Genomic DNA, 57,671 nt, shown 5'->3' with positions numbered 1-57,671 from the left:
AGACCTTTCGGGGAGATTTTATTGAGCGTCTGAATCTTGAACATTGTCTGTTTCCTCCTTTAAGTTGTAAGCATAGCCATCGAGATCACGGAGAATAAGCGTTTTTTAATTTTTTTCCACTGTGTCCTCAATGTCCATTTTTATTTGTTGGCCGTTTCGAATTTTTTAAGAAAATCGACAAGCTTTTTAACGCCTTCAAATGGCATCGCGTTGTAAATACTGGCGCGCATTCCTCCAACGCTCCGGTGTCCCTTGAGCTGAACCAAGCCGTTCTGCTTTGCCTCCTTGAGGCAATTTTCGGTAAGCTCGTCGGTCGGAAGCGTAAAGGGAACGTTCATAATGGATCGGTCTTCCTTTGCCGCCGTTCCTTTGAAAAGGCTGGAATTGTCTATAAAATCGTACAACATCTTAGCCTTTTCTCTGTTAATTTTCTCTATCGCGGGGACGCCTCCCTTTTCGAGCATCCATTCGAACACCAGTTTTGCAATGTAAATGCCGTATGTGGGCGGCGTATTATACAAAGATTTTTCCTTGGCATGGGTGTCGTAATTAAACATGGTTGGGGTGATGTCGAGCGCCTTGCCAATCAAGTCTTCCCGGATGATGACTACGCATACGCCCGCAGGTCCGATGTTCTTCTGCGCGCCTGCATAAATCAGACCGAATTTCGTGACATCCATCGCCTCGGAGAGAATGTTCGAAGACATGTCCGCAACAAGGGGCACCGCGCCGGTATCTGGAAAAACGGAGTATTTCGTTCCCTCAATCGTGTTGTTGCTGGTGATGTGCACGTAACTCGCCTGCGGATCGAACTTGTCCTTGGCGACTTTGGGAATGTAGCTGAAATTCTTATCCTCAGACGTTGCCACGACATTTGCTTTCCCGTACCGTTTTGCCTCGGAAATCGCCTTTTTGGACCAGGTTCCGGTATTAAGGAAATCTGCTTTCCCGTTTTTTCCGAGCAGGTTGAGCGGCACCATGGCAAACTGGCTCGACGCACCGCCCTGTAGAAACAGCACCTTATAGTTTGGAGGAATGTTCATGAGCTTTCGTAGATGTTCCTCGGCTCCGTTGATGATTGCCTCAAAATCCTTTGACCGGTGGCTCATCTCCATCACCGACATCCCGGATCCGTTGCAATCGAGCATTTCGGCTGCAGCATTCTTGAGCACTGGCTCAGGAAGCACAGCAGGTCCAGCGGAAAAATTAAACACTCGTGCCATGTGACTCTCCTTTTTCTATAAGGTTTATATCCCTATCTCAACGCGTTTTCTTCAAAGGTAAGCAGTGTTGACAGGAGCATGCACTCGCCAAGAAGATCAATGTTCCTGATCATCACACTGTTTTTCACCTCTATCGCCACGGGCGAAAAATTTATTATCCCCTTGATGCCGCCTTCCATGAGCCGGTCAGCGGTTTCTTGAGCGGACCGTGCCGGCACCGCAATCACTCCGATCTCAATTTCCTTTCTTCGCACGATTTCCGCGATTTCATAGGCAGGGAACAATTCAAGCGCGGTATTTATCGTCTCAAGTTTATTTATATTAGAATCGAACCCCGCCACAACGATGAACCCGTTCCTAAGCAGATCGTCGTAATTCAGAATCGCCGTACCAAGCCGGCCAAGTCCCACAATGCAGGTTTTTCTCTTTTTCTCCAATTCCAGTTTTGTGCTGATGTGCCTCTTGAGTTTCTGAACCTCGTATCCGCCTCCGAAATTCCCCACTTCGCCAAGAAAGCTGACATCTTTGCGGATGCTATCCGGCTTGTATCCAAGAATTTTGCCGATCTCGGACGAAGACACGGAGGCAATCCCATCCTTTTCTAGTTGCTCAAGAAGACGGTATACAGTCAGAAGCCTGGAAAGCGAAGGCAAAGGAATATTGGGTTTTTTATTTTTTAACATCATCTACTACCGGTTAATTATTGTGATTAGTTTCACTTAAATATACAGTATTTTGGATTATATGTCAACTTATTTTTATTTTGTAAAACGGCTCATGATTTTAATTATACTAATTAATATTATAACTTATTATTAATTATGTTGTTACAAATTTTATATCCTGTTATAATTAGCAAATGATTATTTGGGAAAATTATCTCAATTAATATATCACCATACCTTTTATAGCATATCACCTCTTACCATTGGAAAAGCGGGATAATGCAGGCGCATATGTAAACGGCGTTTATTTTATCCGCATTTTGGCTGAGAAAAACCCTAGTGCGGCCAAGCGTATTGCATTGCAAAATGATTCTAAAAACAATCATTAAAAAAGGCATCTTTAGTGATGCCTTTTTAATTGACGAAGACCCGTGTGTGATCACATTAAAAGAAGGTATTTCATCCTGTCATTGCATCCTCAATGGCTTTTTGCAGTTGATCGAACATGAACGGTTTCTGAACAAATCCGCGTACACCTTTGTTGATGATCTTCTGTGCTTCACCTGCAAGGGAATAACCTGACGACAATAGAGAACGTATTGAAGGGTTTATTGCTTGCAGCGCGACAAACGTTTCCATTCCTCCCATTTCGGGCATTATCATGTCCATGATGACGAGGTCGATCGATTGCCACGATTTCTTGTAATGTTCCACGGCCTTTTTAGCACTATTGAATACACTCACCTCATGGCCGAGCGAAGCCAACATATCATGCGCCATTTCGCCTATCATCTTTTCGTCATCAATAAAAAGGATGCGCAACTTTTGGCCGGCAGTCCCCACAGAGGTTTTTTTCTCCTTTTCGCCCGCAGCCTCGACATCAAACGCGGGAAAATAGAGTTTGCAGGCGGTGCCGTAGCCAGGTTCGCTGTACACATTGATCCAGCCCCTGTGACTCTTGACAATGCCGTAAACCGCCGCTAGCCCCATGCCGGTGCCCTTTCCTATTTCCTTGGTGGTGAAGAACGGCTCAAAGATGTGTTTCTGCGTATCGGCGTCCATGCCCGATCCGGTGTCGGTGACGCTTACCAGGATATAGGTGCCTTCGTGAATTTCGAAATGTTTTGAGACGGCATAGGAACGGTCAATCTTCACCTTCTCGGTGGCAAACACCATGTCACCGCCATCTGGCATTGCGTCCCGTGCGTTGAGAGCAATGTTAAGCAGCGCGTTCTGGATCTGTGAAGGGTCGCACTGAACAACCATGGGGTGGACACCGAGACGCTGCTTTAAAATTATTTTTTTATCAATGGTATGTTTGAGTATCTCCACAACCTCGGCAATAATGGTCCTGAGGTCCGTTGCAACGGAAATAACATTCCCCTTTCGCGAAAATGCCAGAAGCTGTGCGGTAAGATCCGAGGAGCGCTTCGCGGTCAGCATTATTTTTTCGGCATATTTTAACATCTGCTGGTTTTCGCCCGCATTCTGTGAAAGGAGCTGGGCAAACCCGGCAATGGCGGTAAGCTGATTGTTGAAATCGTGGGCAATACCGCCTGCCAACTGGCCAATTGCGTCCATTTTGTGGGCCTGTCGGAGTTGTTGCTCCAGCTTCCGCATATCGGTAATGTCACGTGCGCTCGACAATGCACCGGTTACCCTGCCATCAAGGTCTTTAAGGGAGCGGCACCACCAGGCAAGCAGACGCTTTTCGCCGTCTTTGCGGCGTTGCATGCTCTCAACGTAAATCAATTCATCGCTTCCCGAAAATAGGGGCTCTGTTTTTATATAGGTCTCCTGTTCACCTTCAAAAAAGGCATCTGCACCCTTCCCTACGACATCGCGGCCGAAAAAATCTATGCCAGCCTTATTGGCCCATTTATACACCTTGTTGTTGTCCGTTTCCATAATAATGTCAGGGACCGCGGACAGGATTGCATCGTTGCGCACCGATAGCTTTCGCAATTCGTCTATCGCAATCATTCTCGCAATTGCGTTGCCAAGGCTTGCAGAAATCGACTCGAGAAGTCTTTGTGTCTCGAGCGGGAATTCATCACTGCTATGCGAGGCAAGATTGAGCACCGCAATAACCTTGGCTTCGTTCAGAATAGGCAAAACCGCCATGCCCTTCAGTCCCTCGCTGTACTTTGCATCCGGATGAATAAGCCCGGTCTCTTGGCATCTCTGGAACACCGGTGCGCCTTTCATGACAAGTGTTGTATAAAAGGAATCTGGAGCACAGCGGGAAACGTCCCGGGCAAATTCAGCGGTCAAGCCCCGGCAAACTGCAAGATCAAGGGCCCCGGTCTTTTTATCAACCAAATATACCCAACCGGAATCAATTTCTTTAATCACGAGAACGGCGTCGAGCATCCGGTCCAAAGCCGGGGCAAGGTGTTCTTCAGATCCAAGGATAACGCCGATGTCACTCTGGATTTTAAACATTGAACGGCTGCGTTCGAGTTTGTTCTGGGTGACAAAACGCACCCATTCGAAAAACGATGAAAACAGTGCGATGCAAAAGAAAATGATAGGAAACCGGATTTTAAAATCGGTTGGAAAATGTTGGGGTGCCATCACAAACATATATCCACACTCGGCAAGAAAAAAGATCGTAGTAGCGACTGCCGCGTTGCGTATGCCAAGCATAAAAAAGAACAGGAGGGGTACGGAAAACGACCACATGGCACGGAAGTTGTCAATGGCGAAATCAATAAAAAATTGAATGCAGATCATGCAAAGAAAAACGTTCGATGCAAAAGCGGTTTTACCGGTCATGCGGAGATGAATAAATCCTGCAACAATACATGCCAGGACCAGTAGGTTTCTAACCGCGTTAAACCCATCGCCCCGGATTAAATCGATGAGTGAAAACACCGAAAGCATTATGATTGCGAAATAAGCCAGGGTAATAAGTAACGGGACTCTCCGATTATACTCCGTGTCGTCCTCATGCATCTTTTCGGAGAGTTTGGTCCCGTAGTAAATTGCGTTGAATAGAGATGTTTTTGCTGTCATGTTCCATATCCCGGAAACGGGCGGGAAACCGAGGAATTGAGTGTCAAAAAAACCGTCAATTCAAATGATACCAAGCCAAGCTCTCAATGTCAAGCGGTAAGTCTCCATCCTATTGGCTTTTAAATTCCCGCGCAGTGAAAAACACTGATTTTTTCATGCTGTCGATGTGCAAAGCGTCCTGGGGCCTATTCCATTTGCAAACCCCATAATACCATATATTATGTTATTATCTTCGAGCGTTATTACGTTTTTCCCATATTCTTTTCAATCCTAATTATTTATTGGGGGCTTGCCAATGATTTGGAACCGAGAATGCGAATGCATGAGCAGAAAAAAGCTCGCGTTGCTCCAGACGCGTCGCTTGCAGAACCTGGTAAGGATGGTGTACAACAACAACGATTATTTCAGAAAAAAAATGGACGCCGCAGGGGTCAAGCCTTCGGACATCAAACATATATCCGACATCGTGAAACTGCCGTTCATGACAAAAACCGAGATGCGGGACGTATATCCGTACGGGCTCCTTTCCTGCGATGTAAACTCCATTGTAGAAATTCATACGTCATCGGGAACCACCGGCAAACCGGTGGTGGACGCTTATACAAAAAAAGATATTGAGATTTGGTCGGAAGTAATGGCCAGAACTCTTGCCATGGGTGACACAACGGCAAAAGACCGAGTTCAGGATGCCTACGGATACGGCCTTTTCACCGGCGGTCTTGGCGTTCACTACGGAGCAAGGAAGATCGGCGCAATGATCATACCGATTTCGGGCGGCAATACCAAACGCCAACTCCAGATCATGAAGGATTTCGGCACAACCGTCCTTGCCTGCACCCCGTCCTACGCCCTGTACCTTGCCGAGGCTGGAGCCGAGGAAGGCATCGATTTCTCAAAGCTGCCGCTTAAATCCGGATGCTTTGGCGCTGAGCCGTGGAGCGAGAACATGCGAAAGGAAATTCAGGAAAAACTCCACCTGAAAGCAATCGACATTTATGGGCTTACCGAGATCATCGGCCCTGGCGTGGCATCGGAATGCGAGCGCCAGAACCTTCTCCACGTTTTCGAGGACCATTTTTACCCCGAAATCATCAATCCGGAAACGGGCGAGCTCCTGCCCGACGGCGAAAAGGGCGAATTGGTTTTTACCACGCTCACGAAAGAAGGCTCGCCGGTGGTAAGGTACCGCACACGGGACATCACCTATCTTGACCGAAGCAAATGCGGCTGCGGCCGCACGTCGGTGCGCATGCACCGCATCCTCGGCCGCACCGACGACATGCTCATCATCCGCGGGGTCAATGTGTTTCCTACGCAGATCGAAGAGGTGCTTCTGAAGATGGAAGGCGTCGCCCCCCATTACCAGCTTGTCGTGGAGCGGCGCGATAACCTCGATTACCTCGAAGTGCAAGTTGAATTGGGCGAAGCCGGTTTTTCCGATGAAATCAAGAACCTCGAAGCGAGGGAAAAACAGATTGAAAAAGAACTGCATGAGGCACTGCTCATCAACACCAAGGTGAAACTCGTGGAACCCAAGACTATTGCGCGCAGCGAAGGCAAAGCAAAGAGAATCATCGACAAACGGGTCATTTAAGAAAAAGGAGAAAATCCATGAATATCCAGCAGATCTCAGTTTTTCTCGAAAACAAACCGGGCAGGCTTGCGCATGTGGCACAAGTGCTCAAGGAAAACAAGATCAACATAAGAGCGCTTACCATTGCCGACACCTCGGATTTCGGCATCCTGCGCATGATCGTGTCCAAACCCGAGGCGGCTAACGAAATGCTCAAGAACGCCGGGTTCACGGTGAAAATCAACACCGTGATCGCAGTGGAGATAGACGACCGTGAAGGCATTTTCTACGACATCATGAACCTGTGCGACAAGAACGGCCTTAACATCGAATACACCTATTCGTTTGTCGAACAGTATTCCAACAAGGCGATCCTGTTCCTGCGTTTTGAAAACGGCGACAAGGCAATCGAGGTGTTCAAGAAAAACGGGTACAAGCTGATGACCGATGAGGAAGTCCGTAAGATTTGAAATAATCGCAAATAGCCCTTTTAAACCAAACCCTTTAAGGAGGCATTGTATGACCAGACGTTCGTGGATTGCGGCTGTTGCCGCACTCGTTGTCGTGATGTGCAGCTTTTCATTTGCCTTGGAAAAGCCTGCGGATAAGTCCGCAAAGGACACGAAAGCTTCCCCCGCCGCGGCTCCTGCGGCCGCTCCCGCAAAGGCCGCCGAACCCATTAAAATCGGCGCCATATTTGCAATAACCGGGCCCGCTGCCAATCTCGGCGCACCGGAAGAAAAGACCGCCCAGTTGGTCGTCGACGACATCAACGCGAAAGGCGGCGTTAAAGGGCAGAAATTGGTCCTCGTCATAAAGGACTCTCAGGGCAAGCCAGAAAACGCAGTCTCCTTTGCCAAGCAGCTGATCGAGGAGGAAAAAGTGTTCGCCATCATCGGTCCGTCCACCTCGGGCGAGACCATGCAGATCAAGTCCATCTGCGACAGCAACAAGACCATCCTCATTTCCTGCGCCGCGGCGGAAGCCATTGTCAAACCGCAGGCCAAATACGTGTTCAAGACGCCGCAGAAAGACAGCGATGCGGCGCGCAAGATCTTCATGGCGCTCAACAAGCTCAAGATCGACAAGATCGCCGTGACCTCGAGCAACACCGGCTTCGGCAAGCTCGGCAAGGAACAGTTGGAGAAAATCGCCCCCGATTACAAAATCACCATCGTCGCCAACGAAGTCTATGACAAAGACGCCACCGACCTTACCAGCGTGCTCACCAAGGTCAAGGCGGCAAACCCCGGCGCGGTTGTCAACTGGTCCATCGAACCCGCGCAGGCGCTCCTCGCCAAGAATATGAAACAGCTCGGCTTCAAGGTCCCGCTGTTCCAAAGCCATGGGTTCGGCAACATCAAGTACGTGCAGACCGCGGGCGAAGCGGCCGAAGGCATCATTTTCCCTGCCGGACGCCTTCTTGTCGCCGCCGTTCTTCTCAAGGATCATCCGCAAAAAGCGCTGCTCGAGAAATACAAGGCCGATTACGAAGCCAAATACAAGGAAGACGTGAGCACGTTCGGCGGGCACGCCTACGACGCCCTCACGATTCTTGCCAAGGCCATCGAAGTCGCGGGCGGCCCCGACAGGGAGAAAGTCGTCGCGGCAATCGAGGGCCTCAAGGGATTCGTGGGAACAGCGGGCATTTTCAATTTCTCGGCGACTGACCACAACGGTCTTGACATCAACGCGTTTGAGATGCTGACCGTCAAGGGCGGGAAGTTTGCTCTGTACTCGAATTAATTTTCTTTGATTTGGAGAAAATCCGCTTATTTCATTGCTGGTTTGAATTTCTTTTCAGCTCTTACAATACATTTCGGGCCACCCTCCTCCCTGCAAGGGTGAGGGTGGCCTGTTTTATATTTATAGATGTCGGATCGATTGCTTGGGTTATGTATCATCAAGGTAAGTCCTAACGTTTAACCGGACCAATTCTCAACGAAAATGTCCTTCTCACTAATTCTTCAATATTTTCTTTCCGGCATTACCAGCGGCAGCATCTACGCCATCGTGGCCATCGGGTTCAACATCATTTACAATACGACCGGCATCATCAATTTTGCTCAGGGCGAATTCGTCATGCTCGGCGCAATGACCGCCATCTCGCTCTCCCCTTTCATGCCGTTGCCGCTCGCGATCGCCTGCGCAGTCGGGATCACCGCCGCAATAGGCGCGCTGGTCGAGCTGCTTTTCATCCGCTGGCTCAAAAGCCCTTCCGTGCTGCGCATGATCATCATCACCATCGGCCTCTCGATACTGCTCAGGGAAGCGGCGCTCCATGTCTGGGACGAAAAAGTTCGGGCGTTGAAATTCTTCACCGGCAATGAGTGTTCTTCGATTGCAATTTTCGGCGCCTACATCTCACCGCAGGTGCTGTGGGTGCTCGGCACGTGCGCGGCCATGGTGATTCTGCTTTCTTTATTTTTCAGATACACCCTTACCGGCAGATCCATGCGTGCCTGCTCGGCCAACCGCACCGCAGCGGTACTGTGCGGCATCAGCGTGAAGAACATGGTGACCTTTTCCTTTATGTTAAGCGCGGCGATCGGTGCACTTGCCGGGTGCGTGATTTCGCCGCTCACCCAGACCCAGTACGAGTGCGGCACGCCCCTCGCCATCAAGGGCTTTACCGTCGCCATTCTGGGCGGGCTGGGCAACAGCACCGCCGCCGTCGCCTCAGGCCTGCTGCTGGGAATCATCGAAGCCTTCAGCATCAGCGTGCTGCCGGTCGCGTACAAAGATGTCATAGCCATAACGATACTGCTGGCGATTCTCTTTTTTAAACCGGCCGGTCTTTTCGGCAGCAAAGAAGCCGGGGCGCTCAAGGAATTCTAGCCATGGCAAACCTCAAGCGATACCTTCCGCTCCTTATCATCGCTGCGCTCGTGGCCGGCATACAGCTGTTGGTAACGCTCACCGGACACAAATTCTATCTCACCCAGCTCACCATGTCGGCGTATTATACGATCGTCGTGATCGGTTTGTGCATGCTCATGGGATATGCCGGCCAGATTTCGCTCGGGCATGCGGGATTCTTCGCCATCGGCGGGTACGTTTCCGCGGCGCTTACCACCGCCGACTTTTATCCCTTGACAAAAGGCGCGATCGGCCGCCTGATGGTGCACATCGGGTGGATCAGCGTGGGAAAAGACGTGTACGGCGCGGACATCGGCCATCTCACTCCATGGCTGGCATTTTTCGCAGCCATCATCGCCACCGTCATTATAGCTTACCTTATCGGAATTCCGGTTTTGCGGCTCAAGGGACATTATCTTGCCATGGCGACGCTGGGATTCGGCTCCATCATCTACAAAATCGTTCTCGGCACCAAGGTGTTCGGATGCGCTGACGGCATAGCGAACGTTCCGGCGTTCGGACTCACACATGGGCTCAACGTGAGCGGCAACATGGGTGCCCGCATCTCCAATTATTACATCGCGTGGTTCCTCGTGCTTCTCGCCGCACTGCTCATGCACAACCTGGTTCATTCGCGGGCGGGCCGCGCCCTTCGTTCGATCCACGGCAACGAGGAAGCTGCGGCAGCCATGGGTGTCGACGTTGCCCGTTACAAGCTCACCCTGTTCGTCATAAGCGCCGTGTTCGCATCGGTCGCCGGGATTTTCCTCACCCATTACAACGGCGGCATCGGCCCTTCCGAGGCGTCGATCATGAAATCGGTGCGATACGTGGCGATCGTGGCCGTGGGCGGCATGTCGAACCTGTGGGGCGCCATCCTCGCGAGCGTGACGCTCAACTTTCTTTCGCTGCGGGGATACTTCGGTTCATTCGACGAGGCGGTGTTCGGCGGAATACTTGTCCTGGTGATGCTGTTTGCGCCGAACGGAATTTTGGTGAAGACCGGAGTGTTTAAAAATATCGGTTCTGTTATAAGAAAAATCCACCGCGGAGACACGGAGAGCACGGAGAAAAGTAAAACTGGATTCCCGCTTTCGCGGAAATGACCATAAACTCATGATACGGTTTTTGCTCTGCCTCTTCGTTTCTTTGTCACTTTGTAATTTCATATATGGCACTACTTGAAATAAAAAACCTCAGCAAACACTTCGGCGGGCTCCACGCCGTCAATGATGTCACCTTTTCAGTTGAAAAGGGGATGATAAAGGGACTCATCGGTCCCAACGGCGCGGGGAAAACCACGCTGTTCAACCTTATTTCAGGTTCCCTCAAGGCGGATTCCGGCGCTGTTTTCTTTAACGGAAAACCGATCCATGGACTCGCGCCGCATAAAATCGCATCACACGGCGTGATACGCACGTTTCAGAACATCAAGCTTTTTGCGAAAATGACCGTGCTCGAGAACGTCATGATCGGAAGGCACATCAGGAGCAGGTGTGGGATAATGAGCGGCATTTTGAACCTCCCCCGCTCGTGGAAGGAAGAAAGGCTCATACGCGAACGCTCGCTCGCCATGCTCGACCTGCTCGGCGTGTCGCACCTTGCGCACACCGACGCGATGAGCCTCGCGTTCGGCCAGCAGCGCCACGTCGAGCTTGCGCGCGCCCTTGCGGGCGAACCGGTGCTGCTGCTCCTTGACGAACCGGCAGCCGGGCTTAACATGCAGGAAACCGAGAGGCTCGGCCAAACGATTCGGAAAATACGGGACACCGGCGTCACCATCCTTCTGGTCGAGCATGACATGTCGCTGGTGATGAACGTTTCGGACGGGATAAGCGCGCTTTCGTTCGGACAGATGATCGCCGAGGGAAAACCGCGCGACATCCAGAAAAACAAGGAAGTCATCAGGGTCTATCTGGGGGAAGAGCATGCTTAAGGTGCGGAGTCTCGAATCGGGCTACAACAAGCTGCGTGTGCTCAAGAGCGTTTCGCTCCATGTCAATCCCGGCGAGATCGTCGGCATCATCGGCGCGAACGGCGCCGGAAAAACCACACTGCTCAACACGATCGCTGGCGTGATCAAGCCTTGGTCGGGCGAAATATTGTTTAACGGCGCCCCCCTTTCCGGCATCACGGCGCACAAGGTGGTCGGCAGGGGTTGCGTGCTCGTTCCCGAGGGAAGACTGCTCTTCGCGCCCATGACCGTTGAGGAAAACCTTGTCCTTGGCGCCTACACGCAGTTCCAGAAACGCGCGGGCGCCGAGGTAAAAACCCAGCTCGGCCTCGTGTTCGAGTTGTTTCCGATTCTCAAGCAGCGTAGCGGCCAGCTCGCCGGAACGCTTTCCGGCGGCGAGCAGCAGATGCTCGCCATCGGCCGCGCACTAATGGCGAAGCCGGCGTTTATAATGCTCGACGAACCGTCAATGGGACTCGCGCCTTTGGTAGTGAAGGAGATCCTGGCCACGATAAGCAGGTTGCGCGACGGCGGCAGTACGATCCTCGTGGTTGAGCAGAATTCGAAAGCAGTGCTCGGCATTGCCGACCGCGGGTATGTGATGGAAACAGGCTCCATTGTGCTTGAAGGGACCGCGCGGGAGCTGCTTAACAATACGGAAGTGCAGCGGGCATATCTGGGGAAGGATTATCAGAAGATTAATGAGTGAACAGATCAATAAAAGGAGGCCGCCTCTTATGACCGACAGCCAGAAATTCGAAACCATGTCCCGCGACGACCTGGCGCAGCTGCAGATCGAGCGCCTGCAGACCACGCTTAACAGGGTCTATCGCAACGTCGCGTTCTACAGGCACGCCCTTGACGCAAAGAGCATCGTCATCGAGAACATCAGGTCGATCAAGGATATAGAAAACCTCCCCTTTACAACTAAGGAAGACCTGCGCAACAGCTATCCCTACGACATGTTCGCGCTGCCCCTGCGTGACATCGTGCGCATTCACGCGAGTTCCGGCACCACGGGCAAGCCCATCGTGGTGGGTTATTCTAAAAACGACATCATGCACTGGTCCGACCTCGTGGCGCGCCAGCTTTCTTGGGCCGGCATCACGGAGCACGACGTGGTGCAGATCGCGTTTTCATACAGCCTCTTCACCGGCGGGCTCGGTTTCCATTTCGGCGCTGAGAAAATCGGGGCGTCGGTGATCCCCGCGTCGACGCACGGCAACATGCGCGACCAAGTGACCATCATGAAGGACTTTAAAACCTCCGCGCTCATCTGCGCGCCGTCTACCGCCCTCTCCCTTGCGCGGACCATGGAATCGATGGACGTCGGTCCGGACCAGATGCAACTAAAACGCGGCATTTTCGGGTCCGAGCCGTGGAGCGAAAACGTGCGCAAGGAAATCGAGGAGATCTTCAAAATCACGGCGTACGACAGTTACGGCATGAGCGAAATCATGGGACCGGGCGTTTCCGGCGAATGTGAAAAAAGAGACGGCCTCCATGTGAGCGAAGACCATTTCATCGTTGAGGTCATCGATCCGGCCACGTTGCAGCCGGTTGCGGACGGCCAGGAAGGGGAGCTGGTGTTCACCACCATCACCAAGGAGGCGTTCCCGGTCATCCGGTACCGCACCGGAGACCGCGCGAGCCTTATGCCGGGTCCCTGCGCCTGCGGCCGCACGTTCGCGCGCATGACCCGGGTGAAGGGCCGCACCGATGACATGATCGTGCTCCGGGGCGCCAAGCTCTTCCCCGCCCAGGTCTTCGAGACCGTGCTCGGCGTTGAAGGCATTGTTCCCCAGTGCAAGATCGTTCTTGACAGAAAAGACGACGCAGACGTCATGGAGATCTGCGTCGCCGTGGCATCGGGCAGCGATTACCTCGACGAGATCAAGGCGCTGGAACATTTGCGCAAAACAATTGCCCAGCGGATCAAAACAGTCCTCGGGGTTACCGCAAACGTCTCGTTTATGGAAGAAAGTTCGCTGCAGGCGGAATCCCGGGGAAAGAAACAGCCGGTGGTGGAAGATAAGAGAAAATTGTAGACGAGTTGACGGGGTAAACGAGTTGATGAATTGATAGATGTGCCATTGCGAGCCCCTCGGCAAATCTCGGGACAAACTCCACGAAGCAATCTCTTTGAGCTCACCTGAGCGCATCCAAAAATAACCAACGCCGCTCCCGCGCATGCGGGAGTCCAGTCAACAAATCATCCGGGTTTCCGCTTTCACTGGGCCAACAAATCCGCTGAATGTCATTTGTTAACCTACTGATTATTTATTTCTTGGCGCTCTTTGCGTGCCTTGCGAGAGGCAATAACGGATATAAAAAAAGGAGAGGGAACCCACTGTTCCCTCCCCTTCCAAAACACAGTTCCTCAAGCAAACCGATTTAGAACACTCCCGTGAAAATCAGCTCGGGCCGCGTGGTTTCCTTGAAATCATACTTCACGTGCGGCGCGGCCATGAAGAACCGCACCCGTGGCATAAGGATGAAGTTCTTGGTGAGCGCCCAGCCGTACTTGACGTCCACGAAGGGATACCAGTCGTTGACGGTGGTGTCGCAGGAGTTCTGCTCGTTGCTGAGGTTGAAATCCAGATCAAGCTTGCCGGGCCCGAGTGCGATGGTCGTACCGACGTTCAGGTTGGTGCCCCACCTGTCGAATCCTACATTGTCAAGCTTGCTGTTTATCGTATCGGTCTTTGAGACCGTCGGATCGGGGATTACGTCGTACATCATGTTGTAAGTGCCGTCGGCGTTTTTATACGAATTCAAGTTGGAATTGCGCGCATATCCGAAGCCTCCCCGCAAAACGATGTCGGGATTGACCTTGTAGCCGAGATCAAAGCCGGCACCGAATTCCAGGTCGCTTTTGCCGGTGGACCTGTTGTAGCTGCGGTTGGGAACGATGAACGCCTGCGGCGTCAGGTTCAATCCGGCAACGGTCATTGGAACCTCAAGCAGGAATTCCACGGCAATGGGATTGAGCTTCATCGTGTCGATTCCGGCGAGGATCTGCCGCTGTTCGAGCACCGCCGACATCAGGTCCACGCCGATGTTGAAATCTTCGGCCTTCTCACCCTTGAGAATGGGCGCTCCGAGCCGCAATCCCGTTTGGCTGAAATTTGTGACCACGCCCCATGGCAGGTGGGCCGCCATTTTATAGGTCCTGTTCAGAAGAATCGAAACGCCGAGAAGATCCATCAGCGGCGTGCCCCTTACCGGAATGATACCGGCCTGGAGGTGCAGGTAACCGGGATCCCACTGTGCATAGGCAAGGCAGAACCAGGGAGTGAGCGGGTTTCTTTTCTGATAGTAATTGCCGGGTATCCCGTAAGCTTCTTCGGTGGCATACCAGTCATTGCCCAGTTCGAACTGTATCAGCGTCTGGTCGTTCGGCTTCACTTTCAGGCCAAGTTTATAGGCGATCTGGTACGAAAAGGTTGCTTTTTCTTCTCTGTCCTTTGTTGTCAACCAGTTGGTGATTATTTCTTCCCGCAATCGCAGCATTGCCATGCCGTACCACGTGAGCTGGATGCCCGACGGTGCCGCAGGTTTCGGCGCAACGACCGGGGCCGGGGCAGGAGTTTCAACAACGGGTGCAGGAGCCGGGGCCGGTTCCGCTGCGGGAGCAGGAGCCTCGGCTGCAGGAGCCCGCGCGGCCTTTTCGACAGCCGGAGCTGGTGCCGCGGCCGGGGCCTTTGCCGACGTGGAATCGGCGGCCAGGACAACGCCGCACAGAAACAGGACACACATCAATGAACTCAAGATACGCATGCAACCTCCCTCATGGTAAAATGGTGATGGTGAAGCTTTCAAATGAGAATTGACATTCTTTTTCGTTATGTAAACGATGTGGAAATTGGCTGAGAAAAATATAATAAATTGTTTAATGCATTAAATGAAAAAAAATCACAATATAATAGGAAAAAGCGTTCGGAAATGAGGATCACCGGGGGCCGGGAAGCCTCTGCATCAGAGAGCGGGCCTGTTGTCGATGACCCGTTTTGCCTTGCCCTCGTATACCGGCAGCATCCCCGGTTCATGGAGTTCCACCACGGGATTCACCAGCACCGTTGATTTGATGGTGTCCCTGATGCGCTTCGACAGCGCATCGAGTCCGCGCATGTCGTCTTTGAACAGGTTCGAATGCACTTCGGTCTTGACGGTCATGCGGTCGAGCGATTCCTTTTTATCAATGACGATCTGGTAGTTGGTGCCCATTTCGGGCATGTGCATGAGCACTTCTTCGATCTGCGACGGAAACACGTTCACGCCGTTGATGATGAGCATGTCGTCGGTGCGCGCCATGATCCGGTCGATGCGGCGGTGCGTCCTGCCGCAGGCGCAGGGACCGCTGATGATTTTCGACAGATCGCGCGTGCGGTACCGCAGAAGGGGCGTTGCCCTGCGCCTGAGCGTGGTGAAAACGAGCTCGCCCTCTTCCCCGTCCACGCACGGTTCCATCGTTTCGGGATTGATCACCTCGACAATGTAGGAATCCTCCCACACATGCATGCCGCATTTATGTTCGCATTCGAACGCCACGCCAGGCCCGTTCATTTCGCTGAGGCCGTAAGAATTATACGCGTCGATCTTAAAAAGATCCTCGATCTTCTTCCGCGTATTCTCCGAGTACGGTTCCGCGCCGAGAAAGGCCTTTTTAAGCCGCAGGTCCGAGAGCGCATATCCTTCCTTGACAAGTTCGGAATAAATATGCAGCATGTAGCTCGGCGTTGCGTGCACGACGGTCGTTCTGAATTCCTTCATGAGCCAGAGCTGGCGCTTCGTGTTGCCGGATCCGGCGGGGATCACCATCATGCCCGCCTTTTCGGCGCCGTAATGGAGTCCAAGCCCGCCGGTGAAAAGGCCATAGGTCATCATGTTCTGGAACACGTCGCCTTTTTTGCATCCGGTGGCGATGATGGAGCGCGTGAGAAGAAGCGTCCAGTTGTCAAGGTCCTCCCGGGTGTAATAGATGACCGTCGGTATGCCGGTGGTACCGCTTGACATGTGCACGCGCACGACTTCTTCAACGGGCACGGCAAGGTGTTTTCGCGGATATGCGTCGCGCAGATCGTTTTTCGTGGTAAACGGCAGGCGCGTGATGTCAGGCAGGGCTTTGATGTCGTGTCCTGAAGAGACTCCCGAATCATTCAGCTTCTTCTGGTAGAACGGCGTCTTCAACGCCTGGTCGACGGTCTCCCGCAAAAGGCGGAGTTGATCGAGCTGAATCGACGGCCGGTCACGTGTTTCGGCCCGCTTGTCAAGAAAGGAGGTTTCCATGGAAATCAGGCTTTTTGTCTCCCCAGCCACGCAAATCCAGCGCTTCTCCCGTCGGTGAACGCCTGTTCGTTTTCAACCAGCGACCGTTTGAGCATTTTTTTAAGCGCCGCGCGCCAGGTTTCTTCCGTCATGGGCAGAAACGCGCTCAGGATCCCGAGGGCAAACGTGTTGCCGAAACGCTTGTCGCGAGGTTGAAATTGAGGATCGGTAAGGAAAGAAAGAAAGGACAATCCGCCTTTTTTAAGAAAGCCGTTCATCCTTTGCCCTTCACCTTCATGGAAGCACACAATATAATCAGCCTGGCCGGGACGAATGAGAGGCGAAGAGACCTTTGCGCCGAACCGCAGGTGCGATTCAACCGACCCGCCGCGCTGCGCCATGCCGTGCACCTCCGACTTTTTTACGTGAAAGCCGGCATTCATCGCCACGACGGCGCAGATTTCGGAAGCGGTAAGAACGCCCTGTCCGCCGGTGCCGCAGAACAGGACGTTCCAGATCCTTTCAACGGAAATTTCTTTTTTTGCCCTCATGTCTTTTTATTTTCGTTTAGATTCGATTTGTTGACCGTTGACGGTTTGCAGTTAACAGCAAAACATTATTACATTTTTTCAGGATTACACTGTCAACAGTCAACTGTCAACAGTAACCATCTATTTAAATGGTTTGATCAACGCCTCCGCCGGGCACAGGTCCGCGCACAGATAGCAGCCCGCGCACAACGACTTGTTTATCTCCACAAAGCCCTCGGCCGTTCTGGTCAGCGCCGGACAGTCGAGGCTGAAGCAGATGCCGCACGATTTGCATTTTGCCTTGTCGAACGCGGGCATCTGCAGCCTCTCGCGGTCGATGAGCTTGCACGGCCGCCGCGCGATGATCACCGACAGCGCGTTGTCGGCAAGCCGCTGCCTGACAAGCGCGTCGAGCTGCTTGATGTTTTTCGGGTCGATCACGTCAACGTTTTCCGCGCCGCTCGCCTTGCAGATCGCCTCAAGCGAGAGCTGCTTGGTGGGCTCGTCGCGGATGGTCTTGCCCGTCGCCGGATGGTTCTGGCCGCCGGTCATTGCCGTGGTTGAATTGTCGAGGACGATGATGAGCCCCTTCATCCGGTTGTAGGCGGCGTTGACGATGCCGGTGATCCCAGAATGCACAAATGTTGAGTCTCCAAGAACTCCCACAATCTTCCCATCCGGCAGAATGCGCCTGAATCCCTCGTGCAAGGTGACTGCCGAGCCCATGCACAGACAGGTGTGCAGGGCCGCGAGAGGCGGACTTGCGCCAAGCGTGTAGCAGCCGATGTCGCCCGCGACCACCGTCTTGTTGCGCCTGAGCACCGAAAACACGAAACGGTGCGGGCATCCCGGGCAGAGCACCGGTTTGCGTGCGGTGGAGGGAATTTCTTTTTTCTTTGCGCCTTTGCAAATAAGAGGCATGTACTGGGGCAGCAGCTCGCCTATCCTGAACGACGGGTGTTTTGCCTTCGCCTTGATGCCGAGCATCCGCACATGGTCCTCGATGATCGGATCAAGCTCCTCCACCACCACGAGTTCCTTCACGCTTTTCGCAAAGAGCGCGATTTTTCCGTCGCAGAACGGATAGGTGAACCCCAGTTTCAGGAACGACGCGTCGGGATAGCATTCTTTAAGATACTGGTACGAGATGCCGGACGTGATGAACCCGAGCTTCGCGCTCCCTTTTTCGATTTTATTAAGCGGCGTTTTTTCGGACAGCGCGGCAAGCTGCAAAAGTCGCTTCTCGACGAGAATGTGCTTCTGGTACGCGTTGCGCGGCACCATCACGTATTTGGGAATGTTCGGCGCAAACGGTTTGAGCGGCACTTCTTGCCGCTGTCCGACCGCAACGTTTTCTTTTGAATGTGCCACGCGGGTGCACATGCGGAACAGTACGGGCGTATCGAACTGTTCGCTGATGTCAAGAGCATATTTGATATAGTTATATGCGTCCGATGAACTCGCGGGTTCGATCATGGGAAGTTTCGCGTACGGCGCCACCCAGCGGGTGTCCTGCTCGTTTTGCGACGAGGCGAGCCCCGGATCGTCGCATACGACCGCGACAAAACCCGCGTTGATGCCGGTGTACGACGCAGTCATAAGCGGGTCCATCGCCACATTGAGACCGACATGTTTGGACGCGTACAGGCTCCTTCCGCCGGCAATGGCCGCGCCGAGCGCCACTTCAAACGCCACCTTCTCGTTGACAGACCATTGCGTGTCAACGCCGTCGAATCCGGCCAGGGTCTCGAGTATTTCGGTGGACGGCGTCCCGGGATAGGCGCAGGCGACGCGCAGTCCCGCTTCCCATGCGCCGCGCGCGACCGCCTCGTCGCCGGAAACGAGTTCTTGTGCAGTCATGTTTTTTTGATTTTCCATAGAGGTAGAATTTACATGATTGTTGAGATTTAGTGCCATACCGTAATTTTTTGGGTTCTGAATGATCTAAATCATTTCCAACCGGGAACATAATGTCCGCAACCTGAAACTCTTATTCGCCAAGCAGTATTTCCGCGTTTTTATGGAATATCTTTTCCTTCTCTTCACTGGTGAGATTCATTAGGTTGATCCATCGCACATCGGCAGCCTGGTCAAACCAGGGCGAGTCAGAGCCGAAAAGTATTTTATCCGTTCCATGCTTTCGCGCGAGCCTGATGAATTCCTCCGGTGCCATCCATTCACGGATGGCGGACGAATCAAAATAAATAGGAAGATCGAGCATGTACTTTTCGACATCCACCCACACCCGCCAGCCGCCCAGGTGCGCCGCAACGATTTTAAGCCGCGGAAAATTCTTATGGATTTCTTTGAACGCCGGCGGCAGCGCATGGTCGCAGGTAAACGGCCCCGGGTCTTTTCCCGCATGAAAAACAACGATCATGCCCGCGGACTGGAGCGCGTCGTAAATGGGGAAATAACGCGGCTCGCTTATGTAAAAATCCTGATACTCCGGATGGAACTTGATGCCCTTGATACCTGATGAAACAAGCACCGCGATATCGTCGGTAAAGGTATCGGCGCCGGGATGAATCGTCCCGAAGGGAATGGTATCAGGCGCCACAAGGTCCTTGCAGGTTTTATTGATCGTTGACACCTGCGAAGGCTTGGTGGCTATCGGAAGCAGCGCCGCCCGCGAAATGCCCGCCTGCTTCATGGACCGTCTCAACCCCGCAAGCGTGCCGTCGGTGAAGGATTTCGCCTCGGGCGAATGCGCCTTGAGGGCGTTCAGCGCGCGTTCGGCAAGGCTGTCCGGGAATATATGGGTGTGGAAATCGATGATGGTCATGAGAGGTTAAAAAATAGCAGTTTGAGAAGGACAATGCAAAAGGTAGGCGGTTTTATTGCATATCCAAAATAAAAAAAAGCAGGGCGTTCACGAGCGGCCCGACTGCCGAGGGATCAGGCGGCGCTGCGGGCGCGGCGTTCTTTGCCTACTTTCTGTCGCTGTTGACAGAAAGTAGGTGGGGGTTCGGGGGCAACGCCCCCGTCGCCTGTGGCGATTATCGCCACTCATGCTTGGGATACCTTCTGCTCAGCGTCTTTTTCAATTCCGGATAGTGGATTTTCCAGAAGCTTTCCAAATCTTCGGTGATCTGCACCGGCCGGTTGTTGGGTGCGAGGATTTCGATGAGCAACGGTACCCTGTTATTACCGACGCGTGGCGTGCTTCGCATTCCGTAAAGGTCCTGGATGCGCGTACGTCCGCGCGGCTGCTTTCCCGGCTCATATTGGATGCGCATTCTCCTGCCGTTGGGCAGCTCGACATACGGCGGCGCGGCCGAATCCAAGAAACGGTGCTGCCGGCAATTGAGCGATTCATGCAAAAAGGGCAGCGCCGGCTTGTCCCTCACGATTGCATAACGCCGCTCGCCTTCGCACATGGCATGCACGACAAGGCGCCTGTCGTCTTCCGTGAACGATGGCAGTTTCTCATCTGGAAACTGTTCCGACGCCCAGCGCACCCGGTTGATGAAATCGGATGCCGCCTGGTCCCAGCCCTTGAGCGGCATGTTTTTTTCTATAATTATATCCGCAAGCAGGCTTGATGCCTTTTCAAGGTCTACATTTATATATTTTTTCTCCTCTATCAATACACCGAGACACCAAGTACTGCCGCGGCTTTCCACCGCCTGTTCGATAGTATTCCATTCCACGCCCGATTCTGATCGCCAATCATCCACGAAATATTCCCGCAGCCATTCCTTTTTTATTTCCGTTGCAAGCGACAGCATGGTCCTGAGTTTTTGTTTTGGATCCTTTATCTCCCTTATTTCCGCAGCGATAAGAATTTCGGCGCTCCGCGCAAGGCTGTTTCTTTCAAGCTCGCCATGCCGGTTGTTCCGCAACCTGCAATTGAGGGTGCCTTTGTCTTTACGCACGGCAAGGTGGTCGGGATACGCAAGAAGCAGGCTTTGCGCAAGCGCGATCGGCGCGTCCTGCGAGTCGCGTGTGTGAAGGCCTTTTTGCCGGCAAAGCTGGAGGAACAGCGCCTGCGTTCGCAGAATATTGCGCGCCGCGCCCGCGTTCACGGCATTTCGTGCGCACATCGCCGGATCAAATCCGCTTTTGCTGATTTTTTCAAGCAGGCAATACTGGCCGTAAAAATCGGACGCCAATTCGTGGCGGTGCGTCTCCTCCGGATATTCCGGTTTTCCCGCAAGCGCGGAGCGCTCCGATAAGAGCGCGGCTCCGAATGACGCGAGCCGGGCCGCTCCCCGCTTCCCGGCCTCGATGAGAAGCCGCGCGAGCCGCGGGTGCATGGGAAACTCGCTCATTTCTTTTCCGGTATCAGTGATTTTTCCTGAAGCGTCCAAAGCTCCAAGGAGCGCAAGAAGTTCATTTGCGGCGGCTATTGCCAGAACCGGCGGTTTTTCAAACCATGGAAATTCATCGGGTGACGGATACCCCATCATCCGCAAATGCAAAACCGTTTCAGCGAGATCGACCCTGAGCACCTCGGGTGTGGTTCGTCTGCCTCTCCCCGCATGCTCGGTCTCGCTCCACAGCCTCACGCACACGCCGGCGTCTTCACGTCCCGCGCGGCCCGCGCGCTGGTCGGCCGAATCCATGCTTATTGGTTCCGTGAACAGGGTGTTGAACCCGCGTCCCGAATCATACCGGTTGACGCGCGCGAGACCGGAATCGATCACATGCCGTACGCCGGGGATGGTGAGCGATGTTTCCGCGATGTTCGTGGCCACGATGATTTTTCTGCGTCCGGCGTTTTCCATGACCTGGTGCTGCCGGTTCGCAGGCAGATCGCCATACAGCGGCAGCACCGTTACGCTTTCAGAGCGCACCGTCTGTGAAACCGCTTCAACGGTTCTCCTGATTTCATAAGCTCCCGGCATGAATATGAGGATGTCGCCTTTTTCTTTTATGACAAGATTTGCCGTTGCAGCAGCGGCAATTTTCCATACCGGAGGTTTTTGTGATGCATGACTGCTCGCATAACGCAGGGCGATGGGAAACGTCCTTCCCGCAGATTCGATAACCGCGGATCCTTGCAGATAATCCTTTAACGGAGCACTATCCAAAGTGGCTGACATGACGATGATCCGTAAATCCGATCTTGTTTTCTTCTGTAAATCCGCGACAAGGCCAAGCCCCACATCGGTGGTGAGGCTGCGCTCGTGGAATTCGTCAAATATCACTGCGGATACCTCAGATAAATTCCTATCCGACAAGAACATTCGCGGCAGGATGCCCTCGGTTATGAACCGGACGCGCGTGTCCTTTGAAACGGCAGACTCGAAACGCGTCTGGAACCCAATCTCATTACCCAGTGCAGTTCCCCGTTCTTCGGCCACGCGAGCCGCAAGCATGCGCGCGGCGAGCCGCCGCGGCTGCAGTACGAGAATTTGCCCGGAGCAAATTCCTGAATCGAGCAGCATTTGAGGAACTTGGGTTGACTTGCCGGAGCCCGTGGGGGCTCGGATTATGAGCCGGTTTCCGTTTTGAACAGCGGAGAGGATTTTGTCGTTCAACTCAATGATGGGGAGCGGCGTCATGGAGGTGGGCGGTCCGTTCACCATAGGAACGGCACCAGAACCTTTCGGTTCACTGGATAGTCCGCAAACGTCTTCTTGTACCACTGATGATTGCTGTAGGCGCGCGGCAGCAGGTTCGCAATCGTAAACGAGGCGAACGCCAGCCCCGCAAGCGACCACGTGGCGATGGCGAAGCCCGTCCATTCCACCATTTCGCCGAGATAATTGGCGTTCGATACCAAACGGAACATTCCCTGCTTTGGAATAAGATATTCTCCCTTCCCTTGACGCCGGAGAATGCGCAGGACCTTGTCCGAGTGCGCGTGGACGCCGAATCCCGCGATAAACAGCGTGAGTCCGATCCAGAGCCGCGCATCCATGCTCCAGCCGTTGGCCGAATAAAATCCTCCCATGCCAACCAGGCTGAGGCCGTTCGCCGCGCCGTTGACAGAATTAAAACATACGGCAAAAAATACGAGCAGCGCCGGAAACGGCTTTTTAGGCGACGTCATGATGAACGGATAGACAAATACGCGGTAAAAGTAATGCGCCTCCCAGATGATCAGGAAAAACGCGCCGAAAGCGCCTGCTTTATCAAGGTTTGCGAGTACTATCCAGGCTATCATCAAAAACGCGGGAAATTCCATGAGCATCCAGCCGTAGCGTGCGGAAACTGTCGGTCCCCATCCTTTGCGGACAAACCGTCCATACGGCGCGTTGATGAAAAAAAGCAGGATAATGACGCCTGCTGCAGAGGCGAATTCGATGGCAAGCAGGGCGTTCAGCAAAATTGTCTCTCCTTAGCTTGAATCCGTTCTAGAGTGAATCATGAAATTAGAAGGTCTTTGAGGGAGAAGCAAGAAAAAGATGATTTCATCATTTGCTCTTGTTTTACGCGGTACTAAAGCATCATTTTTGACGCATCGTGACGGGTTTGATTCTTGGACTCTTTAATACATGAAAACGGAAATCCATCCTCCATATTTCCTACAAATCCACCACAAAAGTTGTATATTATACCGTGAAACGCCAATGGAAACTCCACCATTTGTAAAATCCTTCTTTCTTTCGTTCCTCATTGTCATTTCAATCCAGCACCTTGCTTTTCCGGCCGATACCATCCACGTTTCCTGCGTGGGCAACAGCATCACGAAGGCCGAGGGGCTTGACGGCGCCGACACGGCATCGTTCCCCGCGCGTCTGCAGCAGATGCTCGGATCCGGCTACAACGTCCTCAATTGCGGGGTGGCGGGCGCCACCATGCTCAAGCTTGGGAACAAACCTTATTGGACCTTTGGGATCACCCAATTCAAGGAGGCAATGGCGTTTCTTCCCAACATCGTGACCATTGAGCTGGGCACCAACGATTCCAAGGGGAGCGGCGGCGTCGACAACTGGCCTTCGCACAGCGGCGAATTCATCGGCGATTACGAGGCCATGGTAGACACGTTCAGCTACTTGCCAACGCATCCCAAAGTATGGGCGTTCTACCCCACGCCCGCGTTCAGCACCGCTTATCTCATCGACAGCATGGTCATCCATTATGAGATATTGCCTAAAATCAAGACCGTTGTGCTTGACAAAGGCATCCCGCTCATCGATATGTGGACGCTGATGAGCAGCCAGAAAAGCCTGTTTCCCGACGGCATCCATCCCAATGCGGCGGGATACCTGATGATGGCGCAGAAAATCTACGGCATGTTCATGAAAGACACGCTCAAGGTTTTCCAGCAGAAAAACAGGCTTGCCGCGCCGCAGAACGGTTCTTTTTACCAATGGTATTGCACGGACGTCCCCGTTGCCGCCGCCGTGGGAGGGAATGATGAAGTTCTTTTTGCAAAAGACACTGGTCTCTACAGAGCTTTAGTAGGACAAAGCACGACAAACGACGACATGCTGGTGACCAATACGGTTCATGTTTCTCCTTCAGACCTGAACACGTCAATATTGTCTAAGGTAAACGCACATTCGCCTTTTATGACTGATGATGGGATAGTCGCAATCTATTCCATTACCGGCAGGCTGGTTGCCAATGTGCATGCCACTAAAAACTTCACCCCTGCATCCCTGGCCGACAAACTGCCTGTCAAGGCTAACGGCGTTTATTTTTTAAAAACAGGGAGCAGTGTTTTCAAGCTACTCATTAAATAATTCCAATTTTTCCCGTAACATTCCCAATCCCTCAAACGTTGTTATCATTGACTGACCCACTTTGAAGGCCGGTCCGGCCATGCCAAGCTTGCGGCTACGGCGCATCATATCCTCCCGCACAGCTTAAAACAGTCCGGATCGGCCTAATTTATTGCCATCCTGAAGATTTTTCTTCAATATTGCATCATTCACTTGATGAAAAAACCATCACTAATCATCAGCAAATAGCTTTATATTTAAGAAGAATTTCATCGGAAAGAATATTTGAAAGGAGATATTATGAAGAATCATCCTGCAAAATGCCAAATGTTTTTCCCTTTGATTTTTTGCTTAATCTTGATCCTGATATTATCCATTCCATCATCTTCCGCCACAATCACCTACAACGGCAAGTCCTATTACATCAACGGCATCAACGTTCCCTGGAATCAATTCGGCTCTGACGCGGGCACGCATTACGAGTGGGGACATCTTTACAACCCGACATGGTTTGAAACGTTCTTCACCCAATGCCAGCAGTATGGCGTCAACTGTGTCCGGCTTTGGATCCATTGCGACGGCCGCACCTCGCCGACTTTCGATGACAGCGGGTATGTAACGGGACTCGGCACCTCTTTTCTCTCCGATTTCACCGACATCCTTGCCCGCGGCCAGTCGCACAATGTGATGGTGATGCCGTGTCTTTGGTCTTTCGACATGACAAAGGACAATACGAGCGGCGCGGGAAAATACGGCGGCAAGCACAGCGACCTGATCCGCAGCGCGCAGAAGACCCAGTCGTACATCACCAACGCGCTCATCCCCATGGTGACCGCGTTCGCGAATACGCCCAATCTTTTCGCGTGGGAAATCATAAACGAGCCGGAATGGAGCGTTTCCGACATCCAGGCCGGCGGCGCCGGCGACATGGTGCTCAAGGTGGAGATGCAGCGCTTTTGCGGCATGATCGCGTCTGCAATCCATTCGAATTCCAGCAAGATGGTGACCGTTGGCTCAGCATCGCTCAAATGGTGCTCTCCCCGCGTAGGTCCTGCTGTACTTAACATGTGGAGCGATTCAGCTCTTAAGGCAGCATGTGCCAACGATGCAAAGTCAACTTTAGATTTTTATGAAATTCATTACTATGACTGGATGAACAACACGGACTGGGGATATGATCCGTTCCAGCTCTCACCCGCCAAAACGCCGGCCTGGTGGCAACTTGACAAACCCGTTCTCGTGGGCGAATGCCCTGCCGAGGACGGCATCTATACCGTGTCCCAAATGATCGCCAACTGCTTTACGAACGGTTATTGCGGCATAATGCCGTGGTCGTACAACGCGAACGACGGCGCAGGCACCTGGGACAGCGTTAAAAACCAGCTCAAGGCGTTCCGTGACGCCCATCCCGGGATGGTGGATTACACGACGGCGACCATTGCGAATCTTGCAGCGAAAAATAAGAATATAAAAGCATTATCGATTGTAAAAAGCGAACCGTTTACTTCCAGTATTACATTACCTGAAAATGTTCAAGGCGTTGATATTTTTGATGTTAAAGGAAGACTTGATTGGAAATTTGAGAGAACGGAGAGTGGTGTCGGATCTATGAGGATTTATTTACCGGTGCGGATATCTCAATCTCTATTCGTAATTAGATATTATTATTGAAGATTTCGACCGATTCCGAGCAGCACTCGCTCCTCAGATTTTCCAATCAAAATGTATTGTTCTGCAACATTCAAAAACGTAAGCACCTCAAGGCAATTGCTGTTCATTCAGACAAATTTGTTTAATTTATTATCCCTCCTCATGTATCTTTTACCCTATGAATTTCAAGCTCGTTTCCGACTTCAAGCCCGCCGGCGACCAGCCCGAGGCAATCCGCCAGATCGTTGACGGTGTGCGGCGTGGCGCAAAGCACCAGACGCTGCTCGGCGTCACCGGTTCAGGCAAAACATTTTCCATGGCAAACGTCATCGAGCAGCTGCAGATGCCGACGCTGGTCATCTCGCACAACAAAACGCTAGCCGCGCAATTGTTCCAGGAATTCAAGGGGTATTTTCCGGAAAATGCCGTTGAATATTTCGTGAGCTTCTATGATTATTACCAGCCCGAGGCATATATTCCCTCCACGGACACGTATATCGAAAAAACCTCGGAGATCAATGACGAGATAGACCGGTTGCGGCTCAAGGCCACGAGTTCTCTTCTCTCGCGTAAAGATGTTCTCATCGTTGCGAGCGTATCGTGTATTTACAACATAGGCTCGCCGGAATCCTATGCAGCGGCAGCGATGAAAATAGCGACCGGCACCGAGCTCGACCGTGAGGGGTTTTTCCGCCGCCTCAACGACATGCGATACGAGCGCAACGACATGGTCCTCGAGCGCGGCATGTTCCGCGTGCGCGGCGACATCATCGAATTGCAGCCCGCGTACGACGACACCGCGCTTCGCATCGAGCTGTTCGGCAGCGGCATCGAGGCGATCAAGCGGATACACCCGCTTACCGCAAAGGTGATTTCGACGCTCGATGAGATCACGATTTTCCCGGCAAAGCATTTCACCACCACCAGGGTCGGCATCGAGCAGGCCGTGCTGCAGATCCACAAGGAGCTTCAGCTGCAGCTCGAGACGTTCCGCAATGCGGGCAAGCTGCTCGAGGCGCAGCGCCTGGAGCAGCGCACGCTGTACGACATCGAGATGCTGCGGGAGATGGGGTTCGTATCCGGCATCGAGAATTACTCGCGCATCCTTGACGGACGAGAACCAGGCAGCAGGCCGTTCACCCTCATCGACTTCTTCAAGCCGCCCTACCTCACCTTCATTGACGAATCGCATGCCACGGTCCCGCAGATACAGGGCATGTTCAACGGCGACCGCGCGCGCAAGGAAACGCTCGTGGAGCACGGGTTCCGGCTCCCCTGCGCGCTAGACAACCGGCCGCTCAGGTTCAACGAGTTCGAGGCGATGAACGACAAGGTGATTTTTGTTTCCGCCACGCCTGCCGACTACGAACTGAAAAAAAGCGGCGGCGTCATCGTTGAGCAGGTGATCCGGCCCACCGGCCTCGTGGACCCGCTCATCGAGGTGCGGCCGGCGGAAAACCAGGTCGATGACCTCATTGAACAGCTGCGCGTTGTTGTTGAGAAAAAGCAGCGGGCGCTGGTCACCACGCTCACCAAAAAGACCGCCGAGGATCTCACCGAATACCTGGAGACGCTTGACTTCCGCGTGCGGTATTTGCATTCGGAAATCGAGACACTCGAGCGTTCGGACATCATCCGCGACCTGCGGCTCGGCGAGTTCGACGTGCTCGTGGGCATCAACCTGCTGCGCGAGGGCCTTGACCTTCCGGAAGTCGCGCTCGTGGCCATCCTCGACGCTGACCGCGAGGGGTTCCTCAGGTCGGCGCGCTCGCTCATACAGATCGCGGGCCGGGCCGCGCGCAATGTTGAGGGGAAAATCATCCTCTACGCCGATATCATCACCGATTCGATTAAAAAAACCGTTGAAGAAAGCACGCGCAGGCGCATGAAGCAAATCGAGCACAATAAAGCTCACGGCATCACGCCGGTCACGATCCAGCGGCCCATCCAGGAGCGATTGTTCTCCCCTGTTGAGGAGGAATCATCTGCCGCCGCCGGCGAAGTCAGGGAAAAAGCCGCGCCATATTCCACAAAAACTCCAGTTATATCCATTACCGATGAAAAGGATTTGGAACTCACCATCAAGAAGCTTGAAAACGACATGCGCGACGCGGCAAGAAGGCTGGAATTCGAAAAAGCGGCAAAGCTGCGCGACCGGATCGAAGAGCTGCGAAGGATACTTGGTCATTGACATTGAAGAACAACGAACCGCTATTCGCAAATAATCGAATCAACTATATTTATTCCAAGCCCGGGTGGTGGAACAGGTAGACACAAAGGACTTAAAATCCTTTGGCTGGCAACGGCTGTGCCGGTTCGATTCCGGCCCCGGGCATTGGTTTTACAGATTTTTCATCAAATAACTAAATAATTGATCGCCAATTATTAATCCGGTCATTTAATAGATGGCAACCATTCGCCTTGAACTTTTCGAAGGGTGAACGCTCATGGTTCAACAAGCTCACCACGAGCGATATCGGTTTCCATCAAAAATGTCATCTATATTCTGACCCATTAATAAGTTAAAAAAAGAAGAATATTTTTCAAACATTTCGTTGAAGAAATGTTTATATTATTGTTGGAGGGGGGCAAAATATCTCTTTTTCCCGATGTCGAAAAAAAAATGCGCCTCATTGACTTAATTACTTTTCCACGCTTCCCTTCACTGAAAAATCCCAAAAAAACAAGGAGGATCGGATCATGAGAACCTTTGTAAGGTTTGCTTCCGTCGTATCGGCGGTGCTTTTGGCATACGTCGTTGTATTCGGACAGAGCGGTGATTTCGAGACAACAGGTCGCGTTTTAGTTGGTGGAAACCCCTTTCAAGGCGCCACCGTCACCTACACCAGTGCTGCCAGAAGTCTGTCGTGGGATTTCTCGCGCGCAGACGGCACTTTCGGCATCAATGTAGGTGTCAAACAACCTCTTGGACAAAATCCGAAAGTCACCATGTTCGCGAACGGCCCTGTCACCATCGAAGTTTATGATATGGCAGGAAAAAAAATCGAAACAGTCAATGGCAAACTTGACAAGGGAACTTATTTCTTGGAACCGCTTTCAACAAAACTCGCCAAATCGATGTATTTGCTCAAAATCAGGGCTGGCAACAACGTGACCTGTCAAAAAATGCTCAATACCGGTGCAAAGAACAATGGATATACTGTTGTCCTTTCTTCGTCGAGCGAACCGGTGGTCATGGCAAAGAAACTCGCGAACGCTGATACGGTTCGAATTGGAAGAACCGGCTACACCCCTGTTTACATACCTATTGTCTCCTACGGCCTCAATATCGGCGACCAGACATTAACCACCGTTGACATCGAAGGAGAAGTCAATACCAAGCTTGCAGCGCTGAGCCAGACTCAGAAATGCGCCCAGCTCTGCATGCCGCCGACGCAAGATGTGAATACCATTGTAAACAACAATTGCGGAAGTTTATTCGGCGGCGGCGGCGCGCTGCTGGGGTCAAGCGCTTCGGCGTGCGCGAATGGCGTAGACGCCGTTCAGACCGCGATGATGAACGGCTCCCTGAAGATACCGGTCCTTGCCGCATACGACTTTGTTCACGGCGCGAGCGCTGTCCCGGGCGCGACCATGCTCCCGCACAACCTTGCGATGGGCGCAATCCAGGACACGCTCCTGATCCAGAAGGCCTTTCGTGTGTGCGCGCTTGAAGTTCGCGGATCGGGCTGCAACTGGGGATATGGACCTTGCATCGCCGTCATCCGCGACGACCGCTGGGGACGCGCGTATGAAGGCTTCTGCGAAACTCCGGAACGCACCCAGATCATGGCCAGACACGCTGTGCTGGGCGGGCAGCTCACCGACCTGTCCAATCCCTTGACGTATGCCATGTGCTGCAAGCATTTCGCGGGCGACGGCAACACGGCTAACGGCGTGAACGCAGGGACGACAGTGGGGCCCGATGCAACGGCGCGGGCCATCAACCTGCCGGGTTACGCATCCGCGGTCAAAACCGGTGTGGCAACCATCATGCCTTCGTTTTCTAAATGGTGCGACGGCACGCCAATGCATATTAATAAAACGCTTATGACCGGTTACCTGAAGTCTGATTCAATTGGTTTCCAGGGATTCATTGTGGGCGACTGGGACGCGGCCACTCTAGGTACCAGCGAGCAGGCTGGGCTCGACGTGGAGATGGCGCCCGAGGCCAGCACTGGAATTATCGGATCGCTCAACGGTATTTATGCCGCTAACCAGGCAAGGTTGGATGACGCGGTGAAACGTGTGCTCCGTGTAAAATATTGGATGAACCTGTTCGACTCGAGGCAGTACACAACGAACCGCGCTCTTACCGCTCTTGTCGGAAGCGCAGCACACCGGACGGTGGCGCGGCAGTGCGTCGCGGCCTCACAGGTGCTCCTTAAAAATACAAACAATGTCCTGCCCATGGCCAAGACTGCCAACCTGGCAATCTGGGGCACCGCCGGAGACAATATAGGAATTCAGTGCGGCGGATGGACGGTGAGTTGGCAGGGACAGCAGGGACCCATTCCGGGCGGCGGCGGCACGTCGATCAAGACCGCATGCCAGGCGGTGGATGCCAACGTGAGCTATGTGGCAAGCCCGGGAGCGGTGGGCACCTCCGACTATATCCTCGCGGTGCTCAGCGAGAACCCGTACGCCGAGACGTCGTTCGGCGCCATCAACCTCACGGGCGACGATGCCACCGGCTCGAACCAGGCCGTGATCACTGAGATCGCCGCGGCCCATACGGCCGGCAAGAAGGTGATCGGGATGCTCATTGCCGGCAGGGTGCTCGACATCACGTCGGTAATTGACAACTGCGATGCATTCATCTGGTCGGGCCTGCCCGGCACCGAGGGCGCGGGCATCTCCGATGTTCTGTTCGGCGATGTCAAATTCAGCGGCAAATTGCCGGTCACATGGCCCATGAACCTTGCGCAGGAGCCCATCAACTCCGGCGACGGCCAGACCGGACGTTTCGCTTACGGGTTCGGATTGACAGATTAACCTCGGTATTCTTCCCGTCGATTTCAACAGCCGCGGAATTTCTTCCGCGGCTGTTTTTTTATTACAGCTTATTGATCGAAAATTTTTTATTATTTTATTTTAGCCATCCGTTACTTTGCGTCTCTGTGGCTATTTTACCGTGGAGGCCTTATGAATCTTTTCATCGGAATATTTGTCATTTGCCTTACCGCCTTTTGCGGCGCTTTTTCCCAGAACCTCATCACCAACCCGGGATTTGAAAACGATTTGACCGGTTGGAACACGTTCTGGTCTCGCGATGCTGGCGCCGGCTCGCTCATAGTAGTGGCCGCGCCCGTTCACAGCGGGGCAAAGGCCGCGCAGGTCAAGCACTGGGGAACCCTGGACTGGAGCGTGAGCCCTTCAGCCGTGGTCACGGTGAAACCGGGCCAGCTTTACGAATACAGCGCCTGGATACGCACCGACACGCTGCCTTCCGGCGCATCCGCCGAGATCAGCGTTGTTCTTTATGATTCCATGAACAACGCCGTGGATTGGTCGTACGCGGCAAAGCAATGCACCCTTTCCACAGGATTTACGCAATACAGCACACGGTTTCTTATCCCGACGCACATCGCCACCATACGGCCGCGGCTCATGGGAAACGACACCTGCGGCCTCTATGCCGACGATTTCTCACTGACGCTGGTCGACAGCGTTCCGGCCGGTTACGCGCGGCCGTATGTTTTACAGAATGCGAACATCAAGGTCATCATCAATCCAATCTCATTCGATCTGACCCTGCAGAGCACCGCCACCTCCAGAACGTATGCGGCCTCCGGTGTGGGCGTTTTTCAGACCTCAAGTGTCGATTCGTTTCCCGATTCGCTGGTGTTTCATTGCACGTATCTGCCGGACAACTGGCCCGTTGCAATTTCGATGTGGCTTGAGGGACCGGCCCTTGGTATCAGGCTCTCCGGTACCGCTGCTTCCCCCATGTCAAGCGACCTGGATTTTCCCGGTCCCATCGCCGCGCAGGCCACCGACTTCCTCATAATCCCGAAGGGAACGGGCGTCATCTGCCCGGCGCAGGGCGCGCCCGGGTACATGAGCAGGTATTACTGGATCGGCATGCACGACTGGCAGAGCGACCTGTGTTTTACCGGCGTGACGGACAAGACCTCCGGCTACATGATCACTTCCGACGACCCGTGGTTCACGCGCGTGAGTTTCACACCTGCCGCGGGGACAACCGCAAACGCGCCGCACATCACCCTGGAGGCGGCGAAACATCTGTTTTCCAAGGACAGAACACTTTATTACACCCTCATCGATACCGGCGGATATGCAGCGATGTGCACCTGGTACCGATCTCACGTGGAAAAGCTCGGGTACGCTCGAACGTTCGCCCAGAAGGCATCGGTTGTGCCAAATATCAACCGCATGAAAGGCGCTGTTGATTTCTGGATTCTTGGCAAAGGGTTCTGGCTCCCCACGGCGGACTTCTTCCGGAACCTCATTGACAAAGGCATGGACCAGGCAATCTTCTCCGGCAATTTCTCAAACGCGGTAACAGACACGCTGAACTCGCTCGGCTTCCTTACCAGCGAATACGACTGCTACTGCGACGCCTATCCACCGGGCAACGCCGGTTACCAATCCGATGGATACAATACAGACGCAATAGTCAATGAAGACGGCTCTTACATGAACGGCTGGCTCGCCTACCTCAGCGGCGGGGGCACACTCCAGGCGCAGGAGGTGTGCGCTGCCTCACACTGCAAGTATGCCATTCCACGCATCGCCGCCGAGCGCGCGACCAAGCACCTCAACTGCCGGTTCATCGACGTTGAACTCGCCATGGGCCTTGAGGAATGCTGGTCGCAGACGCATCCCGTCAACCGGTACACCGACGCTCTTGCGCGCGAAAAGCTGTTCGACACGCTGCGCACGACATTCAATCTCGTGCTCGGCGGCGAGCAGGCCCGCGACTTTGCTTTCCCGTTCGTCGATTACGGCGAAGGGACCATGAGTCCCTGCCCCGCGACGAACGCGGGCTACGACTGGATGACTCCCGCTTCTCCGGATTCCGATTTTGTCCATTACGACGTGAACCCGGCCATCCGCGTGCCGCTGCACGGCCTCATCTATCACGACGTGCATGTCCCCACCTGGTACACCGGCGACGGCGTGTCCCGCGTGCCCGCGTTCTGGGATGCGAAGGACCTGTTCAACATTCTTTATGCCTCCATGCCGCTGTTCATGCCGCCCGATACAGGCTATTGGAAGGCCAACTTCGAACGTTTCTTGACAAGTTACAACCTCGTGTCGGCAGTTACCAGGAGCGTCGGGTTTGCCAGGATGACCGGCCACAGTTTTATAACGCCGGATGCAATGGTCCAGCAGACGGCATTTGATGACGGCTGGACCGTTACGGTCAATTTCGACTCCGCGAAAACCTACGCGCTGGGCCCAACGACACTCGCATCACGGGGATTTTACGCCACCGACGGCAGCCAGGAAGTGTACCGCCTGTCGACAGGTTCGGGTACAATCGCGTGCGCAAAGCTTTCCGACCGTCTTTTCGTGAACGGCTACGGCGCTTCCACCGAGGCGGGCGGCGTCAAATCAGCAGGCGCGGTGTTTTTGAGAAAGGACAGCGCGTGGGTCCATCTGGCTTTTATCGGGAGCCAGAGTTTTGTTGACGTTAATCCGGGCAAGTTGCCGTGGCCGCTGGCCGGGATGAGAGTGTTTACAAATGGAAATTCTCAGGAAATAACGCTTGCGCCTCAAACTGACGGTTCTTTCAGGATTAACAGGCTTGCGGGAATAGATAATTACCGGATAGAAGGTGTCTTTTCTTCCGCGTCGCCATCAACGAAATATCGTCAAGCGCCGTCACTTCTTATCCGTCCCATAAGGTCCCGTCAGGTCCTGGTCATTTTTCGGGACGTCCCTAACACATCAACTGCCGTTTCCATTTTCGACTTTCGCGGCCGTCTCGTACAAGAACTAGCAATTTCGCAACAGAACAATTCCTCTACGACAAGCCTGATTTCAAAGCCTTTGAAAAGAGGAATTTATCTTGTGAGGTGTAAAAGCGGCCAATCTATGGTGACACAAAAGTTTGCAATAACAAATTAATTTGTTGAAGTTCGAGCCTTGCTTTGCGGTATTGTTGAAAAGTTGAATAGTCGAAAGGTTGAAAAGATAAATCAAAAGGAGATTCCCAATGGCAAAAGCCAGCACCTACCTTAATTTCCCCCGAAATACCGAAAGTGCATTTAACTTCTACAAAGCCGTTTTCGGCGGAGAATTCAACGGAAAATAATGCGGTTCGGGGAGGTGCAGAGGAGCAAGGGCATGCCGCACCTTGACGAAAAGGACAGGAACCTCGTCGTTCAACACAGAACTTTCCCTGCCCGGCGGCTATGTACTGATGGGCACTGATGCGTCGGGATCAATGGGCTTACCCTTGAAAACCGGCAACAACATTCACCTTTCGCTTGACCTGGGCACACGGGCAGTGACAAAAAGGATTTTCGAGGCGCTGTCCAAAGGCGGCAAGAGGTGACCATGGAACTGCAGACCATGTTCTGGGGCGCGTATTACGGCGCATGCACGGACAGGTTCGGCATACGGTGGATGGTTAATTGCACAGCAATGGAAAAGTGAAGATGGTTAAACTGTATGTCGAGGGGTTGAAGCAGGCGGCGCGGGCCAGAGAAAAAGTAAACGCGTTGACGGGTTGACGCGGAAATAAAGAGTAGCCTTTTTACAGGGATTAATTATAAGTGATACGCTGACAGATATTTGGACTGAAGCGTCAAATGATCTTGGTTTGAATAGCTCCATTTTCTGGTTTTTTTTCTATAGAACAATGCAGCGGCAAACAAAAGCGTCAGACCAGAATGACGAATTCAGGTTCGTCTTCCGACTATCATCTTTATTCCTCCCCGCACTACCCCACACCTAATCCACGTCACATTAATCCCCACCCCATCAGTCCCACCGGGGTTCATTACCCTTAGCCGATATTTTTTTCTTTATTCTTTTGGATTTTACCACTTGGAAATGTTATATTGCTTCCAGGCAATCATGCCAGCGAGCCGAGTGGCTCTTATCAATTCAACAGTTTCTAGAGAGGTGTTTTGTATGAACATTTACGTTGGTAATTTGTCGTTCGAGGCAACCGAGGCTGATGTACGCCAGTTGTTCGAGGCGCACGGCCAGGTTGCGACGGTGTCGGTCATCGAAGACAAATTCACCGGAAGGCCGAGAGGTTTTGCATTTGTCGAAATGCCCACGGACGCCGAAGCCCAGGCTGCCATCGCAGCCCTTAACAGCAAGGAATTCAAAGGCCGTCCCCTCACCGTAAACGAGGCGCGTCCGCGTACGGAACGCCGCGGCGGTGGCGGTGGCTACAGAGACAACAAAGGTGGCGTTCGCCGCGCGTGGTAATCCCGCCGGATTTTTCAACACTTTTGCATTCTCACGCTTAGCTGATAAAGAATTTCGTTGCAGTAAACATTACTGTGAAGAAATGTGGGTCAAGGCATTTGCCGGCGGAAAGCCGGCAGATGCCTTTTTTTATATGATTACGGGGTTATGCTCTGCGGAGAAACCGCAAAATAGTATCCGTTGGCCACGGCGGAAACCGTACCCTTTATCGCGGTTTCGAACAGTTGCACATGCATCTGGAAAAGCAGGTCAAGAACGTTTTGAGCAGGGTGCCCGTACGGATTGTCTATCCCGCAGGAAATCACGGCCGCCGACGGGTTGACATATCCGTAGAAAACAGGGTCAACCGAGCTTGAAGAGCCGTGATGCGGCACTACGATGACATCCGACCCGAGCGAAAAGCCGTAGCGAGCAGCCAGTTCTTGTTCGGCAAACGTGTCGATGTCCGAGGTGATGAGCACCGCATTTGCCCCGTACCTGACCATAAAACACAGGCTGTACCGGTTCTTGTCATCGTCAATCACCGGCACGCTCACGGCGAGGTCGCGCGGCGGCCACAGGCATTCCACTGAAACGCCGTTCAATCCGCCGATGGTGTCGCCCTCCGCTATGGTTCTGAAGGATATTCTCCCCTGCCACGGTCCGCAGTTTTGTCGAATCAGCCCGGTGTCTTCGAATATGCTGGTAATGATGAGGCCGGAAAAAGCTACCGAATCTCCAAGCCTGTTCAATCCGCCCATGTGGTCGCTGTGCGAGTGAGAAATGGCAATGGCGTCCAAATGCGGTCTGCCGAGTTCATTGTAGACCCTGTTCCACTCGGTTGCGGCTCCGGTGTCGCCCATGTCCCAGGCAATCGCATCCACGCCCGTTTTTCCGATCTGCGCAAGCCCCTCGCCGACATCGACGACCGTGAACGCAAACCGTTCCCGCGCGCCCTGCTGCCGTACGCACGATGCCGCCATCATCAAAAACAAACTGCATGCGCTAAAAACAAAAATACGCCCGTGCATTCATATCCCATTTCCGTTGATGTTGTTCATCGGTTGACGATGCGAGATCCCATTCGCACCATGTTTTTTCAAACAAGCGAAGTTCCTGCTTGACGCCAAGAGAAGCATCCCACTCGTGCGTCGTTGTCCCGAACAATGTCGCATACGGCCCCAGGCTCAAACCGGGCAGGAGATCAAACTCGGTCACCATCCGCGAAAAAGCGCTCTGAAATCCCGTGCTTGAGGAATAGGTCCGTATCGAAAGCCCTGCTTTCACGCGGGACGAAAAATTGCGGTCTATCGAAACAAGCGCCGCGTGAGATTCCACCGATGTTGCAGTTGACATGCGATACGTATACAACACCCGGTAATCGAAGAACAGTTTGCCCGAAGCGCCCGCCGTCGCGCTGAGCGCCGCGTTGCCGCCTTGCAGCACCGACGACAGGTCCATGGTTGCAGCAAGCGCGTTCGAGACCTTGAATCCGGTGCTGCAGTCGATCAGGCTGATGTCGGAGCCGGAGCTGTCTTTCGCGTCAAGTTCGTCCTTGCAGTCAAACGCGATCCTGCTGCGGTTCAGGGTGAGCGGACCGGGGATTCTCGCCGTAAAGAGCTTTACTTCCGCGCCCGAGCTCTTCGTGGTGAATTCCGCGCTGAACGGCAGCGCCAGGGGGCGGCTGTGCTCCAATCCGGTATTGATCTGAATGCCGTAGCCGTTTTTATTCATGGAAACGCCGCCATGGACAAAATAATCTCTGGCCGGTGCGGTGCTGTCCTGCGGCGCGGAAGCCAGACTGGATATTCCCGCCTTCGCGCGAAGCACGTCATTCGGTTTTGCTTCGCAGAAAACGCCGTAGGCCTGTTCCGTCAAGCGGTCATGGAAAAACGCGGAAACCTCGACATGTTTCCAGCAATCGGTTTTTGCGCTCAGCCCGTTCCATGTGCCGGTCATGCCGTATTGCCAGTTGGAAAGCGTCGCAGTCGGTGGATTATCATTTGGAAAATAGCCGTAAAACAATCCACCGTCTTTTATCTGCTGGAAATTTCCAATTTCAAAAGAGGCTATTCCGGGAAACGCCGCGGAAAGCGTCCGCCGCTTCCACAGCAGCGCCGTGTCGCCGAGGCCGGCCGTTCCCTGCAAAGAAATCCCCTGATGCGGTTTTAACGAAAAACGCGTCAGCGCCGTCGTGTTCCACGATTCATCGGTGGAAACGGCCACGCCGGCATCCGACATCCGCCGCATCCCGGCATGGGAAAACGAAAGAATGGGCTCGTATTTTTTAAGCTGCGGATAATCTGAAAAAAACTTCGCAATGTCTTCCGGTTTCCAAGGCTCATAGCGGGCAAGCTGCTCGCCAGAAACCGGCAGGTCCTGCAGGCGGTTGTCAAGCAAGTCGTTGAGATATGTAAGTTCGCCGGCCGGCACCTCGATCGGCTGGACATAATAGGGTTGCAGCATGCTCCATTCCAAGGAGTCAAGCGCTCCTGATTTGAGCATGAGCGACGCCTCATGGACATCGCGCGGAAGCACGCTGGTACGGAGGGTTATCGGAAAGACCATGGAGTAAAATCCGAAGATGAAAAGAAACGGTAAAAAGAAAATAGAGTGTAACCGAAACATGATGATCTATTTAAGCCTTGAAACAGATTTTCTGGCCGCCGGATGTTAAAGGGCATAATAAATATCAATCAAACCCAATCCTGATATAAATTCCATTTAATCGTAAACTGGACTCCCGCCTTCGCGGGAGTGACATCACTCATCTATCATATCTACCACTAATTCCTGCTGATCAAAGTATTAAAATATCAAAAACAGACCTTTAACAAAAGGCATATTATTCCGCCACGTTGTATTTTATGAAAAAGAGTTACAATGGATCCCCATTCCAGCAGCTTCTTGGAAGAAAACGCCGGCATAAATGCTGTCTTTCATGGCCAATTCCGCAAGACGGACCTGTTGGCATATTCGCTGCTCGCCGCGGTGTTTCTTTTCCGGCTGATCTACGCCGCATTTCTTCCCATTGTGCCGGACGAGGCCTATTACTGGGACTGGTCGCGTGACCTTTCGTGGGGCTATTATGACCATCCCCCCATGATCGCCTGGCTCATTTTCCTATCACGCAAGGTCTTCGGCGAAACACTGCCCGGCGTACGGTCTGCCGTCATTGCCTGCGGATCTCTCGCATCGGTGGTTTCATACCTTCTTGCTAAAAAGTATGTCGTTAAAACCTCATCTCTCCTCCTATGGATCGTTATTTCCAACAGTGTTGTTTTGTTTTGCGTCGGGTCGCTTCTCGCCACGCCCGACATACCGCTCGTGCTGTTCTGGTCCCTGTCGCTGTTCTTTGGATATAAGGCCGTCTTTGAGCCATCGTCCATCTCATGGATCATTCTCGGGATCGCCGCCGGGCTCGGCCTTCTTTCCAAATACACCTTCATCCTTTTTCCGATCTCACTTTTCATTTTTCTGGCCGTTTCCCGCGACCACCGCGCCTGGTTCGGCCGATGGCAGCCCTATGCCGCGGCCTGCATTGCGCTCATTGTTTTTCTTCCCAACCTGATTTGGAACCAGCAGCATGGATGGCAGGCTGTCATGTTCCAAACGTCACACGGTTTGAATAAGCACATTGCACTGCATTTGGATACGCTCGGTGATTTCATTGCGGGCCAGCTCGGCGTCCTGTCGATTTTTCCGTTTGTCCTTCTGGCCTGGGCGCTGTGGTTTTTCCTGAAAGCCAGCACTTTACAAGGGAAAATAGTCTACCTTGTTTCTTTCTGCATTGTTCCTTTCGGCTTTTTCCTCATCGCGAGCCTGCAGAAGAAAGTCGAGGCCAACTGGACCGCCTGCGCCTATGTGAGCGGCATTATTCTTGTTTCGCTCTTCTGGGAGAATCTCGATCCGGCAAAAAACAAAAGCATACGGCGTTTTGCCATTGCCTCCGCGGCGATCGCCGCCGTCGCGGCCGCTACCATACTCGCCCATTTTCAAATACCCTTTCTTCCTCTTCCGCCGCAGAATGATCCATCGGCGCAGGTGCGCGGCTGGAAGGAGCTGGCAATTGACATTGACGGAATTCGGGAGCGGATCGATCCGCACCGCGCATCGCCCCTTTGCACGCAGCGCTACCAGGAAGCTTCGGTTTTCGGCTTTTATCTTCCCGACCATCCCAAAATGTTCGCCCTCAACACGAATTCACGGGACAACCAGTATTCACTGTGGCCGCAGCGCAGGCCCGCGGCGGGTTCAAGCGTCTTCTTGCTCCATTCGACGGATGATTGGTTTCTTGATACGATCATCAAGAAAAACTTTTCAATAATCGCCCTCAGGGACAGAGCGACGCTTCGTCAAAGCAAAACCATCACGAACGACTGGGGAATTTATTCAGGAGTCCTGAAGTGACGGCCGCGCGCCAGCAGCATACCATACAACTTCTATCGGCACTGGCTCTCTGCATCCTGTGCCTGCTTTCGGGACCCGCCAGATGTTCCCCGAAGCAATGCGTCATTCTCGTTCTCAGCGGCGGCGGGGCGCGCGGCCTTGCGCAGATCGGCACGCTCAAGGCGCTCGAAAAGACGGGCATAAAACCGGATCTCATCGTCGGGACCAGCATCGGCGCGATCATCGGCTGCCTCTATGCAGCGGGATACAGCGCCGACAGCATCGCGCGGTTCGCAAAATCGGTGGACTGGGGAGATATTTTTTCGAACGAGCCGCCGCGCAAAGAAATGCTGATGAGCCGCAAGAGCGAGACGGGAAACTACCTGTTCGAGGTCCGCTTCGATAAAAATCTCAATCTGCTTCTCCCCCATTCAATCTCCGAGGGCCAGGTGTTTTACACCGTGCTTGCGCCGAAGCTCGCGGCAGTTCAGCACCGGTTCGGCGCCGATTTTGACAGCCTCCCCATCCCGTTGCGGATCGTTTCCACCGACATCGTTACCGGCCGCATGGTGGTCTTTTCGAAGGGCAACCTCACCGCCGCCATCCGCGCATCGTGCGGGTTTCCGCTCATATTCTCTCCTGTCAATGTTGACACCATGCTACTCATGGACGGCGGGCTCATGTCGAACATCCCGGTGTCGGTCGGGCTCGACGAGTTTCCCGGCTCCTATGTGATCGCCGTTGACGTCACTTCTCCGCTGTGGGACAAGCAGTCCCTTTCCAATCCGGCGCGGCTCGTCGACCAGGTCGTGAACATCGGGCTTGCCAAGCAGAAAGCGGCGGAAAAAAAGCTCGCCGCGACGCTCATCACGCCCGACCTTTCCGGGATCCTCAACACCGATTTTTCCAAAGCGGACACCATCGTGTCGCGCGGTTACGCGGCATCCATTCCCGCGCTTGAAAAAATACAGGCGGCGTCCGCCGATTCTGCGGGCATTCCGGCGCCGTGCAACAGAAGTGATTCCGTTTCCGGCCCGTTCACTTTTCTTTATGCCATCGCTCCGGTCGCCGCCTCCCTTAAAAAGGCATTCGTCGGCACGGCAGCTGTTCCCGTTGCTGAATTCAAAAAAAAGGTGTACACGGTCCTTGCAGCGCAAGGCCGTCCCTTTGACCGGATCCGTTCCATCGCGCGCAAGGATTCCAGCACCGTCGTGACGCTCGCACCCGGTATCGTTAAAGGATTTTCCGTCACTGGAAACAACGTCACCAATTTATTCGTCATCCAGACCTCGCTCGGCATGAATGCCGGCGACACACTCACCCCGCAGAAAATCAGCAGGGCCATGTCGGGATTGTATTCCACCGGTTTGTTTAAAAATGTCAATATCACCGCGGACACCGGCGGAATGGTCGAGATCGTGCTCACGGAGCAGGATTACTGGCGCGCCCGCGTCGGCCTCCGGTTTGACGAATACAATCTGCTCGAAGGCTATGTCCAGCCGGCCTACGAAAACCTTTTCGGGCTCGGCATCTCCACATCGCTGCACCTGCAATACGGTTCGATGAGGGAGAAATATGCGTTTGAACTCCTCGAAAACCACATTTTCTCCTCCGCCATCGCGAACATGGTGCAAGTCCAGGGATATCTCGCCCGCGAGCGCGTAGTGACCCGCTCGGAATACGCGGATTCGCTTGACTCAATACTCACCCATGTGAAACTCGAGGAGCAGACGCTGCAGAAACTGGGCGTCATGGGGATCGCCGGGGTGCAGTTGGGAAAGTTTTTCATGCTCGAAGGCGGCATCAGGTTTGAGCGATTCGCCGTATATCAGTCAATGGCATTCAAGGATCCTTTCGGCGCATTCAAAGGCGGCATGGAGTACCTGATGCTGCGTCTCAGCGGCGACGACCTCGACAGATTTCCCTTTCCCGAAAAAGGACAAAAACACTATATTACTATCGGCGGGGCGCATGATGTCATCGGCGGAACAGCAGGTTTTTTTAAAATAGACGGGCATTTCAGCCAGTATTACACGATTGGAAAAATCCATACATTTTCACCCCAGTTGCAGTTTGTGTGGGCCACCGATTCGATGCCTGACGTTGAAAAAGTGTACCTAGGGGGAGCGGGGCCCGAAGAAAAATACAAGGAAATAGGCGTTTACAATTATATTCCCTTTTTCGGACTACGGCCGCGCGCGATGCCGGGCGATATCGCGCTCCTGTTGCATGGGGATTACCGGCTGAAGCTCCAACAGAGCCTGTACTTATCGTGCTCGTTGGATTGGGGTTATGCATGGCCTTGGAAAGATCGCTGGAAACTTGATAGTTTGAGATGGAGCGGACTGCAGAAAATCGGGTCGGAGTTCCTTGACCAGGCGCCGTTAGGAATCGGCATAGGAGTCGCCTACGATACCCCGTTGGGGCCCATCCGTTTTTCATGGGGCAGGCTGCTGCGCAACAAGCTCGATCCCGAACTTTCGATTTTGTCGGAAAACCTTTTTTATCTTTCTCTTGGGCATGATTTTTGAATTTTTTCACGCGTTTCTTCGCCGTTTTTAAACGTTAAGGCATTATGCGTCTGACCATTTCCTCCAAATTATTTTTGGGATTCCTCTGCGTCATTTTCTTGAACGCCATCTTCGTCATCCTCATCAACAAGCTATCGGACCTCAACAGCCTTGCGGACATCCTCAAGCGGCAGGACCATGTAAAAAACGAACTGCTCAATGTTGCGAGCCTGCAGAGCGACAAACGGAGGAGCCGGACATCATTCGAGGCCATCGGCAGGTCGGAGTCGGTGGAGAATTTCAAGCAGACCGGCAAGACCATGCTGCAGGGGCTCGATTCGGTGAACCTCGAACTGAGCGCCATCTCACGCCTCGACTCGAGCGTGTTCCGCAAGTCCGTCGCCACCAATGATCATTACGAAAGCCATCTGAAACTCCTGTCGCTCGTCAACGCCGTGGAGCAGTATACGGCGCTCTACGACAAATCGTTCGCGACGCTCGCCTTTTCCGGCAAGCGTCCCGACTCCCTGAAATACGTCGCCGGCGACAAAGGGCTGCCGCTCATCCGCGTCCTCGATTCCGCCGACATGCGTCTCACCAAGTCGCTCAAGTCGGCCGATTTCCTCATCGACGAGCAGACCAAAAGCGCCATCAAGGCCACCGAGGGAAGGATCAGCGACATCAAGCAGATGACCATCATCATCCTCGGCATCGTCGTGCTCGTCGCCCTCGGATTCGCGCTCTTTTTCTCGCTCGTCATCACGAATTCCCTGCGTCGCCTCAAGGAATCGGCGAGCCTCATCGGCAAGGGCGACTTTTCCTTTGACAAGTCGGGCTATCCCACGGATGAGATCGGCGATCTCGCCGCCGCGTTCTACGACATGGCCGCCGACCTCAAGAAGACGCAGGAGGAGCTGGTGAAATCGAAGCGGCTCGCGGCGATCGGCGAAGTGGTCGCTTCCGTCAACCACGAGATCAACAACCCGCTCATGATCATTTCGGGGAACGCACAGTTTCTCCAGATGTCCATGAAAGACTACCCCGAAGAGATGAAGGAGCGCGTGAAGGTCATCCTCGAGGAGACCGACCGGATCTCTGCGGTAACGAGGAAGATGCGGGAGATCAAGAATCCCATCGTCGAGGAATACACATCGAGCGGCGAGCAGATGATAAACCTTGACAAATCCTCCACCGAATAAGAAACTCAGCACGTTGTATGCCGATCATGCCCACCACACTTCAAAAACCGCCGCACCCGGTTAGAGTGCCGGTGCGGTTCTGTGTCGTTGCCGCCCTGTTTTTCTGCGGGTGCGCGGCGAGCAGCCACGCCCAGTACACCTATGAAAAACGGCTTCTTGCCGAGGCCGAGTCAAAGTTCGAGGACAAGCGGTATCCGGAAGCGCTCAAATTGTATGAGGAGCTGGCGAATTCGCCCGCGTATGCGGAGACCGATGCCGCGCGGGTCGCCCTCTACCGCATCGGCTATATCAACATCTATTACGACAACCCGAAGGCCAACCCGAAAGCCTCGCTTGAGGCATTCAACTCGTTCAAGGCGCGGTATCCCGAGGACAAATACACCGGTGAAGTCAACACCATCGTCAAGATCCTCGTGGTGCTCAAAAGCTTCGAGGACCAGTACGACGCGACTACGGCGCGCATGAAAAAACTCCAGAACAAGACCGCCATTGAAAGCGGGAGCCTCGACACGCTTCTCGAGACGATCCAGCGGTGCTCCGCCGAGCGCGATTCGCTCGATCTCGAGCGGGCCATGATGGTAAAAAAAATTGTCGAGCTTGAGCAGACCATTGTCAAAATGGAAAAAACACGGTAAAGGCCGCCAATTCCCATGTCCTCCCCCGCCTTCCGCAAGGAAATCACCGCAAATTCGACGATCGTCGTGAAAGTCGGAAGCAGGATCCTCACTTCGCAGGATAACGTCCCGAACCTCAGGCGTGTGGGCGGGCTTGTGGACGCCATAGCCCTGCTGGTCCGTTCCAGGCGGCGCGTGCTGCTCGTTTCCTCGGGCGCCATCGCGCACGGCATGATGGCGCTGCGTTACAAAAAACGCCCTTCGACGATTCCCGAAAAGCAAGCCTGCGCTTCCATCGGACAGATCCGCCTCATGAACATGTACGAATCACTGTTCTCTAAGCATGGCGTGCCCATCGGCCAGGTGCTGCTTTCCTGGGACGACCTGCGGGACAAGAAGCGGTACCTCAACCTGCGCAACACGCTTTTCCAGCTGTTCGACATGGCCGCCGTCCCCATCATCAACGAAAATGACTCCGTGGCGGTGGAGGAAATACGGTTCGGCGAAAACGACACGCTTGCGGCCCAGCTATCGATGCTCGTGCAGGCAGACCTTTTCGTGAACCTCACCGACATCAACGGCCTCTACGATGCCAACCCTGCGGTGAGCAGCGAAGCGCGCCAGATTCCTGTCGTTCAAAGCATTACCCCGGCAATCCACCGGTACGCTTCCGAAAGCTCGAGCGAAATAAGCGTCGGCGGCATGCGCACCAAGCTCAAAGCGGCCGAGATGGTGACCAGGGCCGGCATCACCGCGCTCATCGGCGACGGCTTCCACCGCACACTGCAGCAGGTGCTTGCCGATCCCCAGGCAGGCACCCTCTTCTTGGCCGGCGAGAAAAAAATGTCTGCACGCCACCGTTGGATCGCGTTTACGGGCCAGCCCCGCGGAACCGTCACCATCGACACGGGCGCGATGCGGGCGATCACCGAAAAGGGAAAAAGCCTTCTTCCCGCCGGCATCCAGAAAATTTCAGGCACGTTCAAGACCGGCGACATGGTTGACATACAGGACGCCGAGCGCCGGGTCATCGGCCGCGGGCTGGCGAACTATTCCTCGGTAGAAGCCGAGAAAATCGCCGGGTGCAAGACCGCCGACATCGCCGCGCGGCTCGGGCAGAAGGCCTTCGACGAGTTCATCCACCGGGACAACCTTGTCATCCTCTGACCCCGCAATAGTTATTTTCCTACCATAAACGATACCGGTTACCCCGAGGAAACACCCATGACGTCCTTAACAAAAACGATTGATGCGATTGCGCGGAAGGCCCGCGCGTCAAGCATCGTGCTCGGCGACACGGCCCAGGACAAGGTTGACAATTGTCTGCGCTCGCTTGCCGGACTCCTCGACGCTCAGAAAGACGCGCTGGTCAAGGCCAACCGGAAAGACATCGCCCTGGCGCGTGCAAAAAGACTTGCGGCGCCCATGATCGACCGTCTCACGCTCTCCGACAAGGCGTTTGAGTCAATGAAAAAAGGGCTCAACGCGGTCGCGGACCTTTCAACGCCCGTTGGTTCCATTTTCGACGAGCACGTGCGGCCCAACGGGCTTACCATTTATAAAATGAAAGTCCCCATCGGCGTGATCGCGATCATCTACGAATCACGCCCCAACGTCACCGTCGACGCCGCGTCGCTGTGCCTCAAGTCGCGCAACAGCGTGATCCTGCGCGGCGGAAGCGAGGCATTTTTTTCGAACAAGGCGCTCGCCGCGCTCATCGCGAGGGCGTGCGCGGGCGCGGGCCTGCCCGGGGACGCGGTCCAGCTTGTCCCCACCACGGACCGGAAGGCCATCGATATGCTATTGACAAAAGATAACGACATCGACCTCGTGATCCCCCGGGGCGGCGAAGGGCTCATCCGCGCCGTGGTGGAAAAATCCCGCATTCCCGTGATTAAACACTACAAGGGCGTGTGCCACGTGTATGTGTCGCGCTTCGCGGACATGGCAAAGGCCCTCCCCATCGTCGTCAACGCAAAAGTGCAGCGGCCCGGCGTGTGCAACGCCATGGAGACCCTGCTGCTCGACAAGGCGCTCTCCAACCCAAACAAGCTGAAAATCCTTTCGGCGCTCGTTGAAAAAGGCGTTATCCTCTACGGCGATCCAGCGGTGCGCAGGCTCGTGCCGTCGGCAAAACGTGCCACGCGCGACGACTGGTTCGCCGAATACCTTGATTTGCGGCTTGCCGTGCGCGTGGTCGACAACGTCGGCGAGGCAATTTCGCACATCAACGCCTTCGGCTCCCACCATACCGACGCCATCGTCACCGACTCAAAGGAGGAGGCCGACCAGTTCGTGCGGCTTGTTGATTCCTCGTCGGTCATGGTGAATGCGAGCACCCGTTTCTCCGACGGCGGTGAATACGGCATGGGCGCCGAGATCGGCATTTCCACGGACAAGCTGCACGCGAGAGGGCCCATGGGCGTGGCTGACTTGACGACATACAAATGGGTGGTGAGGGGAAATGGACAGATAAGAAGTTAAAAGTTGAGAGTTGAAAGATCGAAGTGAACAATGAACCTAATTGATTTTATAAAATTCGACGCAAACGGCCTGGTGCCGGCAATCGCCCAGGATTACAGCACCAATCGCGTGCTCATGGTTGCATACATGGACCGCGCAACGCTGGAGGAAACATTTGCCACTGGCAGAATGGTGTATTTCAGCAGGAGCAGGAAAAAGCGGTGGCTCAAGGGGGAGACATCGGGTCATTTTCAGGCCGTGCGCGAAGTGTATGCTGACTGCGACGGCGATTCCCTGCTTTTCAAAGTGGACCAGACCGGCGCGGCCTGCCATGAAGGGTATTTTTCGTGCTTTTTCCGGAAACGCAAGGACGATGCGTGGGAGATCTGCGATAAAAAACTTTCCTGACAAATGCATCGAAGGACGCGCCAGCATGAGAAAATCCGGAACGCTTTTTACTCTCCTCGATATCGGCATTATCCCTATTTTCCGCACATCGTCAGAGGGCAATGCCATTGTCGTCGCCGAGGCCCTCATCAAAGGCTCGGTCCCTGTTCTGGAACTTCCCCTTTCATTTCCCGGTTCGCTGACGATAATTACAAAGGTCGCCAAACGCTTCGGCAAAGATCTTCTTCTCGGCGCCGGAACCGTTCTCGACCCGGAATCAGTACGTGACGCCATCGAAGCCGGCGCTCAATACATCGTGAGCCCGGACTCGAACCCGGAAGTCATCAAAGCATGCATTTCGGCGGATGTCCCGTGTTTCCCAGGCGCCCTCACGCCCACCGAAATTGAAAACGCCATTAAGGCGGGTGCGTCTGGTATAAAAGTTTTCCCTTGCAACGCCGTGGGCGGCCCTGCCTACATCAAGTCGCTCAGTGCTCCTTTTCCTGAAGCGATCTTATTCCCCTGCGGTGGCGTGAATATTGACAATGCGGAAGCTTACCGGAAAGCCGGCGCATCAGGCCTGTTCACCGGCGCCTCTTTCATCAGCGAGAGCATTATTCAATCGGAACGATATGATGAGATAACGAAAAATGCGCTAAAACTGGCATCAATCATTCACTCATCCAGGAAAAACAAACCGTGAACGATAAAACATCCTGCAATCCTTATATCGAAGTGTCCTTAGACAACCTCCTTGATAATCTGGCGGAAATACGGCGCACCGCGCCAAGCGGAAAAGGCATTATGGCGGTTGTCAAGGACCTTGCCTACGGATGCGGCTCGGTCATGGTAAGCAGCGCTCTCCAGCAAAGCGGCGTTGCATGGCTCGCCGTGGCCACCGCCGGCGAAGCGCGCGTGCTCAGGGACAATGGCGTCACGCTGCCGGTCCTGATCCTCGGCCCGTGCTCGGCCGAGGAAATCTCCTGGGGAAACCAAAACAACGTCAGTTTTTCCTGCAACGACCCGCTTGACCTTGGGCCAGGGAACGAATCAGGCGCACCGGTAAAATTTCACCTGAACATCGATACCGGCATGGGGCGCCTGGGGGTGCGACCGGAACAGATTTCACAGGTGATTCCGCTGCTTACGGCAAACCGAAAACTGATTTGTGAGGGCGCTTATACCCATTTGGCCTGCGCGGACCGCCCCGACACCGATACCGTCGCCCTCCAGCTCAAACGGTTCAGGGGAGCGCTTGACCTGCTTCACCAGAACGGCATCTCGCCGAAGCTCATCCATTACGCAAACAGCGCCGCGATCATGCGCTTTCCGGTCTCGCCGGAATGCACGCTCGTGCGTCCCGGCATCGCCCTTTACGGATGCAAACCGGACCCGGCGCAAGATTTTCCGCTGCATCTTAAATCCGTGATTTCGCTCAAGGCAAAAGTCGCAAAGATCAAACGGGTTCCGAAAGGCACCTGCGTCAGCTATGGCGGCCGTTATGTCACGTCCTCCGAAACCTGTATCGCCACCATCCCCCTCGGCTACGGCATCGGCCTGCCCCGCCTGCTTTCCAACAAGGGCCAGGTGCTGATCAAGGGAAAACGGTACACCATTGCGGGCACGGTCACCATGGATTTCATCATGGTGGACGCCGGTGCGAAACCTGATTTTTCCATCGGCGACGAAGTCGTGGCAATCGGATATCAGGACGGCGAATACATCAGTCCGGACGACGTGGCGCTCCATGCGCAGACGATCGGGTACGAGATCCTATGCGGGCTGAGCACCAAGCTCGACCGATACTACCTCCGCGGCAACACCGTGATCCGTCACCAGCCGGGTTTCTACTTCTGACAACCTGGCCAGGAGTCCCGCCTGCGGCGCTTCCCTAAAATTCCGTCCGCGTCCTTTCATTATCAATTATTTTTTCCCGCAAGGAACCACCGTTTCATGGAAGAATGGCTCGAAATACAGGATCTGTCCGACCGGGTCGAAGACCTCCTCGACATAGGCCTCTGCGACGATGCCCTCGCCCTTCTGGAGCCGTACGCCGTTTTGTACCAGGACGAATGGGAACTGTATTTTCTTTACTCCCGCGTTTACATGGAAAAGAACAATCCCCGCGAAGCGATCCCCTACCTTTATAAAAGCCTCAAGCTCGACAAGAAAAACGTGGACGTGCTGCTCGGCCTGTTCTATGCCTTTGCCCAGCTCGACCACTTTAAAAAAGCGGCCAAATATCTTTTGCGCGCCGAACGGTACAATCCCGATGTCGAGGCGGTGCTCAGCGCCATGATTTGGTACTGCACCGAGCTGAACCAGTTCGACCGGGCCATCGGTTATTTCGAAAAAGCCCTGAAAATAGGGACTGACAATCCCGACACGTTCCGCAACGCCGCCATCACCTACGAGCGCATCGGGGATCACGAAAATGCCGAGACTTGCTTTAAAACCGCGCTCCAGCTCAATCCACAGTTCGACGAGGCGCGCGACCTTTTGGCCGACCATTTCCTCTTCCGCGGCGAACCGCACAAGAGCGTGGCGCTGTACCAGGAGTACCTGAAACAATCGCCGAGAAACATCAGGACCCTGTCGCGGCTCGTGTTCTGCCTTTCCCAGAACGACCAGATGGACGACGCACTCGCGCTCGCGCAGGAAACGGTGCGCCTGTATCCCAATTCACCGGTGGGGTATGTCGACTGCGCCTACGCCTACCTTAACAGCGGCAGGCTCGACCTCGCCCTCCAGTCGGCAAACAAGGCGCTCGACGTTTCGCCCATCGACGCCGAGGCGCTCCGCGTCAAGGCCATCGCCTATTCGGAAAAACAGGAAAACAAGGAAGCGCAGAAGGTGTTTGAGGCCGCACTCGCGCTCGAGCCGCATAATCCTGAAATCATGCGCGATTACTACCATCACCTGCGGAACATGGGTAATTTTTCCGCAATGGAAAAATTCGTGTACGCCGTCATAAGGCAGGAGCACCCGTACTGCATCGAGGACTACTGGTTTCTCGCGGACTTTTACCGTGAACAGGGAGACAACCTCAGGGCGTTCCACTTTCTCCACAGCGCTTACGAGAGCATGCCTGGTGAGAAAGAACTCATTCCCCCTATGATCGACATCATGCTCGACACCGGCCACGTGCGCTTCACCACGCCGTTTCTCAAGCATTATGCCGAAAAAAACGGATGGAACGACATCATGGTTCAGTTCGCCCGCCACAAGCGGCTCAAGGGAAAATGGAACCAGGAGGGCATGCGCTTCCTCCGCTATTATTGCGAGAAGCCATCAGAGTTCCGCAAATATGTCTTTCTCGTGTACCTGGAAAAATTCATGCTTGCGGGACTGCTCCTTCTCTTTCCCTTCCTTGCCGTTTTTTGTTTTGTTCTCAAGGGAATTCCCGGCGTCCTCGTCCTCACCGCCTTTTCGGTGCTCCTCGCCGCCGGGTGGAAATCGGCAAAAATACTGTTTAAGTGGTAGTTTTTCTGCCTTTATTCTATACTTATCCTATAGAGACACCATGCGTTTATCTCAATTCATTTATTCGGTTCCTCAGCCCGTACTCTACCTTTTTTACATCGTCGCCATCATCTTCTTTTGGGTGTTCGACAACATCACGGGCCCCGATCTCTCATTTCTGGTGTTTTACCTGCTTCCCATTCTGATGGCGACATGGTATTCGGGTCGGCATGCGGGCAGAATCATTGCGGTGGTCGGCGCGGCGGCGTGGTTTTTTTCCGACGTCATTTCCCATTCATCGTATTCGCATCCGATCGTGCCGTACTGGAACGTCACCGTGAAATTCTGCATTTTCCTGATTGTCGTCGAAATCCTCTCACGTCTAAAGACCGCGCTGGCGTCGGAAAAAAACCTCGCGCGGAATGACATGCTCACCGGTGCCGCAAACCGCAGGGCCTTTTTCGAGGGCGCTATGATCGAAATTGACCGGGCGCAACGGTACAAGCACCCCTTCTCCCTCGCCTACATTGATCTCGACGATTTCAAGGCAATCAACGACACCATGGGACACGACACCGGCGACCTGGTGCTCCGCACCGTCGCCGCGACGATCCTGAAAAACATACGTTCCACCGACCTCTTCGCGCGCCTCGGCGGCGACGAGTTCGTGCTGCTGCTCTCTGAGACCGGCGACGGGCAGGCGCAGGCGGTGATTGACAAGGTGCATGCGGTACTCGACGAACGGATGAACCGGGCGCGCTGGCCGGTGACGTTCTCCATCGGCGTCATGACCTTCATCCGCCCACCCTCGAGCGTGGAGGAGATCATCAAAAAGACCGACGCCCTGATGTACGCCGCGAAAAAAGAGGGAAAAGACCGGGTGAAGTATTCGGTGTGGAGGGAGTCGGGGTCGGTGGTGTAAGTATTTTTTTAAAAAAATCTCTCGCAAAGGACGCAAAACTCAAAATGTTATCGGATGATAACAAATTTATTCTGTACCTTATACTCCCCTGCGGTAAATGAATAAAGATAATTGCCCGATCGTATATTCTCTACAGGCGGGACAACAGCATACCTTCCACCGGCCTGCTTCTTCTTGACAAGCGAGCAAACCAGCCGTCCTGCAATGTCATAGATCTTTAGCAATCGGTTTACGATGGATCTAATCCATTAGGATCCCTTCACTAAAATAGCACATAAAAATTCATATACTTTATCTCATCCGAACATGTTATTTTAAAACAAAATCATGCTTCCCTCCGACTTCCGCTCCGAGCCCAAAGTGCTTCAATGGGAAAAGGCCCTTCGCGATGCCGGCTGCACGATCAACGGTCTCACGCCCATTTCCCTGCTCCACAGCAAAAACGGCGAGCTCCTGTTCGCGCTCTGCGAGGCAAACGTCACTGATCCGCAGAAAAAAAAGCTCCCCAAATACATTTTCATCCGCGGGCATGCCGCGATCGTCGTGGCGCTGCTGAGGAACAAGGACACGGGCGTCGAGCGATATCTGATGATCCGGCAGCGAAGGATCGGCAACGGCACGCTCAATCTGGAATTTCCCGCGGGAATGCTTGACCGTGAAATAAATAACGTTGAAGCGGTCGCGGTAAAAGAACTTTTAGAGGAAACGGGCCTTTCAATCACCACGGAAGCCCTGCGCCCCCTTCATAAAGGCCCGCTCTACAGTTCGCCCGGCGCATGCGACGAGGGAATTTTTTACTTTGGATGCATTGTGCCCCTTTCCAATGAGGAATTCTCCTCGTTTGAAGGGCGAAAGGCAGGCAGCAAAAGCGACGGCGAGTCCACCGCCGTGTGCCTCTGTACGCAACAGGAGGCGGAAGAAGAAACAACGTCCCTGCAGGTGAGGCTGGGATTTTACCTGTTCAACGAGTATCTGAGAAACATTCGCCGGGCTTGACCGCCTCCCCAACCTTATTCGACCCTCATGAAATCATTTATCGGCAGAGAAACCATTCGGGAAGCGGCGCCCGAGCTTCTGTACGACGAGTCCCGCTTTACACTGGGAATTCCGGAAAAGGTTTACTTTCCGCAAAACCTGAACGACCTTCTTTCCGTTGTTCGCGGTTGCAACCGCGACGGTACCCCAATCACCGTAATTGGCGGCAAGACCGGAATAGCCGGCGGATGCGTGCCGACAGACGGCTGCACCGCAATCTGCATATCGGAGACGAACAGAATCCTCAGTGTTGACAAAAGCGACGATGGCACGCGGGTGCTCTTATGCGAGCCGGGAATTACGCTTGAAAATATCGCGGCCTTTCTTGATCGGCCCCGGGCATGGCCGTATCCGGTTCCCGGAACAAACCTGCTTGAAGGAAAGCAATGGCTGTATCCGCCAGACCCCACCGAAACAACGGCGCAGCTCGGCGGCACGGTGGCGACGAACGCGTCCGGCGCGCGGTCCTTCCATTTCGGGCCGACGCGTGCCTGGGTGCATTCCCTTTCGGTTGTGCTTGCAAACGGCGGCACGCTCAATTTGAAGCGCGGCGACTGCAAGGCACGTAACGGCGTTTTTGCTGTCACTACCGGCCAGGGAAGCGTCTTTTCCGTCAACGCGCCTGCCTATAGAATCCCCGCAATTAAAAACGCGAGCGGATATTATGCGGCGGACGACATGGATCTCATAGACCTTTTTATCGGTTCGGAAGGAACGCTCGGGATTTTTTCAATGGTGGGAATCAGGCTGGCGCCGAAACCTTTTTTTGCGGCCGGACTCAGTTTTTTTCCTTCCAGAAAAGCGGCCTTTGGATTCGCATCTTTTCTTAGAGATCAACAACAGGTTCTCGCAATAGAATATTTTGACGAGACTGCCGTCGCGTTCCTTGAATCGGTGAAAAAAGATTTGCCTTTTGCTCTTCCCGATTTCCCGCCGGACAAAAAATATGCCGTCTATTGGGAATGCCGCGACGATAGCGGCGCGCAGTTTGAGGATCAAATGGACAAATGGGAGGAATCGCTGTCGAGCCACGGTTCTTCCTTTGATGATACCTGGAGCGGATTCAAACCAAAGGAAATTGAGAAGCTCAAGGCGATACGGCACGGCATTCCCGAGGCGGTCAACAGCGCCATCGCCCGGTACAAGCGTGATCACCCGGATATACGCAAAATCTCGACGGACACCGCTCTCGCATCGGGAAAATTCGAGGAAACCTTTGATTGGAGCATCGACAAGGTCAAGGCCAGCGGTCTGGCGCATGCGGCGTTCGGCCACCTCGGCGATTTTCACCTGCACATCAATCTGATTCCGCGCAACTCGCAAGAAATGGCGACAGCAAAAGAGCTGTACGGGGAACTCATGGCGGCCGCGATTTCGGCCGGCGGCACGGTCTCGGCGGAGCATGGGATAGGAAAATTGAAGACGGCATATCTGAGGGAAATGTACGGTAAAAAAGCGATCGCGGAAATGAGGGCGATTAAAACCGCTTTTGACCCGCAATGGCTGTTGAATAGGGGAACGTTGTTGGATTATCCGGCACAATAACCCTCAGCATTTCTTCTTGCACGCTTCACCACATGCCCGGACGATTTCCTGAAGCACGGGGAACATACTCTGCCCATCAGCCATTAGCTCCAGCCGTTTAAGCGCAACCGGAATAAACGCGCGATACCATTCCTTCCCTTTATGGATGGATAAATTGGCAAATGCCCCGAGCGCCTGCATGAGCCTTTGCAACGCGCAAATTTTGAATGACCGTTCATCGATGTTGCCCGGCGCTATTGACATATAATATTCAAGCAGCAGCCCGGAAAACGCCGGCGTGAGTTGCTTCACATAGGGATCGAGCAACAGCGACGCCACGTCGTAACCGGCCGGGCCGCGGCGTGCGCCCTGAAAATCAACAAACCGTATTTTTTCAGCCGCCAGCATGATGTTTTCGGATTGGAAATCCCGGTGGATGCATACCTTCGGCAAGCCGGCCGCTTCCCGGGCTATGGCCCGGCGCTCATTTTCCCATTCGGCGGAGACCAGCTTTTCGAGTCCGAAATATTCCCGCACGCAGTGCTGGGTGAAATAGTCGCTTTCCCACAAAAACATCTCGAGGTCCATGTCGCGCGCCGCAATCGTTGCGCTTGCTCCGATGTCAAGCTGCTGCCATTGCACAAGCGCGTCGAGCGCCTTTTTGTAGATCGCCTCCATGGATGCCGCTGTCGCCGCTCCTGATGCGCAATATTTCTTTAATGTCAATGCACCCAGGTCTTCCTCAAGGATAAGGCCGTGGCCGTCGTCGCTGGCAAAAATAGCCGGCAAAAACGGCACATGCGCCGAGACATCCTTCTGGATGGAAAGAAAACGGCGCCAGTCGTGGTCGCTGCTGTCCCAGACAACCAGGATATATGAGTCGTTTTTAACAGGCGCTTTTATCCGGACAAACCTGCGGTCGGAGCCGGCGTTTCCTGCCGAGGTGATCGACCACGAATCCGGGCTGAAAGACGGTATCACGTCTGCAAGAAACGTCTTTTGCGCAGGTGTCAATAGTACAGGCTCAGGAGCCAAAGGAGATCGCCCCGTATTTTGTAAAAAGTGAGTTTTTTACGATTGCGTGTTCAGGGACAACGGCATCGCTGAAAATAATTGAGCGTGAAATTTCGCAGGACGAGGGCATGAACGGTGCATCGACCCACGAATAGGGTCCCAGTCTTTCCCGCAGCGACATATCAAACGATCGCGGACATGCCTTTTTCTTTTTCCCGTCAACGATCAGGTGCTCCGGAACCGCAAGCCGGCACTTTTCGTCAAGAACGTCAAAATGAATTCCGGCCAAGGTTGCGGGAGTACCTAAATCAATCCAATAGTCCGGCTTTGCCTCAATGATTTTCACTGACATTCCCTGCTCCCGGCAGCGTTTCCACACGGGAAGAATGGAAAAATCCTCTGCAGTGAGAAGGTTGATGATTTCCTTTTTGTAAAAAGCTATTCCCATGAATTCAGCGCCGCGGGGCTCTCCCCTGCATCCGCCGGGAACCCCGGATTGTTCCGACCGCGCGCCGATATAGTCTTTTGTTTCCGCATCGTACCACAGCGTACCACGGGTTGACACAATAGAAACAAGTCCCGCGCCGCAACTCATGTTAACAAACGCCCCAAACAGCGACCTAAGATCAAGCGTGGCAACGATATCAACATTTGCGACGCAGAAATATTCCTCATCCGCAAGAAAGTCCCTCGCAAAAAACAGCGCGCCTCCGGTGCCCCTGATTTTTCCCGCCTCATGGAATATAACGCAGTCAAGTTTTGCATCAGTTATAAAATCCTGCACTTGCTCAGGATGGTGGTGCGAGTTGACCGCAATCCTGTCAAATCCGTTTGCCGAGAAGAAATCATGCGCTCTTTTTAACAGCGGAATGCCGCAAACCGGGACAAGCGCCTTGGGAACATGGTCGGTAAGCGGCTTGAGCCGCGTGCCGAATCCGGCTGCGAGAATGAATCCGGTCACGAAGCCTTCTCCGGATAATGCGAGACATTTTTAAAGACGGGAAGAAACGCTTTATACGATTGCTTCCAGGATTCTTTTTCCTTGCGCAGGTCAGCACCGCGCATGAAGGCATTCCGCAGGGTCGTGTCGCCGGACAGGATATCGAATGGCATGTTGACCGTGTCGTATTCGTAGGGCGGCTGTTTAAATGAGAATTGGCCATCCGAATGTTTGATGACAGCCTGAAGCAGCGCCGCCGTTGTAAGGACCGGTTCGTACTTTCGGGGATCGGTCACGTGCACCTGCAGGCCATAACAATATTTACCCTGCCATTTCTGGAACGTCGGCATAAAATCGTGCTTACGGAAAACACATCCTTTAAGATCGTATGGTGCGATTTCTTTCACCAGTTTATCCGCGTCAAGATACGGCGCTCCGATGATTTCAAACGGCCGTGTTGTGCCACGCCCTTCCGATAGGTTTGTCGCCTCAAGAAGGACTGTGCCGGGATACACCACCGCCGTATCAAATGTTGGTATATTTGGAGACGGCAGCACCCATGGCAAGCCGGTTTCGGGCCACAGGGAATTCCTTTGCCATCCTTTCATCCAAACGACCTGCAGGTTGACAGTAGGAAAATAAAAGTTTTTAAGGAGCAGCGCCATCTCTCCCATCGTCATTCTGTGACAAAGCGGAATCGGCGCGCCGCCGACAAACGAATGAAATTTGTCCGAAAGCATTGGGCCGTCAAACGGCAGCGCCGCGATCGGGTTTGGTCTGTCAAGAATCCATAAAGGGATGCCTGCCTGGCTGCAAGCCTCCATGCAAAGCTTGACGGTCCAGACGTATGTGTAGGGGCGCGCGCCCACGTCCTGCAAATCAACCACGAACGCATCGAGCGCCGAAAGGCTTTCCCTGCCGGGCTTCCTGGTTTCGCCATAAAGGCTGTACACCGGGATCTTCAGCACCGGATGAGTGTATCCCTGCCATTCCACCATGTTGTCCTGGGTCTGGCCGAACATGCCGTGCTGCGGGCCGAACAGGGCCGCGAGCTTGCAGGGGGATTTGAGAAAAACATCAACGGCATGGCGGTATTTCGACGTGATCGAAGCGGCGTGGCAGAGCAGGCCGATCTTTTTCCCGGCAAGTTCTTTGGGAAATTTTGCTGCGACGATGTCAAGACCGGAGCGGGTCATTATTGTTTTCTTCAAATCGATTGAAGGATGTGATAGAGAAAATATACAAAAAGCGGTGACGGCAAATGATCATTCATCCTCATCAAATAAAAATGCCTTGTTTTTGATGTAGATCAAGAATTGTTTTAGGTAATTATAAAACATCTTGCACAGGAATTATCTTGTGCATATGGGCTTTAGTCAATTAGAAACCTTTGAATTCATAGGGAAAACTGAAAACAGGGCAAAACTGTTCCTCAGAAAATTCTGTTGGAAAAAAGGCCA

Annotated in this window: 44 protein-coding genes and 1 tRNA gene (1 of these 45 running past the window's edge); 29 read left to right on the top strand and 16 right to left on the bottom strand. The window is 53.7% G+C overall.

The features are described from left to right. From VLX68_17020 to VLX68_17005, 4 genes are all read right to left on the bottom strand, one after another. Positions 1 to 44 carry the start of a phosphoglycerate dehydrogenase gene (locus VLX68_17020; GenBank protein ID HUI93948.1) on the bottom strand. The gene continues 1,129 nt to the left of window position 1, outside the view, so the window shows 44 of its 1,173 coding nt (coding positions 1–44); the start codon lies at positions 42 to 44; its stop codon lies beyond the left edge, outside the window. A gap of 96 nt (positions 45 to 140) precedes the next feature. Then, positions 141 to 1,223, bottom strand: a complete 1,083-nt coding sequence (gene serC, locus VLX68_17015) for a 3-phosphoserine/phosphohydroxythreonine transaminase (GenBank protein HUI93947.1) — start codon at positions 1,221 to 1,223, stop codon at positions 141 to 143. Positions 1,224 to 1,255: 32 nt separating this feature from the next. Next, positions 1,256 to 1,906 carry a redox-sensing transcriptional repressor Rex gene (locus tag VLX68_17010; GenBank protein HUI93946.1) on the bottom strand — a complete coding sequence of 217 codons (651 nt, stop codon included), beginning with the start codon at positions 1,904 to 1,906 and terminating at the stop codon, positions 1,256 to 1,258. A gap of 441 nt (positions 1,907 to 2,347) precedes the next feature. Then, positions 2,348 to 4,906 (bottom strand): response regulator, encoded by a 2,559-nt coding sequence (locus VLX68_17005; protein HUI93945.1) that lies wholly within the window; start codon positions 4,904 to 4,906, stop codon positions 2,348 to 2,350. A 322-nt stretch (positions 4,907 to 5,228) separates the two neighbouring features. On the opposite strand from VLX68_17005, the gene VLX68_17000 reads away from it, so the two are divergent. From VLX68_17000 to VLX68_16965, 8 genes are all read left to right on the top strand, one after another. Next, positions 5,229 to 6,500 (top strand): phenylacetate--CoA ligase, encoded by a 1,272-nt coding sequence (locus tag VLX68_17000; protein HUI93944.1) that lies wholly within the window; start codon positions 5,229 to 5,231, stop codon positions 6,498 to 6,500. A gap of 17 nt (positions 6,501 to 6,517) precedes the next feature. Further along, entirely contained in the window at positions 6,518 to 6,949 is a 432-nt protein-coding gene (locus tag VLX68_16995; GenBank protein ID HUI93943.1) for an ACT domain-containing protein, read from the top strand. Positions 6,950 to 6,998: 49 nt separating this feature from the next. Continuing rightward, a complete protein-coding gene (locus tag VLX68_16990) occupies positions 6,999 to 8,225 on the top strand; it encodes an ABC transporter substrate-binding protein (GenBank protein ID HUI93942.1) in 1,227 nt (408 codons plus the stop codon). Positions 8,226 to 8,426: 201 nt separating this feature from the next. Then, positions 8,427 to 9,317 carry a branched-chain amino acid ABC transporter permease gene (locus VLX68_16985; protein ID HUI93941.1) on the top strand — a complete coding sequence of 297 codons (891 nt, stop codon included), beginning with the start codon at positions 8,427 to 8,429 and terminating at the stop codon, positions 9,315 to 9,317. A gap of 2 nt (positions 9,318 to 9,319) precedes the next feature. Next, positions 9,320 to 10,444, top strand: a complete 1,125-nt coding sequence (locus VLX68_16980) for a branched-chain amino acid ABC transporter permease (protein HUI93940.1) — start codon at positions 9,320 to 9,322, stop codon at positions 10,442 to 10,444. Between the two features lie 65 nt (positions 10,445 to 10,509). Continuing rightward, complete coding sequence (locus VLX68_16975) at positions 10,510 to 11,274, top strand: ABC transporter ATP-binding protein (GenBank protein ID HUI93939.1); 765 nt, start codon at positions 10,510 to 10,512, stop codon at positions 11,272 to 11,274. Further along, positions 11,267 to 12,001: an ABC transporter ATP-binding protein gene (locus tag VLX68_16970; protein ID HUI93938.1), complete on the top strand. Its 735-nt coding sequence runs from the start codon at positions 11,267 to 11,269 to the stop codon at positions 11,999 to 12,001. The genes VLX68_16975 and VLX68_16970 overlap by 8 nt, the downstream gene beginning before the upstream one ends. A gap of 28 nt (positions 12,002 to 12,029) precedes the next feature. Next, on the top strand, positions 12,030 to 13,340 hold the full coding sequence (locus tag VLX68_16965; GenBank protein HUI93937.1) for a phenylacetate--CoA ligase: 1,311 nt from the start codon (positions 12,030 to 12,032) through the stop codon (positions 13,338 to 13,340). 346 nt (positions 13,341 to 13,686) lie between these two features. On the opposite strand, the gene VLX68_16960 is transcribed toward VLX68_16965, so the two are convergent. The 7 genes from VLX68_16960 to VLX68_16930 form a co-directional block, all read right to left on the bottom strand. Continuing rightward, positions 13,687 to 15,072 (bottom strand): hypothetical protein, encoded by a 1,386-nt coding sequence (locus tag VLX68_16960; GenBank protein HUI93936.1) that lies wholly within the window; start codon positions 15,070 to 15,072, stop codon positions 13,687 to 13,689. 198 nt (positions 15,073 to 15,270) lie between these two features. Next, the gene (locus VLX68_16955; protein ID HUI93935.1) at positions 15,271 to 16,581 is read right to left on the bottom strand and encodes a phenylacetate--CoA ligase; all 1,311 of its coding nucleotides are present in this window, start codon (positions 16,579 to 16,581) and stop codon (positions 15,271 to 15,273) included. Between the two features lie 5 nt (positions 16,582 to 16,586). After that, positions 16,587 to 17,111 (bottom strand): 2-oxoacid:acceptor oxidoreductase family protein, encoded by a 525-nt coding sequence (locus VLX68_16950; protein HUI93934.1) that lies wholly within the window; start codon positions 17,109 to 17,111, stop codon positions 16,587 to 16,589. A gap of 120 nt (positions 17,112 to 17,231) precedes the next feature. Continuing rightward, positions 17,232 to 18,950, bottom strand: a complete 1,719-nt coding sequence (locus tag VLX68_16945; GenBank protein HUI93933.1) for a thiamine pyrophosphate-dependent enzyme — start codon at positions 18,948 to 18,950, stop codon at positions 17,232 to 17,234. Positions 18,951 to 19,080: 130 nt separating this feature from the next. Beyond that, positions 19,081 to 19,875 carry an amidohydrolase family protein gene (locus tag VLX68_16940; protein ID HUI93932.1) on the bottom strand — a complete coding sequence of 265 codons (795 nt, stop codon included), beginning with the start codon at positions 19,873 to 19,875 and terminating at the stop codon, positions 19,081 to 19,083. A 214-nt stretch (positions 19,876 to 20,089) separates the two neighbouring features. Further along, entirely contained in the window at positions 20,090 to 22,624 is a 2,535-nt protein-coding gene (hrpB, locus tag VLX68_16935) for an ATP-dependent helicase HrpB (GenBank protein ID HUI93931.1), read from the bottom strand. Beyond that, positions 22,618 to 23,367: a DUF1295 domain-containing protein gene (locus VLX68_16930; protein HUI93930.1), complete on the bottom strand. Its 750-nt coding sequence runs from the start codon at positions 23,365 to 23,367 to the stop codon at positions 22,618 to 22,620. The genes hrpB and VLX68_16930 overlap by 7 nt, the downstream gene beginning before the upstream one ends. Positions 23,368 to 23,611: 244 nt before the next feature. Between VLX68_16930 and VLX68_16925 the strand changes: the two genes are divergently transcribed. From VLX68_16925 to VLX68_16890, 8 genes are all read left to right on the top strand, one after another. Then, the gene (locus VLX68_16925) at positions 23,612 to 24,730 is read left to right on the top strand and encodes a GDSL-type esterase/lipase family protein (GenBank protein HUI93929.1); all 1,119 of its coding nucleotides are present in this window, start codon (positions 23,612 to 23,614) and stop codon (positions 24,728 to 24,730) included. A 336-nt stretch (positions 24,731 to 25,066) separates the two neighbouring features. Further along, the gene (locus VLX68_16920) at positions 25,067 to 26,380 is read left to right on the top strand and encodes a cellulase family glycosylhydrolase (GenBank protein HUI93928.1); all 1,314 of its coding nucleotides are present in this window, start codon (positions 25,067 to 25,069) and stop codon (positions 26,378 to 26,380) included. Positions 26,381 to 26,537: 157 nt separating this feature from the next. Continuing rightward, positions 26,538 to 28,550, top strand: a complete 2,013-nt coding sequence (gene uvrB, locus VLX68_16915; GenBank protein ID HUI93927.1) for an excinuclease ABC subunit UvrB — start codon at positions 26,538 to 26,540, stop codon at positions 28,548 to 28,550. Between the two features lie 58 nt (positions 28,551 to 28,608). Beyond that, positions 28,609 to 28,694: transfer RNA gene (locus tag VLX68_16910), tRNA-Leu, on the top strand. A 365-nt stretch (positions 28,695 to 29,059) separates the two neighbouring features. Further along, positions 29,060 to 31,354 (top strand): glycoside hydrolase family 3 N-terminal domain-containing protein, encoded by a 2,295-nt coding sequence (locus VLX68_16905; GenBank protein ID HUI93926.1) that lies wholly within the window; start codon positions 29,060 to 29,062, stop codon positions 31,352 to 31,354. A gap of 150 nt (positions 31,355 to 31,504) precedes the next feature. Next, the gene (locus VLX68_16900) at positions 31,505 to 34,456 is read left to right on the top strand and encodes a glycoside hydrolase (protein HUI93925.1); all 2,952 of its coding nucleotides are present in this window, start codon (positions 31,505 to 31,507) and stop codon (positions 34,454 to 34,456) included. A 229-nt stretch (positions 34,457 to 34,685) separates the two neighbouring features. Then, positions 34,686 to 34,886: a hypothetical protein gene (locus VLX68_16895; protein HUI93924.1), complete on the top strand. Its 201-nt coding sequence runs from the start codon at positions 34,686 to 34,688 to the stop codon at positions 34,884 to 34,886. 581 nt (positions 34,887 to 35,467) lie between these two features. Further along, the gene (locus VLX68_16890; protein HUI93923.1) at positions 35,468 to 35,773 is read left to right on the top strand and encodes an RNA-binding protein; all 306 of its coding nucleotides are present in this window, start codon (positions 35,468 to 35,470) and stop codon (positions 35,771 to 35,773) included. 137 nt (positions 35,774 to 35,910) lie between these two features. Here VLX68_16890 and VLX68_16885 read toward each other — a convergent pair whose 3' ends face one another. Together VLX68_16885 and VLX68_16880 are read right to left on the bottom strand one after the other, a co-directional pair. Beyond that, positions 35,911 to 36,738 carry an MBL fold metallo-hydrolase gene (locus tag VLX68_16885; protein HUI93922.1) on the bottom strand — a complete coding sequence of 276 codons (828 nt, stop codon included), beginning with the start codon at positions 36,736 to 36,738 and terminating at the stop codon, positions 35,911 to 35,913. Positions 36,739 to 36,757: 19 nt separating this feature from the next. Continuing rightward, positions 36,758 to 38,380, bottom strand: coding sequence for a hypothetical protein (locus tag VLX68_16880; protein HUI93921.1), 1,623 nt, complete (start codon positions 38,378 to 38,380; stop codon positions 36,758 to 36,760). A gap of 255 nt (positions 38,381 to 38,635) precedes the next feature. On the opposite strand from VLX68_16880, the gene VLX68_16875 reads away from it, so the two are divergent. From VLX68_16875 to VLX68_16815, 13 genes are all read left to right on the top strand, one after another. Further along, the gene (locus tag VLX68_16875; GenBank protein ID HUI93920.1) at positions 38,636 to 40,162 is read left to right on the top strand and encodes a glycosyltransferase family 39 protein; all 1,527 of its coding nucleotides are present in this window, start codon (positions 38,636 to 38,638) and stop codon (positions 40,160 to 40,162) included. Further along, complete coding sequence (locus VLX68_16870) at positions 40,159 to 42,672, top strand: patatin-like phospholipase family protein (GenBank protein ID HUI93919.1); 2,514 nt, start codon at positions 40,159 to 40,161, stop codon at positions 42,670 to 42,672. Before VLX68_16875 ends, VLX68_16870 begins: the two co-directional genes overlap by 4 nt. Before the next feature lie 44 nt (positions 42,673 to 42,716). Further along, positions 42,717 to 43,850: a histidine kinase dimerization/phospho-acceptor domain-containing protein gene (locus VLX68_16865; GenBank protein HUI93918.1), complete on the top strand. Its 1,134-nt coding sequence runs from the start codon at positions 42,717 to 42,719 to the stop codon at positions 43,848 to 43,850. Between the two features lie 17 nt (positions 43,851 to 43,867). After that, positions 43,868 to 44,485: a hypothetical protein gene (locus tag VLX68_16860; GenBank protein HUI93917.1), complete on the top strand. Its 618-nt coding sequence runs from the start codon at positions 43,868 to 43,870 to the stop codon at positions 44,483 to 44,485. Between the two features lie 15 nt (positions 44,486 to 44,500). Beyond that, the gene (gene proB / locus VLX68_16855; GenBank protein ID HUI93916.1) at positions 44,501 to 45,631 is read left to right on the top strand and encodes a glutamate 5-kinase; all 1,131 of its coding nucleotides are present in this window, start codon (positions 44,501 to 44,503) and stop codon (positions 45,629 to 45,631) included. A gap of 57 nt (positions 45,632 to 45,688) precedes the next feature. Next, positions 45,689 to 46,948 (top strand): glutamate-5-semialdehyde dehydrogenase, encoded by a 1,260-nt coding sequence (locus VLX68_16850; GenBank protein ID HUI93915.1) that lies wholly within the window; start codon positions 45,689 to 45,691, stop codon positions 46,946 to 46,948. A gap of 30 nt (positions 46,949 to 46,978) precedes the next feature. Then, a complete protein-coding gene (gene hisI / locus VLX68_16845) occupies positions 46,979 to 47,335 on the top strand; it encodes a phosphoribosyl-AMP cyclohydrolase (protein ID HUI93914.1) in 357 nt (118 codons plus the stop codon). A 25-nt stretch (positions 47,336 to 47,360) separates the two neighbouring features. Then, positions 47,361 to 48,017 carry a bifunctional 4-hydroxy-2-oxoglutarate aldolase/2-dehydro-3-deoxy-phosphogluconate aldolase gene (locus tag VLX68_16840; protein HUI93913.1) on the top strand — a complete coding sequence of 219 codons (657 nt, stop codon included), beginning with the start codon at positions 47,361 to 47,363 and terminating at the stop codon, positions 48,015 to 48,017. Further along, positions 48,014 to 49,171 carry an alanine racemase gene (gene alr, locus VLX68_16835; protein ID HUI93912.1) on the top strand — a complete coding sequence of 386 codons (1,158 nt, stop codon included), beginning with the start codon at positions 48,014 to 48,016 and terminating at the stop codon, positions 49,169 to 49,171. The genes VLX68_16840 and alr overlap by 4 nt, the downstream gene beginning before the upstream one ends. Before the next feature lie 96 nt (positions 49,172 to 49,267). Further along, complete coding sequence (locus VLX68_16830; GenBank protein HUI93911.1) at positions 49,268 to 50,797, top strand: tetratricopeptide repeat protein; 1,530 nt, start codon at positions 49,268 to 49,270, stop codon at positions 50,795 to 50,797. Positions 50,798 to 50,837: 40 nt separating this feature from the next. Next, positions 50,838 to 51,698, top strand: coding sequence for a GGDEF domain-containing protein (locus VLX68_16825; GenBank protein HUI93910.1), 861 nt, complete (start codon positions 50,838 to 50,840; stop codon positions 51,696 to 51,698). 327 nt (positions 51,699 to 52,025) lie between these two features. Beyond that, positions 52,026 to 52,694: an NUDIX hydrolase gene (locus VLX68_16820; protein HUI93909.1), complete on the top strand. Its 669-nt coding sequence runs from the start codon at positions 52,026 to 52,028 to the stop codon at positions 52,692 to 52,694. A gap of 27 nt (positions 52,695 to 52,721) precedes the next feature. Continuing rightward, positions 52,722 to 54,278: an FAD-binding oxidoreductase gene (locus tag VLX68_16815; GenBank protein ID HUI93908.1), complete on the top strand. Its 1,557-nt coding sequence runs from the start codon at positions 52,722 to 52,724 to the stop codon at positions 54,276 to 54,278. Positions 54,279 to 54,281: 3 nt separating this feature from the next. On the opposite strand, the gene VLX68_16810 is transcribed toward VLX68_16815, so the two are convergent. From VLX68_16810 to VLX68_16800, 3 genes are read right to left on the bottom strand one after another with little or no spacing between them, the layout of a single operon-like run. Beyond that, entirely contained in the window at positions 54,282 to 55,292 is a 1,011-nt protein-coding gene (locus tag VLX68_16810; GenBank protein HUI93907.1) for a phosphotransferase, read from the bottom strand. Beyond that, entirely contained in the window at positions 55,282 to 56,232 is a 951-nt protein-coding gene (locus VLX68_16805) for a sugar phosphate nucleotidyltransferase (GenBank protein ID HUI93906.1), read from the bottom strand. The genes VLX68_16810 and VLX68_16805 overlap by 11 nt, the downstream gene beginning before the upstream one ends. Then, positions 56,229 to 57,407 carry a DUF1343 domain-containing protein gene (locus VLX68_16800; GenBank protein HUI93905.1) on the bottom strand — a complete coding sequence of 393 codons (1,179 nt, stop codon included), beginning with the start codon at positions 57,405 to 57,407 and terminating at the stop codon, positions 56,229 to 56,231. The genes VLX68_16805 and VLX68_16800 overlap by 4 nt, the downstream gene beginning before the upstream one ends. Between the last annotated feature and the right edge of the window lie 264 nt (positions 57,408 to 57,671).

The organism is Chitinivibrionales bacterium, from assembly GCA_035516255.1.
Classification (GTDB): domain Bacteria; phylum Fibrobacterota; class Chitinivibrionia; order Chitinivibrionales; family FEN-1185; genus FEN-1185.
This window is presented reverse-complemented; position numbering and strand designations above follow the sequence as displayed.

Coding starts and splice junctions, on each gene's coding strand:
- serC (HUI93947.1), bottom strand. CDS start 1,223: ATGGCACGAGTGTTTAATTTTTCCGCTGGACCTGCTGTGCTTCCTGAG.
- VLX68_17010 (HUI93946.1), bottom strand. CDS start 1,906: ATGTTAAAAAATAAAAAACCCAATATTCCTTTGCCTTCGCTTTCCAGG.
- VLX68_17005 (HUI93945.1), bottom strand. CDS start 4,906: ATGACAGCAAAAACATCTCTATTCAACGCAATTTACTACGGGACCAAA.
- VLX68_17000 (HUI93944.1), top strand. CDS start 5,229: ATGAGCAGAAAAAAGCTCGCGTTGCTCCAGACGCGTCGCTTGCAGAAC.
- VLX68_16995 (HUI93943.1), top strand. CDS start 6,518: ATGAATATCCAGCAGATCTCAGTTTTTCTCGAAAACAAACCGGGCAGG.
- VLX68_16990 (HUI93942.1), top strand. CDS start 6,999: ATGACCAGACGTTCGTGGATTGCGGCTGTTGCCGCACTCGTTGTCGTG.
- VLX68_16985 (HUI93941.1), top strand. CDS start 8,427: ATGTCCTTCTCACTAATTCTTCAATATTTTCTTTCCGGCATTACCAGC.
- VLX68_16980 (HUI93940.1), top strand. CDS start 9,320: ATGGCAAACCTCAAGCGATACCTTCCGCTCCTTATCATCGCTGCGCTC.
- VLX68_16975 (HUI93939.1), top strand. CDS start 10,510: ATGGCACTACTTGAAATAAAAAACCTCAGCAAACACTTCGGCGGGCTC.
- VLX68_16970 (HUI93938.1), top strand. CDS start 11,267: ATGCTTAAGGTGCGGAGTCTCGAATCGGGCTACAACAAGCTGCGTGTG.
- VLX68_16965 (HUI93937.1), top strand. CDS start 12,030: ATGACCGACAGCCAGAAATTCGAAACCATGTCCCGCGACGACCTGGCG.
- VLX68_16960 (HUI93936.1), bottom strand. CDS start 15,072: ATGCGTATCTTGAGTTCATTGATGTGTGTCCTGTTTCTGTGCGGCGTT.
- VLX68_16955 (HUI93935.1), bottom strand. CDS start 16,581: ATGGAAACCTCCTTTCTTGACAAGCGGGCCGAAACACGTGACCGGCCG.
- VLX68_16950 (HUI93934.1), bottom strand. CDS start 17,111: ATGAGGGCAAAAAAAGAAATTTCCGTTGAAAGGATCTGGAACGTCCTG.
- VLX68_16945 (HUI93933.1), bottom strand. CDS start 18,950: ATGACTGCACAAGAACTCGTTTCCGGCGACGAGGCGGTCGCGCGCGGC.
- VLX68_16940 (HUI93932.1), bottom strand. CDS start 19,875: ATGACCATCATCGATTTCCACACCCATATATTCCCGGACAGCCTTGCC.
- hrpB (HUI93931.1), bottom strand. CDS start 22,624: ATGGTGAACGGACCGCCCACCTCCATGACGCCGCTCCCCATCATTGAG.
- VLX68_16925 (HUI93929.1), top strand. CDS start 23,612: ATGGAAACTCCACCATTTGTAAAATCCTTCTTTCTTTCGTTCCTCATT.
- uvrB (HUI93927.1), top strand. CDS start 26,538: ATGAATTTCAAGCTCGTTTCCGACTTCAAGCCCGCCGGCGACCAGCCC.
- VLX68_16905 (HUI93926.1), top strand. CDS start 29,060: ATGAGAACCTTTGTAAGGTTTGCTTCCGTCGTATCGGCGGTGCTTTTG.
- VLX68_16900 (HUI93925.1), top strand. CDS start 31,505: ATGAATCTTTTCATCGGAATATTTGTCATTTGCCTTACCGCCTTTTGC.
- VLX68_16890 (HUI93923.1), top strand. CDS start 35,468: ATGAACATTTACGTTGGTAATTTGTCGTTCGAGGCAACCGAGGCTGAT.
- VLX68_16885 (HUI93922.1), bottom strand. CDS start 36,738: ATGATGGCGGCATCGTGCGTACGGCAGCAGGGCGCGCGGGAACGGTTT.
- VLX68_16880 (HUI93921.1), bottom strand. CDS start 38,380: ATGTTTCGGTTACACTCTATTTTCTTTTTACCGTTTCTTTTCATCTTC.
- VLX68_16875 (HUI93920.1), top strand. CDS start 38,636: ATGGATCCCCATTCCAGCAGCTTCTTGGAAGAAAACGCCGGCATAAAT.
- VLX68_16865 (HUI93918.1), top strand. CDS start 42,717: ATGCGTCTGACCATTTCCTCCAAATTATTTTTGGGATTCCTCTGCGTC.
- VLX68_16860 (HUI93917.1), top strand. CDS start 43,868: ATGCCGATCATGCCCACCACACTTCAAAAACCGCCGCACCCGGTTAGA.
- proB (HUI93916.1), top strand. CDS start 44,501: ATGTCCTCCCCCGCCTTCCGCAAGGAAATCACCGCAAATTCGACGATC.
- VLX68_16850 (HUI93915.1), top strand. CDS start 45,689: ATGACGTCCTTAACAAAAACGATTGATGCGATTGCGCGGAAGGCCCGC.
- hisI (HUI93914.1), top strand. CDS start 46,979: ATGAACCTAATTGATTTTATAAAATTCGACGCAAACGGCCTGGTGCCG.
- VLX68_16840 (HUI93913.1), top strand. CDS start 47,361: ATGAGAAAATCCGGAACGCTTTTTACTCTCCTCGATATCGGCATTATC.
- VLX68_16830 (HUI93911.1), top strand. CDS start 49,268: ATGGAAGAATGGCTCGAAATACAGGATCTGTCCGACCGGGTCGAAGAC.
- VLX68_16825 (HUI93910.1), top strand. CDS start 50,838: ATGCGTTTATCTCAATTCATTTATTCGGTTCCTCAGCCCGTACTCTAC.
- VLX68_16820 (HUI93909.1), top strand. CDS start 52,026: ATGCTTCCCTCCGACTTCCGCTCCGAGCCCAAAGTGCTTCAATGGGAA.
- VLX68_16815 (HUI93908.1), top strand. CDS start 52,722: ATGAAATCATTTATCGGCAGAGAAACCATTCGGGAAGCGGCGCCCGAG.
- VLX68_16800 (HUI93905.1), bottom strand. CDS start 57,407: ATGACCCGCTCCGGTCTTGACATCGTCGCAGCAAAATTTCCCAAAGAA.